This is a genomic window from Streptomyces achromogenes (assembly GCF_030816715.1).
Lineage (GTDB): Bacteria > Actinomycetota > Actinomycetes > Streptomycetales > Streptomycetaceae > Streptomyces > Streptomyces achromogenes_A.
The window spans coordinates 455,220-510,771 of sequence record NZ_JAUSYH010000001.1 but is presented as its reverse complement, the minus strand read 5'-3'; the positions used below and the strand labels follow the sequence as shown (position 1 = coordinate 510,771).

Below are 55,552 nucleotides of genomic sequence, written 5' to 3'. Positions count from 1 at the left end.
GGTCACCGTCCAGCTCACGCAGCCGTGCCCGTGCCGCCGGCAGCCCGAGACCGCGGCCCCGCGCAGTGGCCGCGCCGGCGGCGTCGGGGACGAAACCGATGCCGTCGTCCAGCAGCTCCAGCTCGAGCGCGCCCTGCCGCTGACGAAGCGTCACCAGCACGTTCCCGGCGCGCGCGTGCTCCCTGACGTTGGCCAGCGAGCTCTGCGCGACCCGGAACAGCGTGGCCGCGGCTTCCACGCTCACCTCCGCCGGGTGGGCTCCCACCGAACGGAACGTCACGCACCCGGCCGCCCCCTCCCGCTGCGCGCGGCCGCACAGCAGCCTCAGGGAGTCCTCGAGGCCGGACTCGACCACGGCGGACGGGGTGAGGTCGTGAATGATGCGCCGGGTCTCCGCGAGGCCCGCGTCCAGCCCGTCGACGGCCGCGCGGACCCGGTCGCGCGCGGCGTCCGGCCGCTCCACCAGATCCCGTTCCGCGGCGTGCAGCAGCATCAGATGGCCGGCGAGCTCCTGCGCGAGGGTGTCGTGCAGATCCCTGGCGATCCGCTCCCGCTCCGCGAGTGCCCCCGCCCTGCGCTGTTCGTCCGCCAGCACGCGCCGCGTCCCGCGCAGCTCCGCCAGCAGCCGCTGACGTTCCGTCGCGTCCCGCTGCAGCGTGCGGTACAACGTCACGGTGCCCCAGACGGCCGCCACGGGGATCAGGACCTTCTCGGCGTCGAATCCCCCCGCCTGGTGGGTCAGCCCGCCGAGCAGCACCGCGGTGATGCCGGCCAGCGCGATCGTCGCGCCGTGTCGGCCGAGGGCGCGCAGGACCAGACAGGCCAGCGGCACACCGCACCAGGCGTAGGCGGCGGCCAGGGGCGGCGGGTTGAGGACCATGAGCGTGGTCCAGAGCAGCAGCAGGGCGGTCACCCACAGACTGCGGGTGAGTCCGTCGAATCTGCTCCACAGCCATAAGCCCGCCGCGTAGCCCACGGCGAGCAGTCCGCTGACGGCCACGATCTCCGTGCACAGCGGGTTCGGTTCACGGACGAGCCGGACCGACGCGGCGCCGACGACGCAGAAGAAGACGAGATGCGGGACGCGGTCGAGCGTCGGCAGGGCGCGGCGGGCCGACGACGGGGTGCGGACGGAGGCGTGGTCGGTCACGGCGAACTCCCCTGGACGGATGATCCACTCGGACAGGCCGCCCGAGTCTATCCACCGCCTGCACCGCCCGCGTGCCGCCAGGACCGCCGGCCGCCGGTCGTCTCTCCGGCGCACCGGCGGCCCCCGCCGCGTGGCTATGCCCCCGGGTGCAGCCCCAGCCGGCCGGGCGTCGGCTCGCCCTGGACCTCGCCGAAGTACAGGGCGAAGGTCTGCTTCCAGCGCTCGACCTGGGCCCGGTCCGCCATGAAGCGGGGGAAGCCGTCCAGGTTGCCGTTCGGGTACTCCCAGATCGGCTTGAGGCCGCCGGGCGGGGTGACGTCGGTGCGCACGGACCAGCCGTTGGAGGAACCGTTCTGCCTCTCCGGCGACAGCTGCCAGTTGAGGAAGAGTTTGGCGGCCGTGGGGTGGGCGGCCTGCTTGAGGATCGCCGCGCGCTGCCCCCAGGCCATGAACGGGTGGCCGTCGGCGGCGACGAAGCGGACCGGCGAGGACGGCGGAGCGGTCAGCGATCCACCGCCGCCGATGCCGATCGCCTTCTCGCCGGCGGTTACGGCCTGCCTGGGCGTGTGGCTGCCCCGGGCGAAGCGCACGTCCTGGGCGGCCAGCTTCGCCGCCCACTGCCAGCCGTACTTCCGCACGTACAGGGAGTACAGGTACAGCACCGCGTCGTCGTCGTGCGGGTACGAGGAGGCGATCTGCCCCTTCCACCGGGGGTCGACGAGGTCGAGCGGGGTGAGGGGCGGTCGGGAGCCGACGGCCGCCGGGGCGTACATGAAGCTGAAGGCGAGCGCGCCGACGGCCACCCACGCGCCCTCGGGGTCCTTGAAGGCGTCGTACAACCGGGAGAACCCGGCGGGCCGGTAGTGCAGCAGACGGCCCTGGTCCTTCCAGCGTGTGAAGTCCTGGAGGGTCTGGAGCTGCATGACGTCCGGCACGACGCTGCCGGTCGCGAACTGGTTGTCGAGGCGGACGTCGTGGTACTTGCTGTAGTCGACGACGAGCGTCAGGTCGATGTCCGGGAAGCGGTTGCGGAAAGCGGCCTTCGTCAAGTCCTGCTGGGTGGGGGTGTCGCCGCCGGCGTAGACCACGAGCCTGCCGCCTTCCGCGACGGCGTCCCGGTAGAGCTCGTCCAGCGTCCTTCTCTCCTCGGCCCCGGCGCCGGCCGGGTGTCGGGAGGCGGTGGGGGCGGCGGCCGCCGGGGCCGCGTTCGCACCGGTCGCACCGGTCGCGCCGAGACCGAGAGCGGCGCCGGCGCCGGTGGCGAGGACATGTCGTCTGCTGAGAAAACTGGGCACGCTGCACGGACCTCTCTGAGGGGGGTGGCGTAGGGGGCCCGGCGCCTGGGCCCTGCCAGTGTGGGCGGGCCCGGTGCCGCCTCGCGTCCTCCGTCCGCATCGACCGGGGCGGCGAAAGGCGGAACCCGATGTCAACCGAACGGTTGAACGGACCGCCCGCGGGGTGTCCGGCCGCCCTCGTCACACCGTCGCGTCGGACTCGGGCCGCCGCGGACTGGCTCCGGCGCCGGCCGGGAGGCACGCTGGAGGTATGGCCGGTGCTCCGATCGTCGTCCACCGACCGTCCCCGTCGGGCGGCCGGCGGGTGACCGTGCACACCGGCGGGCGGGACGAGATTCTCGGCACTGCCTACTCCGACCACGATTTGACGGTGTTCCTCGAAGCGGCCGGCGTCGCCGACCCGGACGGCGTGCTCGACGACGCGCGCTGGGTCGAGTGGCGGGGAGGCAGCCCGCATCAGTGGTCGGCCGCATGACGGCGGGCGTGCGGACGGCCGCGCCCGCGGACATCCGGCCGCGGCGGACGGAGCACGCCGAGGCGGTGAAGTCGTGAGGAAGCCCCCCGGACGCTGCACGGGATCGGCGGACGGGAGAAGTTGCCGGATGGCGTGCTGAGAACGACGCGAACGACGACAGGGCCGGGATCGGCTCAGCCGGGGAAGCGTCCCGTCGAGCGCAGGTGCCAGCGCCGTTGCGCGTAGGCGAGGTCGTCACGCCACAGACGTCCGGCGGCGGCCCGCACCAGCGGACGCAGCAGCGGCGACAACGTGCGCGCCACACCGAAACCGGGGCGCTCCGACGCCGCCACGACCGCCTCCACCACCGCCGTGCGCGGCCTGCCCCGGTCGTCGCGTCCGAGCGGCGTCGCGTGGGTCTCCACCACCGATCCCCGGCCCTCGCCCTCGGTGATGCGCATGACGACCGTGCGCGGCTCGGGCGCGGTGAACACCGCGCGGACGGGCACCACCAGCCGGCCGGCGAGCTTGAAGGAGACGTCGACGGTGAAACCGTCCTCCCGCTCCCCGTCGTGCGCCGCCGCCGTCCCGGGCGCCGCCGCCGTGCCCCGCGCGGTCGCTCCGGGGGCCTCGACGACGGTCAGGTCGACGAAGGAGTAGGGGTGGAACCAGGCGCCGTGCCACGGATCGAGCCGGTTGGCCATCACGTCCTCCGGCTCACACGTGCCGATGCCCACATAGACGGCCGACACCGCGCCCGCCAGGGCGGGCCTGGCCGGCACCACCGGCGCTTCGAGAGGAGGCTCGCCGCCCACCTCGTCCAGGCGCACCCACACCAGGACGCCGTCGTCGTGTGCCGGCAGGGGGTCCCAGCCCGCGAACGGACCGCCGCGCAGGGCGAGTCCGTGCCAGTGGCAGACCAGGGTGCCGCACCGCACGGGGCTGTCGCGCAGCGGCGCCCCCAGGTGTGGGCAGATTCCCGGCCCGGCGACCAGCCGGCCCGAAGCGTCGCGCCACACGACGATCTCCTGCCCGGCGATCGTGCGGGCCAGGGGCCGGTCGTCGCGGACGTCCCGGCTCGCGCCCACGACGTACCAGTTGCCCGAGGGGCGGCCCTGCGCGTCTTTGAGCGCCCGGGCGATCACCGCCGGGCGGGCCTCGCGCCAGGTCGGACGCTGTCGCTCCCAGGCGATCGGGTGCCTGCGCAGCGACAGCGGAAAGCGTCCGCGGCGCGGGGGACGGTCAGGGCTCACACGACCTCCTCGTGCAGGGGCGCCGCGGCGGCGGTCGCGGACGCCGTGGGCCGTCGTCCGGCGGGCGCGGGCGTGGGGGAGAGCGGCACCGGCCGGCGGCCGGCGCGGGCTGCGGCGCGGGCGGCCAGCAGGCGCACCAGTCCGTCGGCGGCCACCGCGGCGCGCCGTCGCCGCGGGACCACGGCACGGCGGTGCAGCACCGTGTATCCGTCGGCGGCGACCGCGTCCAGGATGCCGCCGTACAGCACGAAGGCGGTGCGGATGCAGGGACGGGACACCGGGTCGAGCATGGCGATTCCCGGCGCGGCCTCGCGGTAGACGCCCCGGGTCAGGTGCGCGAAGGCTTCGAGTGCCGCGCGGATCCGTGGGTCGCGGCGGCAGGTGCTCCGGCTCCAGTGCAGCAGCTCGCGGTCCACGCCGTGCGCGGACAGCAGGTCGGCGGGCAGGTAGACGCGTCCGCGGTCGAGGTCCTCCCCGGCGTCGCGCAGGAAGTTGCTCAGCTGGAAGGCGACCCCCAGGGCCGCGGCGTGCGGGGCCGCTTCCTCGCGGGGGACCACGGTGCCCAGGATCGGCAGCATCTGCAGTCCGATCACCGCGGCCGAGCCGTGCATGTAGGCGCGCAGGTCGGCGTAGGTCGGGTAGTCGGTGACCTCAAGGTCGCTGCGCATGGACGCCATGAAGTCGTCGAAGTGCCGGTGGTCGATGGCATAGCGCCGGGCGGTGTCGGCGAGCGCGAGGACCACCGGCTCGGTGCTGCGGCCGTCCCGGAGGCCGCGGCGCAGGCGCTCCTGGAGGCCGGCGAGGTCGGCCGCGCGGCGATGGACGGGGACGTCCGCGTCCAGGGAGTCGACGATGTCGTCGGCCCAGCGGGCGAATCCGTAGAGGGCGTGGACGGCGGGACGGCGCTCCACGGGCAGCAGCCGGGTGGCGAGGAAGTACGTCCTGCCGTGCCGGGCGTTGAGCCGACGGCATTGTGCGTAGGCCGCGCGCAGCGCCGGTTCGGTGATGCGCGCGGCGTCGAGTTCCCGGGCGGTCACGGGCGCGTTCCTTCCTGCACGGGCGACACGGACGGCGTGGGTGATGTGGGCGGCACGGGGGACACGGGCGGCGTGGCGGCCACCGTCGACGGGGTGCGCTCGCGCCGGGGTCCGGGGGGCGCGTGCCGGCCGGTGATCCGCGCCGCGGCGAGCTTGCCGGACAGCAGCACGGTGGGGACGCCCACCCCGGGTGTGGTGCCGCAGCCCGCGAGCACGGCGTTGGCGGTGCCGCGGACGAGGTTGCGCGGCCGGAACGGGCCGGTCTGCGCGAAGGTGTGGGCGGCCGAGAAGGGGGTGCCGGCCGCGTGCCCCTGGGCCGTCCAGTCGGCGGGGGTGACGAGGACCTCCTCCTCCACGGCGTCGGCGATGCCGTCGAGTCCGCGTCGTTCGAGTTCCCGCAGGACGCTGTCGCGGTAGCGCGGTGCGAGGTCGCTCCAGGCGGCGGCGCCCGGCCCGATGTCGGTGTTCGGGCAGGGGGCCAGGATGTAGTGGAGGTGGCGGCCGGGCGGCGCGAGCGCCGGGTCGGTGGCGGTGGGCCGGGTGATGAGCAGCGACGGGTCGCTCATCAAGCGTCCCTCGCGGGTGAGTTCGTCGAAGGTGCGGTGCCACCGCGCCCCGAACGACAGGGTGTGGTGCGCGAGTCCGGGCCAGGTGCGGTCGGTTCCGGCGTGCAGGACGACGGCCGACGGCGCGTGCCGGATCGCCAGGGGGCGGCGCGGTGTGCGGCCGAGGAGCCCGTAGGAGACCGGCAGGTCCGGGGTCAGGACCACGGCGTCGCAGGCGATGCGGTCCTGGCCGGTGACGACGGCGGTGACCCGGTCGGCCGAGCGTTCCAGCCGGGTGACGTCCTGGCCGAACCGCAGATCGGCGCCCGCCTTCGTGGCGGCGTCCGCCATGGCCTGCGGCAGGGCGTGCATCCCCCCGCGGGGGAAGTACACGCCGGCGACGGTGTCCATGTAGGCGATCACGGCGTACGCGGCCAGGGCCCGCGCCGGGGTGACTCCGGCGTACAGCGCCTGGAAGGAGAAGACGCGGCGCAGCCGTTCGTCGCGCAGGTGACGGCCGATCCTCGCGTCCAGCCGGCCGAATCCGCCGAGGGCGGCGAGCCGGGCCAGGTCCGGGGTCAGCAGTTGGAAGGGGGAGTCGAAGTTGGCGTCGATGAAGCGCCGCATCTGAGCCCGGTACAACCGCTCCAGCCAGACGCGCAGCCGTCGGTAGCCCGCGGCTTCCGCGACCCCCGCGAAGCGTTCGACCTCCGCTTCCATCGCCCGCGGGTCGGTGTGCACGTCGAGGCCGCTGCCGTCGGCGAACAGCGCCCGGTAGGCGGGGTGCAGGGGGATGAGGTCGACGCGGTCGCGCAGGTTCTCGCCGACCGCCGCGAACGCCTCGTCGGCGAGGTCGGGCATGGTCAGCACGGTGGGCCCGGTGTCGATGCGGTAGCCGCCGCGCTCCAGACGTCCGGCGCGGCCTCCGGGCAGTGTGTCGCGTTCGAGCAGGGTGACCCGGCGGCCCGCGCCGAGCAGGTGCAGCGTCGTCGCCAGGCCGGAGAGCCCGGCGCCGATCACCACGACGTGATCCGTGGGCCCGGGAACGGTTCTGGTCATCGCAGGACTCCGTCGGCGCCGGCGGAGAGGAGGAGGGTGAACGGCAGACCGCCGTCCTCTCCTCCGCACGCTCCGGGTGAGGGACTGGGACTGGGACTGGGACTGGGGCTGAGGATGGAGGTGGGGGTCGTGCCTGCCGAGGCGTGCAGCAGCCGTCGAAGGCGCCCTCGGGCCTGCGGCTCCAGGACGGCGGAGTCGAGGTGGCGCATCCCCTGGGCGACCAGCCGGTCGATCTTCGCCTCGACGAGGTCACGTGCGCCGGTGGCCTCCAGCACGTCACGGACCTCCGCGAGACCGCTCTCGGAGAGGTCGGCGCGGCCGAGGGAGTGCCGCAGCACGGCGCTGGCACGGCGGTCGCCGGTCGTCTCCGCTCGACCCCGCGCCACCGCCACCAGGTAAGTGGGTTTGCCCGCCCGGATGTCGCCGCCCGCGGGTTTGCCGGTGCGCCGGGGGTCGCCGAAGACGTCGGCGAGGTCGTCGCGCAGCTGGAACGCGATGCCGACGCACCGGCCCGCCGAGCACAGCGCCGCGCTCCGCGCGCCGTCCGCTCCCGCCAGGGCGGCTCCGAGCGCCAGTGGACGTTCGACCGAGTACAGCGCGCTCTTGAGGCAGGCGGCGCGGACGGCCCGGGCCAGGGACAGCGAGGAGGTCGCCTGGCCGTGGAGGTCCAGGTACTGCCCGGCCACCATCTCCGTGCGCATGGTGCTCCACAGATCGCGCAGGGCGCGGGCCGTGCCCGGGGGCGCCTCGACGGCCGCGACGGTGTCGTCGGCCCAGGCCAGGGCCAGGTCCCCGGCGAGGATCGCCGCGGCTTCGCCGAAGCGCCGGGCGCGGTCGGCGGACACGGAGCCCGCGTACTGGGCGGTGACGTCCGCGTGCAGGGCGAGCCGTCCGCGGCGCAGCCGGGAGCCGTCCATGACGTCGTCGTGGACGAGGGCGCAGGTCTGGATCAGTTCGAGGGCGGCACCGACGCGCAGGGCGGCCTCCGCCTGGGCCGCTCCGCCGCCGCAGGCGCGCAGCGCCCACCACACGAACTGGGAGCGCATCCGCTTGCCTCCCTCGACGGTGCACCGCGCGACGCGTTCGGCGAGGTCACGGCCGAACACCGGGTCGAGGGCGGCGGCCTGCTCCACCCGTTCGGCCAGCAGGGCGCCGAGGACGCGTCCCACGGCCGCGGGCACATCGCCGTCGACGGCATCGACGGCATCGACGGCATCGACGGCATCGACGGCATCGACGGCATCGACGGCGTCGGGGCGGTTCGCGCCCGGCCGGTCGTGCGGGTCCGGCGGGGCCTGTGCGCGGCCGCCGGGGGAGCGGCGGCCGTCTGCCGCGCGGGGGCGGCCGCTCGGCGGGCGCTCGGTCCGAGGATCGGGTGCCTTCTCGGGCACGGGAAGATCCTTCGCCTCGGTGGGACGCATCCCGGTTCCTCTCGCCGCGGTCGCTTCGGGTCTGACGTAATGCCTTCCGCGGCCGAGGCCGTCACGGATGCGCCATCGGGGCAGAACGTGCGGTCGGTTCTCGCCCGAAAGAGCGATCGGGCGACGCCGCACACCCGAAGCGGGCACAAACCGATGCACAGACGATGCGAGTTGTGGCGCCGCGTGCGCGCTTCGCATGGTGGGTGAGCCGCGACAGCCGACCGCGACCGACGCGTCGGCCGAGGAGCCCTCGCACGGCGGACCGCTCTCCACATCCGCCCGCGACGGCCCCGCGACGCCCCGCATCCGCCCGCGACGCCCCGCATCCGCCCGCGACGGCCCCGCGACGGCATGGTCACCGCCCCCACGAGGAGCAGCGTCATGACTGCACGCCCAGTCACCGAGCAGACCGCCGACAGTGCCCCGCTGCGGGCTCCGACGGAGGGCTCCCCGGCCGACGAGGAACTCGCCGCGGGCTTCGTCGCCGGTGACGCAGCCTGCCTGGCCGCCGTCTACCACCGGTGGGGCGCGCTGGTGCACACCCTCGCGCTGCGCTCCCTGGCGGACGTCCGGGAGGCGGAGGACGTCACCCAGACCGTGTTCCTGGCCGCGTGGCGGGGACGTGCGGGGTTCGCCCCGGAGCGGGGCGCGCTGGGGGCGTGGCTCGTCGGGATCACCCGCCGCAAGATCGCCGACGCCCTGTCGGCCCGTACCCGACGCGCCGAGCTGGTGGCCGCGGCCGGGGCGCGCATGTCGGCCGGGTCGGTGGACCACGGCGCACAGCCCGAGGTCGTGCTCGACCGGGTCCTCGTCGGCAGCGAGCTCGCCAGACTGCCCGCCGCCCAACGACGTGTGCTCACCCTCGCCTTCTACGACGACCTGACGCAGCCGCAGATCGCCGCGCTCACCGGCTGGCCCCTGGGCACGGTCAAAAGCCACGCACGGCGCGGTCTGCACCGGCTCAGCCGCTGCCTCCGGGCGGCCGGCGTCCACGCCGAGTGATCCGACGCACGATCGACGCGACCGGCCGGACGGCCTCCGCGTGGCGTCCGGATCGCCCCACGGCCCGGCCGGTCACCCGCTGCGGATGTGTGCCCGAGGTGTCCGCGACGCATCCGCCGCGCCCCGTGACTCGTCCCCCTTCGGATCAGGCGGGTGGGACCCACACGGCCGACAACCCGGCGGAGCCTGCATCCGCGGAGGCCTCCCCGGGTGAATGCTTCTGACAGATCACCGGTCGTGGACGGACCGCCGGTGGGAGCGCCGGACGGAGGGAGCGGCCCGTGCTGCACGCGGAGGTGGCCATCCTGGGCGCGGGAGCGGCCGGACTTTCCCTCGCCCACCGCCTCTCGCACCCCGCCCCGCTGGGCCGGCGGGTGACCGCCGTGCTGCTGGACGCCCCGCCCGGCCCCCTCCGCCCGCCCCGCCGCACCTGGTGCTTCTGGGAAGCGGGGGACGGACCCTACGACGACGCCGTGACCGCCGCATGGCGGCGGCTGCGCGTCCACGACCCCACCGGCCGGCCCACCGAGGACGACATCGCCCCGCTCCGCTACAAGATGCTCCGCTCCGACGACTTCGCATGTCATGTCGACCACGCCCTCGCCCAGAGCGACGACGTCCGACGGCTGGAGGCGGCCGTCGAGACGGTGCGCGGCGACGCCGACGGCGCAGAGATCCTCGCGCGCACGGACGACGGCCGCCCCGTCACCGTGCACGCCCGCTGGGTGTTCGACTCCCGGCCGCTCGCCCGCCTCCCGGCGGCCCGCACCACCCTGCTGCAGCACTTCCACGGCTGGTTCGTCCGCACCGACCGCCCGGCGTTCGACCCCGGAACGGCGATGCTCATGGACTTCCGGGTGCCGCAGCCCCCGCAGGGCCTCGCCTTCGGCTACCTGCTGCCCACCGACCGCCACCGGGCCCTCGTGGAGTACACCGAGTTCTCCCACGCCGTCCTCCCCCGGCGCGCCTACGACGAGGCGCTGCGCCGCTACACCGACGACACGCTGCGCCTCGGCGGCTTCGAGGTCACCGAGACCGAGACCGGCGTCATCCCGATGACCGACGCCCGCTTCGCCCGCCGGGCGGCGCCGTCGGTCTTCCGTATCGGTGCGGCGGGCGGTGCCACCCGGCCGTCCACGGGGTACACGTTCTCCGCCGTCCAGCGTCAGACGCGGGCCGTCGCCGAGGCCCTGCACGCGGACCGCCACCCGCTGCCCCCGCCCGCCCACTCCGCCCGCTCGCGCGCCATGGACGCGGTGATGCTGCGGGCGCTCGACAGCGGACGCGTCGACGGCGCCGCGTTCTTCGCCCGGCTCTTCGCCCAGGTGCCGATGCGACGGCTGCTGCGCTTCCTCGACGGCGAGACCCGTCTGCACGAGGACCTCTCCGTCGGCATCCGCACCCCCGTCCTGCCGATGCTCCGCAGCGCGGCCGAGCTGCCCTGGCTTCCCCGCACGCCCCGACACGGACCGTGACCCCCGCCAGACACGGTTCCGCACGGTTGCGCGCACCCCTACCGACGAGACCGTATGACCGAGGAGACCGTATGACACTGCTGCGCGACGAGGACCTGGCCGCCGCGTTCGACCACGCTTCCCGCAGCTACGACGCCCTGGTCGCCGTCAACCCCGGCTACCACGGCCAGCTGCGTCGCTCGGCGCGCCGTCTCGGCCTGCCGCGCGGCGGCGCCGGCCTTCGCGTACTGGACCTCGGCTGCGGGACGGGCGCCTCGACGGCCGCCCTGGCCGCCGTCCTGCCCGGCGCCGAGATCACCGCCGTGGACGCCTCGGCCGGCATGCTGGAGCGCGCCGCCGGCAAACCGTGGCGGAGCGGGGTGACGTTCCTGCGGGCCCCCGCCGAGCGGCTGGCCGGGGCAGGCGTGCACGGCCCCTTCGACGCGGTCTTCGCCGCCTATCTCATGCGCAACGTCACCGATCCCGACGCCGTGCTCTCGGCGGTGCACGACGTGCTCGCGCCGGGGGGCAGGCTGGCGGTCCACGAGTACACCCTGAGCGGCCGCGCCGCTCACCGCGCGCTGTGGACGGGCGTGTGCCGAGGCCTCGTCCTGCCCGTGGCCACCGTGCTCGGCGACGGCGACCTCTACCGCCATCTGTGGCGCAGTGTCGTGGAGTTCGACACCGCGGACCGCTTCGCCGCCCGGGTCCGCGCGGCCGGCCTGCGCGACGTGCGGGTGCTGCCCCTGCCGGGCTGGCAGACCGGCGTCACCCACACCGTCGTCGCCCGCCGCCCGCCCACCGCCGCGGAGAACGCCCGATGACCCGCTCCCCGCGGTCGACCGCTCCCCGGCGCGGCCGGGACCGGCGCGCCCGCACCCTGCTCCCCGCGCCGGGCGTGCCCCGGCTCACCGGCGACCGTCGTCCGACGACCGCGGTCGTGGGCGGCGGCATCGCCGGACTGGCCGCCGCGACGGCCCTGGCGGAACGGGGAGTGCGGGTCACGCTCTACGAACGCGAGGACGCCCTGGGAGGACGCCTCGCCGGCCGGCCCACCGTCCTCGCCGACGGCAGCGACGTCACCATGAGCCGAGGTTTCCACGCGTTCTTCCGCCAGTACTACAACCTGCGCGGACTTCTGCGCCGCACCGATCCGGGGCTGGAGCGCCTGCGCGGGCTGCCCGACTATCCGCTGCGGCACGAAAACGGCCTGCACGACAGCTTCCGGCACGTCCCGCGCACCCCGCCCTGGAGCGCTCTCGGATTCGTGGCCCTGAGCCCGACCTTCGGATTCCGCGATCTCGCCCGCATGAACCCGGTCGCCGCGTTGCCCCTGCTGGACGTGCGCGTCCCCGACGTCTACGCGCGACTCGACGACGTCAGCGCGCACGACTTCCTCCGGTCGGTCCGCTTCCCCGAGGCCGCCCACCACCTCGCGTTCGAGGTCTTCTCCCGGAGCTTCTTCGCCGACCCCCGTCACCTCTCGGCGGCGGAGATGGTGCTGATGTTCCACATCTACTTCCTCGGCTCGTCCGAGGGGCTGCTGTTCGACGTGCCGGACGAGCCCTTCCCCGCGGCCCTCTGGGATCCTCTCGCCGGTTATCTGCGCGGCCACGGCGTCGAACTGCGCACCGGCACCCCCGTCGAGGCCGTCGAGCCGACCGCGGACGGCGGCTTCCTCGTCGCCGCCGACGCCGCACAGCACCGTTACGACACCACCGTGCTGGCCCTGGACGCGGCGGGCCTGAGGTCGCTCGCCGCGCGCTCCCCGCAGCTGGCGGACGCCGCCTGGCGTGAGCGGACGGCGAGGCTGCGCACCGCGCCGCCCTTCCTCGTCTCACGCCTGTGGCTGGACCGCCCGGTCGCCGCCGACCGCCCGGGGTTCCTCGGGACCAGCGGCTACGGGACCCTCGACAACGTCAGCGTGCTCGAACGCTGGGAGGGCGAGGCCGCGCGCTGGACCTCCCGGACCGCAGGCTCGGTCGTCGAACTGCACGCCTACGCGCTGCCCGACCGCCCGGCACACGATGTGGAGCAGAAGCGGCTGCTGGAGCAACTGCACCGGGTGTATCCGGAGACCCGCGCGGCGAGGGTGGTCGACGAACGGCACGAGTGGCGGGCCGACTGCCCCCTCTTCCCGGTCGGCGGCTACGACGACCGGCCCACCGTGCGCACCTGCGACCCGGGCCTGGTGGTGGCCGGCGACCTCGTGCGCACGGACCTGCCGGTGGCGCTCATGGAACGCGCCGCCACGAGCGGCTTCCTCGCCGCCAACGCGCTGCTGGAACGCTGGGGCGTCAGCGGCCAGACCCTGTGGACGGTGCCGGACCGGGGCCGCGGCGCACTGCTGCGCCGACTCGCCCGACTGGGCTGAAGCCGGGGTGGTGACGGCACCCGGCGGGACGGAGAGGCCGGGCGAAGCGCACCCCGAATGCGCGCAGCCGGTCGAACTCCGCTCGGACGTCGTCCACGGCGAAGGCGGTGGCCGGGATGCCGTCGATGCCGTAAGGGACCACTGCCGTCCGGTAGGGCTGCACCGCCGGACGGCCGGTGGCTCGAGCAGCGGCTCGGTGCCCCTGATCCCGTCGTGCGCGGTCTGTCGATCGGGGCCACCGATCGGCAGACCGCGTTACGGAAGTCCGGTCGTCGGCGGTCGGCTCAGCGCCGGGTGTAGACGAATCCGATCTTGTCGACCGCGTCGCCGGACCGTCCGTGGAACCCGGCTATCTGCCAGCCGGAGGGCGCGGTGCGGGTGACGCACGTGGAGGTCGTGGTCCCGCCGGCCAGTGTGCGGCCGAGGTTGGTGGTGAATCTGGTGTAGAAGATCCGGGTGTGGCCGTCCTTCTGGGCCTGGCACAGGTAGGCGGTGGTGAGGTATTCGTCGCCGCCCAGCGTGAGGGAGGCGGCGGTGCCGCCGCTGCCGCCGTGGGTGAGGGTGGTGCCGCCCGCGAGGGTGAGGCTCACCTGGTCGACGCGGGCGCCGGTGCGCAGGGCGACGCTCGTGACGCGGGCCCCGGCCGGGACACCGGTGATGTCGTTGTAGTAGTCGCCGTGGGGTCCGCCGAACTGGTCGCTGAGCTGGAGGTCCGGGTTGCGCGACCAGGAGAAGCCGACGCCGACGGGGTCGTGGTCGGACAGCATGAGCCCGTCGCCGGTGAGGAACTTGGCGTGCTCGTTGTTGTAGGACGTGGCGTTGAGCGTGACCAGTCTGCTGCCGCGGTAGAGGACCTTGTCGACGACCTCGCAGGTGTTGGGCACGGTGGGTCCGGTCTGGTCGCAGACGAGGTCGCCGCTGCCCTTGGCGGGCGGGGTGCCGCCGCGGACCAACTGGACCCAGGCGTCGGTGAGTTTGTTGGCGGCGCCGAACTCGGCGATGGTGTCGCCGGAGCGGGTGTAGCGGGTGTTGGTGTCGCCCATGACGACGACGGCGTTGCCGGCGGAGTGGGTGGCGATGAACCCGGTGAGCTGGGCGAGGTTGGCGGCGCGCGCGGCGAGGTCGTCGTCGTTGGTGCCGGCGTTGGTGTGCAGGTTGTAGAAGTCGACGTAGACGCCGTCGGCGAGGCGCTCGCGTATGAACGTGAAGCCCTTGGGGGTCAGACAGTCGCCCGATCCATAGGTGCAGGTGTTCCAGCGCACCCGCTCGAAGTCGTCGGCGTCGTAGGGGAGTTTCGAGAGGGTGTTGAGGCCGCTGCCGATGGCGGCGCCGCCGCTGGTCGGGGTGCGGTAGGCGTGTGCGGTGTCGGCGGCGTAGAGGTGGGCGTGGTAGTTGAAGTCCTCCTGGGCGTGGACGATGTCGTACGGCGCGATCCGTTGGCCGATGGCCGTGGTGCTGGTGTCGCGGGGCGTGGAGGCGCTGGAGATGATCGCCGGCAGGCCCGCGACGTTGTAGGACAGGACGCTGAAGGCGCCCGATTCGGCCGCGCCCGATTCGGCCGCGCCCGATTCGGCCGCGGCCGCCGAGGGCGCGGCCGCGGTGAGCGCGCCGACGGCGGCGGCTGCGGCCGTCAGGCAGGCGATAAGTCTGCGCATGGGGGAGTGCCTCCTGGGGAGGGAAAGCGATTGTGGTCGCAACACGCCAGAAGTTACCGCCGGTTACCCCGGAGCTGTCGAGAGGTCGGACGCTGTTTCCCGGGTGAAGTCTTTCCTGGGCTCAGGCGCCCACGGTGCCGTCGACGCCTTCGCGCAGGAAGTCAGCGTGCCCGTTGTGACGGCCGTACTCCAGGAGCACGTGCACCATCACCATCCGCAGCGACACCTCCTCCTCCCACCTCGGCTGGTAGCCGGCCTGGTCCAGGGACTCGGCCGCCCGCTCGACCCGGCGCGAGTTCTCCACCTCCGCCTGCCAGGCGCCGAAGGCCTCTTCCCTGGTCGACGTGCTCGCGTCGTAGGCGGCCTGGAAGTCGATCTCGTCCGACCAGACCATGGGAGCTTCGTTGTCCTCGAACACCCGCCGGAACCAGGCGCGTTCGACCTCCGCCATGTGCCGCACCAGGCCGAGCAGGGAGAGCGTCGACGGAGGCATCGACTGCTGCCGCAGCTCCTCGTCGGTCAGCCCTTCGCACTTCATGGCGAGGGTCGCGCGGTGGTAGTCGAGGAAGGCGCGCAGCATGTCTCGTTCGGTGCCGAAGCTGGGCGGTCCAGTGCGATCGTCGCGGGTCACTTGCCGTTACTCCTCGTTCCGCCGGTCGGGGAGCGCCAGTATCCATCAGGCGCCGGGCCCGTGGGGGTGCGATGGGCGACGCGACCGCGGCCCGGGTCCGCCGTCGCCCGTCCCGCACGGAAACGGCTGGGGCCTGATCGCCGCCGAGGGCGCGGTCCGGGTCCGCGGGGGTCCGATTCCGGGTCCGGGTCCGGCGGTGTGACGGCAGTCTTCCGGGTGTGGCCTGGCCAGAAGACCGGGTAATGGCGATCAAGAAAATCTATGCTGGCGACGGTAGACATGGATCGGTTGCTGGGTTAGTGTTTCTCTCGTACTCAGGAAGTCGAGAGAGTGCGGCAGACACGAACTGCCGCACATGCGGTCCAAGAAGGACGCGGCCCACCGGGCCGCGAGCAGTACCCGCGGTATCCAGCAGTAGCAGTGTCACCGTGTAGCCGAAAGTAAGGAGCAGACGCCATCAGGATCGCCCGGGCGCGGAGGAAGTCCGCCCGGGTACCGCAGACCCCGGATTGGAAGGTGGTCCCCGGTCACGCAGCAGCGATCCCCGCAGCCCCGCCCCTCCGGGCGGACCTCGCGGAACAAGGTGCCGGCGCAGTCGGTCGGCAGATGGTGTTGACAGCTCGGGGCCCGGGTGCCGGTACGGCACCCGGGCCCCCCGACGCGTCCCCCGGAAGAAGAGGTCTATGCCCTCACGCAGTACCCGCCCGGTCGCCCCTCTGGACGACGACGACTACCCCGCCTACACCATGGGCAGGGCGGCCGAGATGCTCGGCGCCACTCCCGCGTTCTTGCGCGCCCTCGGCGAACACCGCCTGATCACCCCCCTCCGCTCCGAAGGCGGTCACCGCCGCTACTCCCGCTACCAACTGCGTATCGCGGCGCGTGCCCGCGAACTCGTCGACCAGGGCACCCCCGTCGAGGCCGCCTGCCGCATCGTCATCCTCGAAGACCAACTCGAGGAGGCGCAGCGCATGAACGAGGAACTGCGCAACCAGCGCGGCACGGCACAGCAGAGGTCAACCGCCTGACCAGGGCGCCGCCCGCGGCCGGTACCGGTGTCACAGCAGGGCCGCGCCCACCACGGTCGCGGCCACTCCCGCGACGAACAGCATGATGATCACGCCGACGGCCGTCTCGTTGGAGCGGCGCTCGGCCGCGAGATCGCAGGTGTACACGGCCGGGTCGGACGGAGCGTAGTGGACGGTGAGCTCGCGGCCCAGGGACCGACCGGGCTCGGGAATGCCGTCCCGGACGAGGACGGTGACCTGATGCCCTCGTGGGTGGTGAAGCAGACGACCGAGGTGTGGACGACGATCTCGTCACCCTCACCGTCGGTGCAGACGTTCCTGGCGACGGCCACGACCTGCGTGGGGGCGGCCACGGCCGAGGACAGCAGGGCGTCACGGGAGCTCGCCGTACGCAGATGGGGGCCGGCCGCCGTGACGACGGCGAGCAGCGCGCCGAAGCCCACCAGCGCCCACGGGTAACCCCGGGCCACGGCCGCGTTCCTGTACGTCGGGCACGTCAGCGGCGCGCCGGTGGAAGGCGGTCAGAGCGAGGACGGCACGCTCCATCTGTGCTGCGGTCCGCAGACCACCGGCTTGACCGAGACGGTCCGCACCCACCGTCCGCTCTCCGCCAAGGATCTGCTCCTCGGCACGCTCTCGCTGCGCGCCGACGGAGAACCGGGGGAGCGGATCTGGCCCGCGCCGCCGCGGGTCGCCCTCATCGGCTGCGAGAGCGGCGGCGATCTCCGCTTCGCCGAGTCGTTCGGCCTGGCCACGGCGATGATCCACAACGGTGCGGAAGTCGTCACCGCCACCCGCTGGACACTGCCGACCAGCTTCGCGTTCCACCGGCTGGCCGGACTGCCCGAGTCCGTGCGGCCGCTGACCGAGGCGGTCATCGCCGTCCACACCGCCCACGAAAGCGCCGACCCCGTCGCCCGGCTCGCCGACTGGCAGCGGGAGCGACTCGACCGCTGGCGTACCGAGGGCGGCATCGCGTACTCGCCCCTGCTCTGGGCGGCCATGACCTGCATCGACGTGTGATCCGCCGCGAGCCGCCGGACCCGCGAGGACGGCGGCGACGGGCGTCCGGTGGCGCGCTCAGGCCGGCCCGGGCCGGGGCGGTGGCGTCATTGCCCAGCGGATGGTGCGGGTCAGGACCTGGCCGGCCGGACGCACGGCGAACTGCTCGACGACCGGGACGCGGGGCAGCCACAGCATGCCGCGGGCCCAGTCCGGCAGCAGCGCGACGGCGTTCGCGGCCAGTCCGCCGTAGAGCGGCCGGACCGCGAGGGGCAGGGGAGGCCGGAACAGCAGGAAGCGGGCGGCGGCCCGGGCCTCCGGCGTCGCCGTGAGCTCCCGCCGGTAGGAGGCCAGGCGCTCGGCCAGTGCGCGCCGGTCGCACGGCGGGTCGCTCACACCGAGCGCCTCGGCGACGCGCGCGGTGTCGGCGACGTACGCGTCGTAGCCGGCCGAGTCCAGCGGAGCGGCGCCGTAGCGTTCGTGGGCGCGCAGAAAACTGTCCGTCTCGGCGGCGTGCACCCAGCCGAGCAGATGCGGATCGGCCGCGTGGTACGGCATGCCCCCGGCCGTCGTCCCACGGATCCGCTCGTGGATGCCGCGGACGTGGTCGACCGCCCGCTGGGCGTCCGCGGCGGTGCCGTACGTCGTCACCGCGAGGAAGGTGCTGGTGCGCTGGAGCCGGCCCCACGGGTCGCCACGGTAGCCGGAGTGCCCGGCCACCGCCGCCATGGCGAGGGGATGCAGGGACTGCAGCAGCAGCGCGCTCAGCCCGCCGATGAACATGGAGGCGTCGCCGTGGACGGTGCGGATCGGGCGCTCCGGCGCGAACCAGCGCGGTCCGGGGGTGTCGTGGATGCGGGCCCGCGTCGTCGGCCCGTCGGGGCCGGCGACCCGGCGGAACAGGGCCTGCCCGAGGTGTTCACGGACGGTGGTCAGCACGGTCGGCCTCCCCTCTCCTGCCGTCCAGTGTCCGCGACACGCGCCCGAACGCGGAAACAGCGGGAGACCGCACCCGACCGGCGGGCGCTCACGGCTCACAGCGGCCCACGTGCGATGACCCGGGCACGCTCCGCGCACCGTCGAGCACCCGGTGTGCGGGGGAGGCGATCAGTACCGTCGTCGACGACCGGTCCGCGCGCAGGTCAGTCCGCGCCCAGGATCTTCTCGACCTGCGGGTCCGAGTCACCGAGGTAGTCGGTGAGCTTCCTCGGCCGGTAGGCCGGGTCGGCGTCATGGCGGCGCAGAACGGTGTCCGAGACGAACTCGCGTCCGTCGACGGTCTCGCCGATGGGTCGCGGGACCGGCGGAACCCACCGGTACAGGCCTGTCCGCGAGTCGTGCAGGGCGCCCATCGCGTCGGGCTCCACCCTGATGTCCGTGGACTCGCCGGACGGCGTCGCGCCCGGCTCCGGCCTCCTGAACGCCGTGTCCTCGAACTTCAGGCCGCAGCGTGTCGCCTCGCCGACCATCCAGAGCAGCGGGATGTCGGACAGAGCCGCATCCGGGTAGCCGCCGCCGATGTCGCAGTGCACCCCTGTGAACCACACCTGCTTGAGTTCCTGGGGGTTGCCGCCGCGCCGACGCAGTGCCTCCTCGCCGTCGGTGACGGTCCGCTGTTGCCACAGGGTGGGAGGGAACGGCGAGCGCTGTTCGTCGACGGCGAGCGCGTGGAACGCGCTCTGCACCCAGCTGCTCAACGTGGTGTCGTGGAACGCCCAGCGGCGGTTGAACAGGTTCGCGCCCGCCGCCAGCCGGCGCGACGCGGGCATCGGGATGCCCAGGGCGCCGACGGTGTCCCACACACCGATGAACCGGATGCCCGTCTCGTACGCGTAGGAGCGCCTGAACAGCGTGGACGCCGTGCCCGTCGGCTGCTCCGTGCGGTTGCGGTAGAGGGTCCAGGCCTCACCGACTCGATCTCTGTACTCCGCGCGCAGGATGCCGGAGTTGCGCACCAGACCGGCCAGACTGCGAGCGGTGAACGCGCCCCGGCTGAACCCGAAGAGGTACAGCTGGTCCTCGGGCTCGTAGTTGTCGACCAGGAAGCGGTAGGCGTCGACGATGTTGCGGGAGAGCCCCACGCCGAACGCGCCGCCGCGCAACCGCTCCCGTCGGTTCGTGCCGACACCGCTGTGGTAGTAGACGCGTTGCGCCATGTCCCCGTCCCGGGGGCTGACGGACAGGGCGACCTTGGTGACGTTCGTCTTGCTGGGCTGGTCGGCGAAGTTCCATGTGCCGTCGCAGCAGACAATCAGACGCTTGGCCATGTGGATCCCTCCTGGAAGGCGAGCGTCCGGGCCGCACATCATGCGCGAGCATGGCCGCGCCGCCCGTCCGGGGCGCGAGGCGTCTCGATGCCGCGGCTCAGGTTCCCGGGTGCGTACTCTCCGACGCCGCAGCAGAGATGGGGGCCTCGCACCCCGCTCCTTTCATGGTGGCACCGCCGTACCGGGACTGCCACTCACCGCGGCTGACGAAGTGCCTGGTCGAAGCAGGTGTCCGAGGATGCCGGGTGAGGCGGAGGCGTGGCGACGACGGGGCCCTGTGCCGCCGCGCGAACCCGGCGCTTCCGGCCCACCGCTCGAGTAGGGTCGGGCGGTGCCCGAGCTGACACGGCTGCACGCCGACCACGCCCCGGCGGTCCTGGCCTTCGAGCTGGGGAACCGCGCCTACTTCGCCGCCTCGATCCCCGACCGCGGCGACGCGTTCTTCGACGCGTACGCAGACCGGCACAGCGCCCTGCTGGCCGAGCAGGACGCGGGCAGCTGCGCCTTCTACCTGCTCGTCGCGGAGGACGGATCGGTCCTCGGCCGGTTCAATCTGGTCGACATCGAGAACGGCTCCGCGCAACTCGGCTACCGGGTCGCCCAGAAGGCCGCCGGCCGGGGCGTGGCGACCGCCGCCGTGCGGGAGTTGTGCCGGCTGTCGGTCGCCCGCCACGGGCTGCGCACCCTGCGCGCGGCCACCGCCGACGGCAACGCGGCATCCCGGAAGGTGCTGGCGAAGGCAGGGTTCGTCGCGGTGGGCCCGGCCGACCTCGACGGCAAGCCGGGCACCTGGCACGAGCGCGACCTGGTTCCTGGTCCGTAGGGGCGGGCCCGCGCTCGAACGCCTGCGCGGGCATCTGAGCCCGACTGTTGAAGACGGCGGGCGGGGGTAGTCGGATCCGGCAAGGTTCCCTCGTACGAAAGTGAAACCCGTTCCATGGCCGAGACACGAGACGTCGTCGAACTCATTCTCCGGGACCACCGAAGAATGGAAGACCTCTTTCGCCTGATGCGCAGCGTCGAAGCCGACCGGGCGGCCGCGCTGCGGGAGTTCGCCGACCTGCTGATCGCCCACGCGCTGGCGGAGGAGGCGAAGGTGTACCCCGCCCTCAAGCGCTACAAGAAGATCGACGACGAAGAGGTGGAGCACGGCGAGGAGGAGCACGAGGAGGGCAACAAGGCGCTCCTCGAACTCCTGGAGGTCGACGAGGTCGGCTCCGAGGAGTGGGACGAGAAGCTCGAAGAGCTCGTGCAGGCCGTCACCCACCACGCCGACGAGGAGGAGCGCACGATCCTCAACGGGGCGCGCGAGAACGCCGCCATGGAACGCCGCGAGGAGCTCGGCGAGGCGTTCCTGGAGGAGCGGAAGCGGCAGCTCGAGGCAGGCTGCGGCGACGTGGAGAACGTACGCCGTATCGTCCACTCCTGACGGCATGACGGCATGACGGCATGACGACATGACGACATGACGGCATGACGGCGGGGACCCGGGCCGGGAGAGGCTTCGGATCCTGGGTCTCCGCGCGGGCGCGGCCCGACGGCAAGGCTCCCCGTATTTACGCGGCCCCCTTCAGGCGCGATCATGGGCTGACGTCCGACCGGCCGGGGCCGGCCGGACGGCCTGCGACACGGACGGGGGAGGGCTCGCGTATGACTCAGCAGCGAACCGATGGGGTGCCACCGGCCGGCCCGGCCGACGCCTATCTGGAGGCGCTCCGTGGACGGCTGGCGTCCGACGGATGCGCGGTGACCGCGGCCGGCTGGCGTGACTGCCCCGTGGTGATCGGGAGCCGGGCGGACCGCAAGGCGCGGTGGTTCGGCACGAAGGTGGAACTGTTCGTCTTCGCCGCGGCCGTCCCCGCGGTGGACGAAGCGTCGATGGCCCAGTTCACGGGGTGGGCCATGGACTACGCGAAGAGCATCCGCAGCGGCATGTCCGGTGCCCGCAACGCGGCGATGGTCCTGCCCGCCCTGGTCAGCGGCGCCGTCCAGCCGGCCGCCCGGACCTGGGCGGCGGCGGACGCCCGGATCCTCGGGACGTCCCTGATCGGGCGGCCCCTCACGGTGGAGACCTCGGGGTCGGGGGTCAGCAGGGTCACCATGTACCGCGGCAGGGTCGTGTACGGCGGGATGTTCAGCCGCCACGTCCTGGACAAGGCTTCGCTGTATTTCACCTGAGGTCCCCTCACTCCCGGTGGTGGCCGGTCTGCCAGGACCGTCGACCGCGGCGCTCGGACGCCCGCCGTCAGGCGGACGCTCGCGGGGTCAGGCGTGGGAGAGGGCGAAGGGCACGAGGAACCGCTCACGGTGATCAGCCCGATGGCCAGGTGGGCGTCATCGAAGGCCTCGGGGATCATCGTGTCCGCGATCATGGCGAAATGGCCCCCGCGGCCACGGCCGTCACTCTGGCTGGCCCGCCGGGGCGCCCGGCACCGCAAACGCTCGGGCGGTGAGCGGACCGAGGCGCAGCCGTCGGAGGCGGAGCAGGGCGGTTCCGGGCTGCCGACGTTCGACGTCCCGTCGCCCATGCCGAAGATCCAGCCGTAGCCGGGCAGCAGCCGGTCCTCGCCGCCGTCACCCGCTCGGGCACACGACGCGCCGCGACCGGCGCAATAGTCGGATAACCCCGGCGTCGGCGGGGTAGAACGGAGCCGGGTGCCTCCCGTTCACGGACAGGCCCCGTACACGGACCAGCCGGGAACCCCGGCGAGAACTGAAGGACAAGCAGCATGGCCAGCGGCACCGTGAAGTGGTTCAACTCCGAAAAGGGCTTCGGATTCATCGCCCAGGACGGCGGCGGACCGGATGTCTTCGCCCACTACTCCAACATCTCCGGCAACGGCTACCGGGAACTGGTGGAGGGAGAGCAGGTCACCTTCGATGTGACCCAGGGCCAGAAGGGACCTCAGGCCGAGAACATCGTCCGCGGCTGACACCGCCGCACGGCTGAGTACCGCCCCGCCGACGCCACCGTGTAAAGTGGCATCACCGACGCGGGGTGGAGCAGCTCGGTAGCTCGCTGGGCTCATAACCCAGAGGTCGCAGGTTCAAATCCTGTCCCCGCTACGAGAAGAAGGGACCCGGCACACCGCCGGGTCCCTTCGGCTTTTTTCGCCATGGGCTCGCCCGGTCCGCGGGACGGGCCTTCCCGGACGTTCCTGATGCGCCCCGCCGACGGGGCGGGAGGAGCGGGGCCGGGTACGCCGACGGCTCCCACCCCGCGAGCAGGGGGGAGCCGTTCACGCGCCCGGGCGCGTACGTCATCGGCAGGTCATGCGTGGCGGTGCGAGTGCCGGTTGCCGGTCACGAGGCGGTAGAGGGCGAGCAGGATGAAGGAGCCGACGATCGCGGCGATCCAGGTGGAGAGGTCGAAGAACCCGTCGATGGAGTCGACGCCGAAGATCACCTTTCCGAGCCAGCCGCCCAGCAGACCGCCGACGATGCCGATGAGCATGGTGACGATGATGCCGCCGGGGTCCTTGCCCGGCATCAAGGCCTTGGCGATGGCGCCGGCGAGCAGGCCGATGACAATCCACGCGATGATGCCCATGATGTGTCTCCGCTTCCTCGTATAAGGACAGTGTTAGCTTCTCGTGTGCACCGTCCGCGCCCGAACAAACGTCCCTGTGCGGATTCCTCGGGAGCACCTTGCCCGGAGTTCCCCCGAAGGCCGTACCCGCCGGGTGGCAGGGGCGGGCGCCCGACGCGATCGGATGTTCCGCGGTGACCGACCCTCGGATCCCGCCGGTGCTGAACCCGTCGTGAACGGCCGGCGGGAGGCGGCGTCCGGGCGGCGGCGGTGGCGGGCGTTGGTAGCGTCGGCTGTGCCGTGCCGGCCGGTACGGTGTGCCGCTCGACCGAGAGAGACCGCATGTCCCCGACGATCCGCAGGGCAGTGATCCCTGCCGCCGGACTGGGCTCCCGTCTGCTGCCCCTGACCAAGGCGACCCCCAAGGAAATGCTCCCGGTCGGCGACAAGCCGGTCATCGAGCACACCGTGCGCGAGCTGGTGGACTCGGGGATCACCGACATCACCATCGTCGTCTCCGGCGGCAAGAGCCTCATCCAGGACCACTTCCGGCCCAACCCCGCCCTCGTCGCCCAACTTCGCGCGGACGGCAAGACGGCCTACGCGGACGCGGTGGAGGAGGTCGCCGAGCTGGCCCGGCGGGGCCACATCACCTACCTCGACCAGCACGGCCCGTACGGAAACGGCACCCCCGTCCTCAACGCCGCCCGCGCCTTCGGCGACGAGCCCGTCCTGGTGCTGTGGCCCGACGACGTCTTCGTGGCGGAGGTGCCCCGCGCGCAACAGCTGATCCGCGCCTACGAACTGACGGGGTGTCCGGTCCTGGCCCTGCTGCCGATGGACCCGGGCGACTCCCAGCGCTACGGCGTGCCCATTGTCAAGGAGGACCTCGGCGGCGGCACCCTGCGGATCACCGGCCTGGTCGAGAAACCCCGGCCCGCCGACGCCCCGTCGTCGTACGCGGCCATCGGCGGCTACGTCGTCACCCCCGGCATCATCGACGAACTGCGCGAGCAGACCCGGCGCTGGTACGAGCACCGGACCGGCGAGGTCTACCTGACCGACGCGATCAACGCCTACGCCGCCACCCGCGCGGTGTACGGGCAGGTCATCCAGGGGCGTTGGTACGACACCGGCAACCCGGCCGACTACCTCGTCGCGCAGATGGCGTTCGCGCTCGCTCATCCCGAGTACGGGCCGGTCCTGCGGGGCCTGGTCGCCGGACTCGACGCCGACCGCGCCGCCGGCCACCGGCCGCAGGCCGAATCCTGATCCGCGGCCTCACGCCCCGGGCCGCCCGCGCGCGGCGGGCGGCCCGGGGCGGCCGGCAGGGCAGAGCGGCGATCAGGCGGTGAGCGCCTGCTCGACGGTGCTGTGGCAGGAGAGCACCGCGTCGAGGCCGACGAGCTGGACGACCCGCGCCACCGATTCCTGGGCGGCGGCCAGACGCAGCCACCCCTCGCCGGCACTCACCCGCTGGTGAACCTGGACGAACACGTTGATGCCGCTGGAGTCCAGGAAGGTCACGCCGCTGAGGTCCGCCACGATCCGGTGCCTCTGATCATCGTTCCGGGACAGCAGTGCCTCGCTCAGCGCGTCCTTGACGTCGTGATCGATCTCGCCGCGCAGGATCACGACACGGATGTCGCCGACGCTGGCGTGTTCGACGGACAGCCGGTCGGATCGGCCCGTTTCCTGGTTGTCAGTCACCGTTTCCTCAATCGCACCTAGGCTGCCGGGGCAGCGTCTGTGAGAGCAATTCTGCCGCACGGTCCCAGCCGAACGCTCCCGACCGGCTGTGCCGAAGAACACGGCCCGCTACATGCATGACAACGTGGCGGGTACACGCACACCCGTGAGTGGGGAGCAGAAGGACGATGCCTGGTGGAAACGCGATCCGACGACGAGGGCGGCACGGGGCCCGGCACTGACCTGATCGAGGCGGGGTACGCCCTGTCAGGAGGTGACGGGTGCATCGCGCAGGCCCGTCGGGACGCCGCCGACTTCCTGAAGCGGGCCCGTGACGAACGCGGTGTGGACGTCTCCTCGCGCGCGATGGACCTGACCCAGTTGGTGGTCAGCGAGCTGGTCACCAACGTCCGCAAGTACGCGCCGGGACCGGCCCTGATGCGGCTGCGCGTCACCGGAGCCATGGTGGAGGTCGCGGTCCGGGACAGCGATCGCACCGTGCCGACGGTGGAGGCCGCCGACCCCGGCCGGATCGGCCGGCACGGCCTGGAGATCGTCCAGGCCGTCGCCCATGAGCTCGTCGTCGAGCGGCAGCCGGACGGCAAACGCGTCATCGCCCGCATCGTCCTCGCGGACCCGCCCGGCGATGACGCCGCGGGCCGCCGCCCGTCGTGACGACCGCCGCCCTGCGCGCCGAGTGCGGAGCGGACCTCGCCGACGCATCCCCTTCCTCGACGCCGACGCCGACGCCGACGCCGACGCCGACGCCGACGCCGACGCCGACGCCGACACGGCAGGCGACGCCGATCCCCACGTCCTGACGCCCGCTTGGCGACGTCCCGGAATCCCGGCCTCCACAATTCTCGCCTTCCAGAGGTGTACATAGGTGCAAAACAGACACTCGTGTGCATATACGGCAAATACCCGTTGGGACATGCGAGGAGGAGTGGCTGATGAGTGAGGCAGCGCAGGGCGATACCACGCGGTTGCAGCAGACCGGTGAGACGGCCAGGGCGGAGGCCTCGGCCACGGCCGGACAGGCTCAGCAGGCCGCCGGACAGGTGGCGGATACGGCCAGGGAGCAGGCCAGGGCTGTGGCCGGGGAGGCGCGGCAGCAGGTCGGCACAGTCGTCGACGATCTGCGCAGCCGCGCGATGGACGAGGCCGAGGGGCAGACCAGGCGGGCCGCCGGGACGCTGCACCAATGGGCGGACGACCTCGCGGGACTGGCCGACAACGCGCAGGGCGACTCGCCTGCCCGAAGTCTCGCGGCGCAGGCCGCCGACGGTGGGCATCGGGCGGCCGACTATCTGGAGAAGCAGGGAGTCGACGGCGTCCTCGGTGATGTGCAGGACTTCGCCCGCCGCCGGCCCGCGGCCTTTCTCGGCGGCGCGCTGCTGGCGGGATTCGCCGTCGGACGACTGGTGAAGGTGGCGGCCAAGGCCGACCGGTCCAACGGGGCGGAAAGGCAGCGGAACGGCGAAGCCCCGGACCGGGCGGCGCTGGGTGACCGGGGAACGGCCGCGCTTTCGTCCGCTGCTTCGCCGGGCGCCATGCGGGAGCAGGCGTCCGCGGTGCAGCCGGCTCCCCCACGGTTCCCGCCGTCCGTCGGCGTGGCACCGGGTGAGGCGCCGGACCGGCCGGGCCGGGGGGTGTGAGCGATGACCTCCGTCCCGTACCGCTCGGTGGCGCCGCAGACCGACGAGGGCTCGATGGGTGAGCTGCTCTCGGTGGTGACGTCGGACCTCCAGACCCTGTTCCGACAGGAGGTCGAACTGGCGAAGGTCGAGGTCAAGCAGGAGGCGACCAAGGCGGGCAAGGCGGCCGGCATGTTCGGCGGCGCCGGGTTCGCCGGCTACATGGTTCTCCTGTTCCTGTCGCTGGCCGCCGTGTTCGGCCTGGCCAACGTGATCGACACGGGCTGGGCCGCCCTGATCGTCGCCGCCGTGTGGGCGGTGATCGCGGCCGTCCTGTATCAGCGCGGCAGGACGGGCATGCGCACGGTCGCACCCAAACCGGAACAGACAGTCGAGACCATGAAGGAGAATGCGCAATGGGCACGTCACCCGACCGGATGAGGGCCGAGATCGATGCCACTCGGGGCCGGCTGTCCGCGGACGTCGACCGGCTCGCGAACCGGGCCAGCCCCCGGAGAGTGGTCCGTCGTCGCACCCGGCGGATGCGTGGTGCTGTCTCGGGGATGCGTGAGCGCGTCATGGGAACGGCGTCGTACACCGCACAGGGAGTCAAGGACACCGCGCGGACGACGGCCGGTTCCGTGCAGGAAGGCACCGAGCAGGCGGCCGGCACGGCCCGCGACATGGCCGACCAGGCGGGCGAGGCGCTTCGGCAGGCGCCCGATCAGGCGATGCGCGGGACGCAGGGCAACCCCATGGCCGCCGGTCTGATCGCCTTCGGTGCGGGCCTGTTGGCGTCCTCGCTGCTGCCCGCGTCCGAGGTGGAGCAGGAGAAGGCCGCCGACCTCATGTCGCGTGGCGGCGAGGCGCTGGAGCCGGTCAAGGAGGCAGCCCTCGAATCCGCGCAGCACCTGAAGGAGGGAGCCAGGGAGGCCGCACAGGGTGCGGCGCAACAGGTGAAGGACACCGCTGCGGAGGCTGCCCGCATCACCCAGGACGAGGCCCGCGACCAGGCAGCGCAGGTGACGGACCAGGCGCGGGAGTCGGGCAGGCAGGTCGCGGACGAGGCGCGACCACAGCCTGGATCCGGCTGAGTTCGGTCGAAGCCCCCTGAGCCAGGGTCTGCGACGTGCGCTGCGCGCGCCCGCGCAGACCCTGCCCGTCGTCGAGCGGGCGCACGGCTCCAGGGCGGGGGAGCGTCCGTCGGCGTAGCGGTGCCGGGCGGCGTCGGCCGGCGGGTAGCGGCGGCAACCGGACCCGTAGCGCTCGCACGCTTCGGTCAGCGCGGCCGTGCGAGCTGTTCCACCCGGTCGTGGAGACGTTCGACATGGTGCTCTGATTCCGGCTTCATCAGGACACTGCGCAGAATGCGCGCGCCCTCGACGTCCGCGGTGATCTCGGGGTGGCGGACCGCGAACGCCTCACGGCCGGCTTTGAGGGTGCTCAGGAACACCGGATCGCGGTCGCTCATCCCGTCCGTGAGTACCCGCGCGGACGCGGCGTCGACGGCGGACAGGGCGGCGGGTTCCACGGCCGGGAAGTACCCGACGATGTCCAGCTCGGGCCGCTGGTACAGCTTCAGCACGTCGGACCGCGAGATGAGGTCGGCCCACCGCAGTGCGGCCCGGCGGCCGGCTGCCAGCACGCGCCCGAGACCTGCGGGGGTGGGCGGGATGAGGCGGAAGGTGAGCCACAGCGCGGCGGCCGAGGCGCCCGCCCGCGAGCACTCCAGGCTGATCTCGCCGAGGTGGAGCTCGGTGGAGGTGAAGTAGGTGTAGGGCGAGTCGTGCAGGTAGAAGCGCCCCACCTCGGGGTCGCGGAAGAGGACGGCCCCGCAGCCGTAGGGCTGGAGTCCGTGCTTGTGCGGGTCGACGACGATCGAGTCGCACCGGGAGATCGCCCGCCAGGGCTCCGGCGCGAGCCCCTCGGGGCCGTCGGCGCCGGCGAGCAGGGTGAAGAAGCCCCCGTAGGCGGCGTCGACGTGGAGCCGCACGCCGTAGCGGTCTCTCAGGGCGAGCGCCCGGTGGATCGGGTCGACGGCGCCGAGGCCGGTGGTCCCCGCGGTGAGGACGACGGTGCCGACGTCTCCGCTGCGCAGGACGTCCTCCAGGGCGTCGAGGTCCATACGGCCCTCCTCGTCGGTGGGGACCGGGTGGCCCTTCATTCCGAGGACGTGGCACATGCGGCCGTGGGTGTAGTGGGCTTCGGCGCTGTAGGCGACTCCGCGGCCGGGGTGGAGCTCCCGGGCGACGAAGAGGGCCTCGAGGTTGGCGATCGTGCCGCTGGTGGTGAGGTGGCCCAGGTGGGTGTCGTAGCCGAACATGGCGGCGAGCTGTGCGACGGCCTCGCGCTCCATCGCCGCGGTGGCCGGGCCGCCGTCCAGGGCGTGGTTGTTGGGGTTGATCAGCATGGCGGTGAGGTGGCCGACCACCGCGGCGGGGTGCGGGGGCTTGAGCATCTGGCCCGCGTAGTGCGGGTGGAAGAAGGGGTAGTTGTCCTTCGTCAGCCGGCCGGTGAGCGCCTCGAAGGCGGAGGCGAAACGCTCGTCGTCGACGTGCAGGGAAGGGTGCGGCGCGTACGGGCTGTAGGTGTCGGCCCACTCCTGTATGGCGTGGTCCGCCCGGCCGAGCCAGTGCTGCAGGTCCATGGACGTGTCCCCTTTCTCCTGATGCTGCGAGGTGGTGGGCCACATCGTAGGGTTTTGCTGACTGCTCAGCAATTGACTGCTCAGCAATTGAGACATCGGTAGGTGAGCGGGCAGTAAAGTCGGGGAGTGAGGGACCCTTGTCAGGAGGGGTCTTCGGCAGGAGAGGACGTCGACACGTGGATGCGGCCGACCGGCCGGGCGACGAAGCCGCCCGCGCCGCCAACAGCTCGCTCGTGCAGGACTTCGGGCTGCTGATCAAGGCCGCCACCCGGCTGGAACAGCGGATCGACAGCGCCCTGCGGCGGGAGTGCGGGATCAGCCACACCATGTTCGAGGTCCTCATCAGGCTCTGCCGCCGGCCGGACGAAGAGGTCACCCAACGCGTGCTCGCCGACGACCTCACCCTGACCAGCAGCGGCGTCACGCGTCTGATCGACCGCATGGAAGAGGCCGCCGTCGCCCGCCGCGTGCCGTCACCCGAGGACCGCCGGAGTGTGCTGGTCGAGGTCACCGGCCACGGTCGCTCCGTCTTCCTGCGGGCGGCAGAGGTGCACGCGCAGGTCGTCGAGCGGTACTTCGTCACGCCGGTTCCTCCGGGCGACTACCGGCGACTGACCGGCTCGCTCGGTGAGATCCACAAGGCGCTGCGCGACGACTGAGGGGTGCGGGACCGGTCGCCACGGTGGTCAGCGGTAGAACTTCCAGGTGACCCGCGGCTTGACGGGGTCTCCTCCGACGTCGATCACCCGGACGGGAATCGGGATCCGCTCGCCGCCGGACCGTGCCGTGCACGTTTCGGCCGCACCGGCAACCGCCTTGAGGTGGGACGGGCAGGAGACGTCGTGGATCTCCCGTCCGATCCAGGGGAGCGGGTGGTACCAGCCCTGGATGCGCGCCTCGAGGACGGTGTCGGCGACCGCCAGATGGCCGTCCACCCGCACGTAGAGATCCTGGGCGATGGGGTCGACCGTGGTGTGCTGCAGATCCTTGGCGGCGCAGAGCCAGGTGACGAGGCCGGCCACGGCGGCCACGGCGACCGCACCGCCGACGGCGCCGAGGAGGAAACCGCGCTGCATCTCGTACTCCCGGTTCGTGTTCTGGACCTGTGAACGACAACGATCGAGCGGAGGAACAGCCTCCACTCTCGCCCGCGGACCCGACCAGGCGCCTCGGCCAAATGGCCATGTCCCCGATCCGACCGCCCCGCCCCTCTCACCCGACCGCCCCGCCACCCGTCCGCCCCTCGGCGTGACGGGGAGCGTCGGGCCGGAGCCCCGGGCCGGCCGGTCGTCCGAAGGAGAGGGGTGGTGGTGCGGGGCGGCCAGGCGTTTCCCGCGGCACGGGCAACGGGACAACCCCGGGAAACGCCTGGTCGTCGCGGGCCCCCGACGACAACCTGAGCATCGCCGATCTCCAGGGAGCGCCGTCGTACGGTGCGTCGGCCCCGGAGCGGGACTCACGTAGGGATCTGGGCCAGTGATCAGTTGGAATCGTGTTTCGTCCGCCGCGCGGCGGTCCGTCCGGGGCAGGGCCCTGTCCACGGCCGCCGCCGCGGCGCTGCTCGCCGGGGGTATGACGCTCCTCGGGCCCGCGGGCTCGGCGCAGGCCGCCGCCTCGGACTGCGAGGGCGGCAAGAACGGGTTCATCGACATCTCCGACAATGCCTACGACACCGCCGCCCGCCAGGTGACGTTGTGGAGCGAGGGCATCAACATCAGCGTGCAGTACGGCAACATCCGCGGTGTCCAGCGCGGTTGGGCGCTCATCGCGGGCGATGTGCAGCCGGGCAACCAGGTGTGGCTGGACTGGACCCGGGACGGTGGCCGGACCTGGATCCAGTGCGGGCCGTTCACCTCACGGGGCGGCGAGAACAAGACGAGCGCGGCCCAGCGCACCAGCTCGGACGCCAACTGGAAGTTCCGCGCGTGCGGTTCGACGCGGTCCGGCATCCACTGCACCGACCCGTGGTGGTAGGTCGGGGCCGGTTCGCCCGAACGTCCGCCCGCACCCCGCGTACGGCTCCGCACGGCGTCCGTCCGACGACCGTGACGACGAAACCTCTTTGGAGAAGCCCATGAACAAGTCACGCACCGTGCTCGCGCTCGCGACGGCCGCCCTCGTGGGGGCGCTGGCGAGTCCCGCCGTCGCCGCTTCGGCCCCGGTCGCCGCCAAGGGCGCCGGGCCGGCCCACTGCGTGCTCGTCCTCGACGAGGTGAAGCCCGGCGAGAGCACCTCCCACGTCAGCCTGCACCAGTGCTTCAACGGTCCCGACGCCTCCGCCCGGGCCGCGGCGGCCGTACCGCGGGCGGCGGCGCAGACGGAGCTGATGACCTGGGCCGAGCACGCCGACTGGGGCGGCCAGTACACCAAGGTCTACGGCAACGCCGGGCCGTGCGACGCGGCGGGCTACAGCTTCAACCCGAACAGCTGGTGGTCCACGCACCTGTCGTCGCTCCTCGTCGACGGCGGATGCACCAAGGCCTTCCTCAGCGGCCCGAGGGGCAACGGCACCTTCGGGCGCTCCGTGTCCTACGTCGGCGACACGCTCAACGACGCGGTCACGTACGTCAAGATCTGGCGCGGCTGACCAGCCGGAGAAGGGCGGCCGGGCCGACCGGGAAGGACGGCCGGAGGGGGCCGGAGCAGGACGGATCAGGGGTTTCCCGGTCGCCGCGCCAAGAGGCAACGGGAAACCCCTGGTCGCGACCGCCCATTCAGGCCACGGTGAGGCCAGTTCTGCTCCTGAGCCACACGGGGGCGTGATCGAAACGCGGTCCGGAATGTCGGCGCCACGCCAGGTGGCACGGCCGCGAGAGGAGTACCGGATGAGAACACTGCGCCGGGGAGCGGGGCTGGTCGCCCTGATGGTGACCGCCCTCCTCCTGGCCCTGCTTCCGACGACCGCCGCACAGGCGGCCGGCACGGGGGAGCAGAACTGGTGCGCCGTGCAGGGCATCGCCTCGCCCGAGGCCCACCGCGCGATCGACGCGGCCTGCGCGGAATGGCGCGCGCGGACGGTGTACACATGGGGCGGAGGCCATGGACCGGCCCCCGGCCAGAGTTACGGCACCTGGGACCTCAGCAGCCCGAGCCACTTCGAGGAGACCGCGCTCGACCCCCAGACCCGCGGGTTCGACTGCTCGGGCTTCGCGCGCTGGGCCTGGTCCAGGGCTGCCGGGTACGACATCCTCGGCGGCGGGACGGCCTGGGACATGTATGTCAACGGGGGACGGAAGTACCAGCAGGTCCACGGCGCCGGCGGAGGCAAGCCGGCCGTGTCCGACATGAAGCCCGGCGACCTGGTGTACACGGCGGTCGGCGGTCAGGTGAAGGACATCACCCACATGATGATCTACCTCGGGGGCGGCTATGTCGTCGAGGCCTACCAGTCGCAGCTGCCGATCCGCGTGATCGACATCAACTCCCGCATCAGCGACAACCGCCTGGTCGGGGTATCGCGGATGCCGCAGGGCAGCCCGTTCACGGAACCCACGGGCTACGACGGCACGCTCCAGGTGACGTGGGGCACGGACGTCGCCGTGCGCCAGCACCCCAACCGTTCGGCCGGCCAGGTGACCCGGTTGTCCGGACCGGACATCGTGTACGCCAAGTGCCAGCAGCGCGGAGAGCGCGTCACGGCGGAGGGCTACACCAACGACGCCTGGACGTACCTGTCCAACCGCGGCGGCTGGATCAGCAACATCTTCCTCAGGGGCCCTGCCTGGCTGCCGGAGGTGCCCACCTGTTCAGGGTCCGACTACGACGCGCAGATCGGCCCCGGCGGCGGAGGCAACGCCACCCAGGGCGGCGCGTACGGCACGTGGGGCACGGACGTGGCGCTCCGCTCCCAGCCGTCCACCGTCAACGGGACGACGGTCGTCCGGCTGGCCGGTCCCACCTCGGTCGCCGTCAGCTGCCAGATGCATGCCCAGAGCGTGACGTCGGAGGGCTACACCAACGACGCGTGGTCCTACCTGCCGCAGTACGGCGCCTGGATCACCAACATCTACCTGAAGGGCGACGCCTGGCTCGCCGGTGTCCCGGCCTGCGACGGCAGGGGCACCGCGACCCCCGTCGGAGCGCACGCGTACAGCACCTGGGGCACCGGGGTGACGATCCGCAGCACGCCCTCCGCCGGCGCGGGCGTCGTGACCCGGCTCTCCGGTCCCACCGGCGTGGCGGTCTCCTGCCAGAAGCACGCCGAGAGCGTGACGGCCGAGGGATACACCAACGACACCTGGTCGTACCTGCCCGAGTACCAGGGCTGGGTCAGCAACATCTACATGAAGGGCGACGCGTGGCTGAACGGCGTCCGGAACTGCGTGATTCCGGGCGTGAGTTGACCGGTCCCGTCGGCTGACCCCACATCCACCGCCCCGGCACGCAGGCTCACGGGGGGCCCGCGTGCCGGGGCGGTTTCCCGAACCGGCCGGAAACCCCATGTGCCGGGTGCCGGTTGGTTTTTGTGACACTCGTCACTTCCCGTCATGCCTCGGATTCCCCGTTCCCGTCCCGGCTTACCATCCCCCAGACACACGGTCGCCGACCTGACCAGTCGGCGTCAGAAACGGCGCTCCGCGCGCCGTTGGCCTCGGGGGCACACCACTCATGGACCACAAGGACGGCGGGCCGGCGTACCCGCCGGCCGCCGCTCGACGGCGGCCGCAGCACCCGTCGTTCGGCGTCGCGCTCCGCGAACTGCGCCTGGAACGGGGCCTGTCACTGGCCGACCTGGCGCGGATCACGCACTACAGCAAGGGCTATCTGAGCAAGATCGAGAACGGCAGGAAGCCGGTCAACGGCGATGTCGCGCGTCTGTGCGACGACGCTCTGGCGGCCGACGGCGCCCTGCTCGCCCTGCTGCCGCCGGTTCTGCGCGAGGAGCAGTCGGGTCCGGGCGACGGCGAGAGCTGTCCGTACCCGGGCCTGTCGGCCTTCGGTCCGCGTGACGCCGGGCGGTTCTTCGGCCGGGAACGGGCGGTCGCCGCGCTCGTCCAGCGCCTCGCCCAGCGGTTCGGCAAGGGGCCGGTGGCCGTCGTCGCGCTTTCCGGGTCGGGCAAGTCCTCGTTGCTGGGTGCGGGCCTCGTCCCCGCTCTCACGGACGGCGGGCTCGGCGTCGGCCCCGACGGGCCGCCCTCCGACATCGACGTCGACGTCGACATCGACCGTGGGCCTCCCGCCGACACCGGTGTCGGCGGGAGGCCCACGGTCGTGATGTGCACCCCCACGGCACGTCCGCTGGCCGCTCTCCTGCACGCGTTGCGCGCCGCGCTGCCCGCCGGACTGCTCGACCATCTCCACGACGAGGGCCCGCCCGGCGAACGCGCCGACCGGCTGGTGGCGGCCCTGCGCTCCTGGGCCCTCGCCGCACGACGGCCCCACGGCTGCGTCGTCATCGTCGACCAGTTCGAGGAGGTCTTCACCCTCTGCGACGACGAGACGGAACGCAGAGCTTACGTCGCGGCGCTCGCCGCACTCGCCGACGGCGACGAACCCGAGGCGGGCGAACCGGCGTTCACCGTGGTGTTGGGCGTGCGCGCCGACGTCACCGGACGCTGTCTGGAGTACCCGCAGCTGGTCCCGGTCGTCAGCGAGGGGCTGTTCGCGCTGGGCGCGATGACCACCGACGAACTGCGGGAGTGCATCGTCCGTCCGGCCGCGGCGACGGGCACCACCCTGGAGCCGGGACTGGTCGAACTGCTGCTGCGCGACCTGGGAGCCGCCGACACGCCGGGCCCCGCGGGCCACGGCCCCGAACCGGCCGTCCCGATCGGCCGGCCCGGGGTTCTTCCGCTGCTCGGACACGCCTTGCGGGAGACCTGGCACCGGCGCACCGACTCCACCATGACCGTGGCCGGCTACCTGGCGACGGGTGGTATCCACGGTTCCGTCGCCGCGGCGGCCGAGGACCTCTTCGCCGCGCTGTCGCCGGTCCGGCAGGACGCCGCCCGCCGGCTGCTGCTGCGGCTGGTGCGCGTCGGCGAGGACAACGAGGCCTCCCGGCGGCCGCGCACCACATCCGAACTGCTCGACGGGCTGCGGGACCCGGCCGCCGCGCGGGCCACTCTCGACGCGCTGGTGACGGCCCGTCTGCTGACGGTGGACGCCGACCGCGTCGAGATCGTGCACGAGGCCCTGCTGCGGGCGTGGCCCAGACTGCGCACCTGGGTCAGGACGACGCGCGCCGATCTGCTCCTGCATCAGCAGCTGGGCGCCGCCGCCCGCGAATGGGACCGCGAGAACCGCGACCCGAGTCTGCTCTACCGCGGTGCCCGGCTGACGGCCGCCCGGGAGTGGGCAGGCGGTCCCAGCGGCCGGGACAGCGTGCTGACGCCCGTGGAGGCCGACTTCCTGCGCGCCTCCGACCGTGAGGAGGATCTGCGCCGGCGCCTGTCGCGGCGCCGGGTGCGCCAGCAGCGGACCGGGGTCGTCGTGCTGACCGTCCTCCTCGCCCTGGCCCTCCTGGCCGGCGCGACGGTCTTCGAGCAGCGCACCTCCGCCGACGAACAGCGCCGGACGGCCCTGTCGCAGGCCATGGCGGCGAGCTCCGCCCAACTCGCGTTCGGGCGGCCGGAGGCCTCGATGCTGCTGGCCGAGTCCGCCTACCGCACCTCGCGGACCACGGAGGCGCGCAGCGCTCTGCTCAGCACGCAGGCCAACGCCTTCGCCGGCCGGCTCACCGGCCACCACGGCGCGGTGAACAGCGTCGTCTTCGGCCCCGGACGGCGGCTGCTGGCCTCGGCGAGCTCCGACGGCACCGTGCGGCTCTGGGACGTCGCCGCCCGACGGTCCGTGGGGGAGCTCGCGGGCCATCACGGGCCCGTGCGGTCCGTGTCCTTCTCACCGGACGGGCGCACCCTGGCCTCGGCCAGTTCGGACGCCACGATCCGGCTCTGGTCGGTGTCCGGCCGGCGCCAGATCGCCGTGCTGACGGGACACCGAGGACCCGTCCGCGCCGTGAGCTTCTCGCCCGACGGCCGTACGGTGGCCTCCGCCGGCCAGGACGGCACCGTGCGCCTGTGGGACACCCGGACCCACCGTCAGATCGGGCGGCTTCCGGGGCACTCCGGCGATGTCCTCGCGCTGGCGTACGCCCCCGACGGCTCCCGCCTCGCCAGCGCGGGCGCCGACCGCACCGTACGCCTGTGGAATCCGCACACCCGTCGGAGCGCCGGCGTCCTGAGCGGCCACAGCGGCGATGTCCTCGCCGTGGCGTTCAGCCCCGACGGCCGGGTGCTCGCCACCGGCGGCGCGGACCGCACCGTACGGCTGTGGGATCCCGCGACCCACCGGCAGACCGCCCTTCTCGCGGGCCACGACGACGACGTGAACGGGCTCGCCTTCGGACCCGGCGGCCACACTTTGGCCTCCGCGGGGGGTGACGGCACGATCGTCCGCTGGGACGTCCACACCCGCCGCGCGGTCGACTCCTTCTCGGGTCACACGGACTACGTGATGGCCGTCGCCGTCGCGGAGCGGGGCGACCTGCTGGCCACCGCCGGCTTCGACGGGACCGTGGCCCTGTGGGACCTCACCGGCCACACACTCAGCGCCTATCCGGTCAGCGAACTGTGGAAGGCCGCCTTCAGTCCGGACGGCCGGATGCTCGCCTCCGCTTCGACGGACGGCGCCCTTCGGCTCTGGGACGTGGGACGCCGCACCCTCGTCCGCACCCTGACCGGCCACAGCGGCGCCGCCTACGCCGTGGCGTTCAGTCCGGACGGCCGGTGGCTCGCCTCCGCCGGCGCCGACCACACCGTGCGGCTGTGGCCCGTCGCGGCCGGAGGGGGCGCCCCGGTCGTGCTCGGCGGTCACACCCGTGCCGTGTTCGACGTGGCGTTCAGTCCGGACGGCCGATGGCTCGCCTCCGCCTCCGCCGACCGCACCGTGCGGCTGTGGAGGATGTCGTCCGCGGGAGGTCCGGCAGGGACGCGGGCCACGGTGCTCACCGGGCACACCGACTTCGTGAACTGCCTTGCCTTCAGCGCCGACAGCGGCACCGTCGTGAGCGGCAGCGACGATCTCACCCTGCGGCTCTGGAACGTCGCGCGTGGCAGCCTCGCCAAAGTCCTCACCGCGAGGGGCGGCTCGGTGCGCGCCGTCGCGTTCGCCCCCGGCGGCCGCTCCCTCGCCAGCTCGGGCAACGACGGCGTCATCCGGATGTGGGACGTGGCCGGGGCGCGGGTGACGGGGCTGCTCGGCCAGCACGCCGGCTCGGTGCGGGGGCTGGCGTTCAGTCCCGACGGGCGTTCGCTCGCCAGCAGCGGCAACGACCGCACGGTACGGCTGTGGGACCCCGTGCGCGGACGGCTCGTCGCGACACTGACCGGGCACACCCGGGCGGTGTGGAGCGTGGCCTATGCCCCGGACGGCAGGCGGGTCGCCAGCGCCGGCAACGACGGCACCGTCCGGCTGTGGGATCTCGGCATCACCGACCGCGTCACTGCCCTGTGCCGTGTGGTGGGCCCCGTCGACCGCGGCCGATGGCAACGGCTGCTGCCCGGATACGCGTACTCGGGAACCTGCGCGGACTGACCCGCCGGCTGGGGGCAGCGCCCTGACCGAGGCCCCGAGGCCCCGAGGCCCCGAAGCCCCGAAGCCCCGAAGCCCCGAAGCCCCGAAGCCCCGAAGCCTCCAGACTACGAGAGTCCCGAACTCCGAAGCCCAAAGCCCCGGAGCCCGGAGTCCCGAGCCCCGAAGCCTCCAGGCGCCGAAGTCCCGAAGGCCCGGGGCTCCGTCGGCGGGTCCGGCAGCCGTGCGGCGACGGCAGGTTCCGGGTGCCGACGGCCATGGCGAGGGCGGTGTCCCCCCGGCCTGCGGCGCGGCCGGACGTCGCGTCAGACGGCGGGCGTGGCCTGAGGCGGGGTCTCGGCGTCGGCGGAGGGGGCGTCGAGGTTCCGCTTCTCGTTCCGCCAGGAAGCCGCCCAGGCGAGTACCGCGCCGCCCACCGCGTAGGCGGCGAGCACCCAGACCGCCGTGGTGACGGCGTGTCCCGAGAAGTACACCGTGTTGCGGACCAGAGTGGTGCCGGCCCCCGGCGGCAGAGCCTGTCCGATCGCGCTCCAGAACGCGGGGAGCAGCGGCGCCGGGTAGACGCCGCCGGAGCTCGGGTTGCCCAGCACCACGAAGAGCAGGATGACCAGGCCGGTGCCCGCGAGACCGAGCAGTGTCTGCAGCGCGAGCGCGGTCGCCGCCGAGGCGAGGACCACCAGAGTGCCGATGCCGCTCAGCGCCCAGAAGTGGCCCCCGAGTGCGTCGAAGACCGGCCCCACGACGACCGCTCCGGCGATCCCCGACGCGACCGCGTACAGCACGAGCACGGCGAGCCGGATCAGGGTGCGCTGTCGGTTGGCGGGGCGTGCGCCCGCTGCCATGCCCATGATCGTCGCGGTCAGATAGCCGCCGATCACCCAGCCGAGCACGAGATAGAAGGACGTCATCCCGCGCCCGTCCCCGGTGTTGGGGGGCCGTATGTCGGTGACGGTGATCTGCCGCTTCTGCCCCGCCTCGATCTTCTGGGCGATCTGGGTGGCGGTCTGCGACACCGAGGGCCCGCCCGCCGAGGCGACCAGGAGGGTGTCCTCGGTGCCGTTCGGGTCGAAGAGGAAGGCCGCGTCGGCCTTCCTGGTGAGGACCCACTGCCGGGCGGCCGCGGTGCTCGGCGCCGCAGTCGCCTCGACCGGGTCGCCGTCGAGCGCGTTGAGCTGGGCGACGATCTTCGCGGACGCCTGTTGCGGAGCGGCGACCGCGACGGGTATCCGGTGTGGTGTGGGGGAGTGGAAGGCGCCGACGTAGGACACGACGAAGGCGAGCTGGACGAGCAGGCCGCCGAGCACGAGCCCGAAGGCCCGCAGGGTGACGGCGTCCTTGAACTCGGCAGCGAAACCGGATGACTTGGGCTCGCGCTCGGCGGGTGATCCGCCCGGAGCGGGGGTGGAGGGTGCGTTCACGGGCGCATGATCCCACAGCCGGGTGAATCTCCCGCTCCGCTTGACCGGACCGGCAGGGCGTTCATGCCACGCCGGACCCGTTCGCCGTGCCGCGGGGCGACGTGCGCGCGTCCGTCACCCCTTGCCGATCAGGTCCGCCGGGAACGCCCCCGCCGCCAGCGCGGCCCGGGCGAAAGCCGTGCCGAGCACCGTCAGCCGTGCCACGCCCTGCGCACCGAGATGCTCGTACGGGGCCCGGTCCAGGAGGTCCGTCTCCTGCTCGATGTCCTCGCGGAGGGTGACGCCCCGCTCGGTGAGCTCCCCGGCGCCGTCCAGGATCCCGCGGTCCCGCAGACGGTCCGCCGCCGCACCCCAGTCGTCCGGGCTCCAGCCGCGACTGCTCGACACCCACGTCGGGGTCATGCCCCGGCCCGTGGCGGTGTGGGTGACCATGGCCTCCAGCCCGTCGAGACCGGCGGACATCAGGACCGCCAGGTGCCCGTCGCCACGGTGCTCGCGCAGCAGCGTCGCCGCGTGCCAGTAGGCGAGGTGCGGCTCGTCGGGAACGGGAAGGTCGGCGTGCGCCGAGTACAGCGGCCGGGCGCCCCGTCCACCGGCCTCGGCCGCGCGCAACGCGAGCCGCGCCGCCTCCGCCATCTCCGCGGACCCCAGAGCCTCCTCGCCCAGCAGCCGCCGCAGCGTCGCGTCGACGGCACGCACGCGTGCCGCGAGGATCTCCGCGGGGGCGGCGACCGACCACACCGCGGGCACGTGCCGGGCCACGACGTCGTGCTTGTAGTTGTAGAAGGCCGCCGTCACCGCACCGGCCCCGACCGGCCCGAGCGCGGCCGCGCGCGCGGCGAGGTTCACCGCCCGGGGATGCGTGATGCCGAGAGCGCCCAACTCCCGTCCGAGGTCGGGCGAGAAGTAGTGCGCCGCGTGCAGGGAGTTGAGCGGTGACTGGCAACGGCGGCCGGCTTGCGGCTCGAGGGTGGCAGTGGTCATGCCCGGCACGCTACCGACCGGTCGTTATGCGTCCGCCGTCGGGGCACCGCCACCTGAGCCGCGGGCGTCACCCGGACGTCGTGGTGTGGCCGCGGTCACCGCATGAGCCGTGTGAAAGGGGGCAGCAGGGTCTCTACGCACAGAAGTCACCCAGTGCCTCACTCTGCGCACGGGTCGCTTACGCACGACGGGTAAGGAACGGCAGTGGCTGACGTACAGACCGAGGGGCAGCCCGAACCCGCGCGGTCCGGGCAACGCGAGACGGCAGGTCTGCCCGCACAGGTCCGCCAGGACCTCACGCGCAGGCTGAAGCGGAACAAGCGTCCCTTCCGTGACGAGGACGTGCAGGTCGTCGAACCGCCGTTGCTGCGGCGGGCGGTGGGCGCCTCGGCGCTCGGCAACTGCATGGAGTGGTTCGACTTCGGCGTCTACAGCTACCTCGCGGCCACCATCGGCAAGGTCTTCTTCCCGGGGGCGTCGCCCGCCGCGCAGGTGATCTCGTCCTTCGCCACCTTCGCGGCGGCGTTCGTCGTACGCCCGCTGGGCGGCCTGGTCTTCGGACCGCTCGGGGACCGGCTCGGCCGGCAGAAGGTGCTGGCCACCACCATGATCATGATGGCGGTCGGCACGTTCGCCATCGGCCTCATCCCCAGCTACGCCACGATCGGCATCGCCGCGCCGATCCTGCTGCTGCTCGCCCGCATGCTGCAGGGGTTCTCCACCGGCGGTGAGTACGGGGGCGCCACCACCTTCGTCGCCGAGTACTCGCCCGACCGCCGCCGAGGCTTCCTCTCCAGCTGGCTCGACTTCGGCACCTTCGTCGGTTACGCGCTCGGTTCCGCCCTGGTCACCGCACTGAATCTCGCCCTCAGCGACGCGCAGATGCTCTCGTGGGGCTGGCGGATCCCGTTCCTGATCGCGGGCCCGCTCGGGGTGATCGGTCTCTACATGCGTCTCAAGCTGGAGGAGTCACCCGCCTTCCAGCAGCAACTCGACGAACACGAGCAGAGCCTCGCCAAGGAGTCGGCGGGCACCGAGTTCAAGACCATCGTCAAGGACCACTGGCGCGGCCTGCTCATCTGCACGGGTCTGGTGCTGCTCTACAACGTCACCAACTACATGGTCACGGGCTTCCTGCCCACCTACCAGACGGAGACCCTCGGCCGCTCCAGCACGTCCGCGGACGTCCTCGTGCTGGTGGGCATGGTCTGGATCGTGCTGCTGATCACCTTCCTCGGCAGGCTCAGCGACCACGTCGGACGACGCCCCCTCTACGGCTACGCGGCGGCGGGCATGATCCTCCTCGCCGTCCCCTCCTTCCTGCTGATCAAGATGGAGGGAACGTGGCCGCCGGTCTTCGGGGTGCTGATCCTGTCCACCCTGCTGGCGTGTTTCGCCGCGCCGAGCGCCGCGACGCTGCCGGCGCTGTTCCCGACGGCCGTCCGCTACGCCGCAATGGGCATCGGCTTCAACTTCGCGGTCGCTGCGTTCGGCGGAACCACCCCGCTGGTCACCGAGGCGCTCGTGAGTCTCACCGGAAACGACATGATGCCCGCCTTCTACCTCATGGCGGCCGGCGCCATCGGGCTGGTCACGGTCCGCTTCCTGCCCGAGAGCGCCCAGGTGTCCCTGAACGGCTCCCAGCCCATGGTGGGATCCAAGAAGGAACGCCGCGAACTGATCGCCACTTCGCAGGAGTTGTACCGTGTCGGCCGGGAGACCGCAGGCCGCCGCTGATCCTCGCGGAGACGGCCGCGCCGCCAGACCCGGTGCGGGCGGGGCGGGGAGCCATCGGCGCGCTTCAGGGCGTCGTCGAGGGCGGCCGCGCCCGAGGCGTGGGCCCGGGGTCGGCGTGGCGGCTCAGATCCAGGTGTCGAGCCACATGCGGGCGTGCCAGTCGGCGTACGGGATCGTCTGCCCCGTGTAGACCGGGAAGAAGTAGATGAAGTTCCAGGCGATGAGCAGCACCAGCACGCCCGCGGCGACCGCACCTCGCGTGCGCCGAATCTCGTCCGCGCCCGGCGGACCCGCCAGCGCGCCCAGCGTCATCGCCACGGCCAGGCACAGGTACGGCACGAACACGACGGCGTAGAAGGCGAAGACCGTACGGTCCTGGTAGAGGAACCACGGAAGGTACCCGGCCCCCACCCCGCACAGGACGGCACCCGCCCGCCAGTCACGGCGCAGGGCCCACCTGAAGAGCAAATACACCAGTGCGCAGCACGCCGACCACCACAGGAGCGGGGTGCCCAGAGCGAGGATCGCCTGTGAGCAGTCGGACGCCGTGTGGCAGCCGTCCCGGCCGGCCTTCGGCGACTGGTAGGAGAACAGCACGGGACGGCCGAGGACCAGCCAACTCCACGGATTCGACTCGTACTTGTGGAAGGTGTCCAGTCCCACATTGAACCGGTAGACGGCGTGTTCGTAGTGCCACAGGCTGCGCAGCGGGGCGGGTATCCACGACCACGTGCCGCCGCGGCCGTCCGCCCAGTGCCGTCCATAGCCGTCGTCGGACAGGAACCAGCCGGTCCAGGTCACCAGATAGGTCACCACGGCGACAGGTACGAGGGACAGCAGCGACCAGCCGAAGTCCTTGCGCAGTACCGCGCGGTACGGGCGGCGGGCCCCCGCCGTGCGGCGGGCGCCGACGTCCCACAACAGGGTCAGGATGACGAAGAAGACCAGGAAGTACAGTCCGTTCCACTTCGTCGAGGCCGCCAGCCCCAGGAAGAAGCCGGCTGCCAGGCGCCACGGACGCGGGCCCGTCCCGGTCCGGGCGGCGGCGTCCCGGTCCGGCCCGGCCCGGCCGTCGGACCCCACCGGCAGGGCTGCCGCGAGCCGGGCCCGTGCCCGGTCACGGTCGATCAGCAGGGCGGCGAACGCCGCCAGCACGAAGAACATGACGACGAGGTCGAGCAGGGCGACGCGGCTCATCACGTAGTGCAGGCCGTCCATCGCCATCAGGAGGCCGGCCAGGCATCCCAGCACCGTCGACCGGAACAGACGCCGCCCCGTGCGGCACAGCATCAGCACCGACAGCGTGCCCAGCACCGCCGTCATGAAGCGCCAGCCGAACGGCTCGAGACCGAAGGCCCCCTCCCCGAGGGCGATCACCCACTTGCCCGTCGGTGGATGCGCCACGAACGCCCCCGCGTCGGTCAGGGGGACCTTCTGCGGGTCCGCCAGGATGCCCGGGTCGGCGATCTTGCGGTCCGGCCAGGTGCCCTCGTAACCCAGCCGCAGCAGCGCCCAGGCGTCCTTGGCGTAGTAGGTCTCGTCGAAGACGAGGTCGTGCGGCCGGCCGAGACGCCGGAAACGGATCGCTCCGGCGAACAGGGCGACGAGCACGGGACCCACCCAGCCCATCGCCCGCGCGACACGGTACGCCCGTGCGGGGCCGAGACCCAGGCGCTCCCAGACGCGCGTGCCCGGCTCCGGGAAGGGCGGAACCAGACGCTCACGGACGTCGCTCCGGGGAGGTGCCGCATACCCGAACCGGCGCAGACGGTCGGTCCAGTCGCGGGGCGCGGTCGTCGGGCGCGTGCCGTCGGGCATGGCGGTGAGGTAATCCTTCGGGAGTGGGCCGGCCGGCGGGGGTCGGGGTGCGCTGGAGGCTAGCAGGGACTCGCCGGCGACGAACGCGTGGATCTCGAACTGCCGTCCCGGGACGCGGCGTCGACGGACGCCGGCGAGTTGAAACGCGCCGTCGGGGAACAGTGCCTCCGTCGCCCGCCGGCATGTTCCCGCAGGTCTGTGGCGCGCCTGAACGGGCACCCGAAGGGCCAGGACGACAGGGAGGACATCGTGAGCAAACACGACGCACACCGCGTGCCGACGGCGGGCCACACCGCGGACGACGACCTGACCGGATACCAGGTGCACGCCACGGACGGTCACCTCGGCAAGGTCAGCAAGTACTCGAGGGACCTGGGCCCGCGGTTCCTCGTGGTGCACACCGGCCCGTGGGTTCTCGGCAAGGACGTGGTGCTCCCGTCGGACGCCGTCATGGGCGTCGACCACGCCGCCCGCATCGTGCAGGTGACGAGGACGAAGGCGCAGGCCAAGGCGGCGCCCGTCTTCGACGAAGCCACGCACCTCGGCGATCCGCGGCATCGCGACCAACTGGGCGGTCGGCACGGATCCGGGCACTGACAGCGGGCCCGCACCGCTCGGCGGGTGCGGGCCGCTTGCCTCGGCACGGCACGGTCGCACGCGCGCTCCTGCCGCTGGGCACGGGACAACCGGGCCATCCTGCGGACTCGCCCGTTGAACGGCTCGACGGGCCCCCGCGTACCAGTCCACTGCGGGGGCGCTGTGTCGCCCCCCGCACGGGAAGAGCGGGTCGGCGGACGTCCTCCGGTCGCGCCGCCGCACCACGCGGCGACCGCGGGGGCATGCCGGCGCGCGACAATGCGGTGTCCGAGGAAAGAGTTGAAGGATTTCAGTGGATTCGAGCCGTGCGGTCCATGGCGCTCTCGCTCCGGTCGCCCCGCCGGGGCAGGAGAACAAGATGAGCGGGTCACCCGTCCGTCGCCAGGTGCAGGGCCTTGACGGTCTCCGGGGTCTGGCCGCTCTGTATGTGGTGCTGTTCCACTGCTGGCTGTACACCTTCCCCGGCTATCCCGACAGCTCAGCGCCCCGATGGCTCGACGGGCTGATGTTCGGGCGTCTCGCGGTCGTCTTCTTTCTGGTGCTCTCCGGATTCTCCCTGGCGATTTCCCCGGCGCGTCGCGGGTGGCGGTCGGAGGGATTCGCCGAGTACCTGCGTCGGCGCGCCTGGCGGATCCTGCCGCCGTATTGGGCGGCGCTCTGTATGAGCCTGATCATCGCCTGGTTCGTGGTACCGGCCTCGCATTCCGGACCGCCCACGGGTGGGTCCGTTCTGGTCTACGGCCTCCTCGGGCAGGACGTTTTCACGGCGCCGACCCCGAACGGCGCGTTCTGGTCGATCGCGGTGGAGGCGGAACTCTACGTCGTTTTCCCTCTCCTCCTGTTCGTGCGGCGGCGGACGGGCGCGGCGGTGCTGGTCGGGCTGGTGACCCTCCCGGTGGTGGTCCGCGGCCTGATGGCGCCGGGCGGAACCCCGGTGGAGGGGGAGAACTGGCTCACTCCGCATCTCGCGCCCGTCTTCGTCGCCGGAATGGTGGGCGCCGGAATCGTCGCCGCGTCAAACCGGGTGCGACGTCTGCCATGGGGATGGTTCGCCGTCCTGGCCGCCGTCCCCGTCCTCGCTCTCGGTGTCATCCAGGGCTCCGTGTGGACGCTGACGCACTACTTCTGGGTGGATCTCGCCGTCGCTCCCGCCATGACCATGCTGATCGCTGCCGTGGCCACCGGCAGACCCGCCGTTCTCGTGCGACTGCTGACCGCGCGCCCCCTTCGGATTCTCGGTGAGTTCTCCTACAGCCTGTACCTGATCCATCTGCCGATCGTCCTGGCCGTCATACGGCGGGTGGCCCCGTATTTCGTGTCGCCGGGTCTGCCCACCTTCTGGTTCACGCTCGTCCTGGCCCTGCCGGTCTCACTGTTCGCGGCATGGCTCTTCTCCCGGCTTTTCGAGCTTCCCTTCAAACGGAACAGATCCTGGAGATCCATCGTCGGTGAGACGAGGAGCGCTCGTTCGGCTCGGCCCGTGGTCACTGCGCGGGCCTCGGGAACGAAGCCGTCGGAGGACACTTCCCGGGAATCGCCGGCCCGGTGATTTCTCTCCCGGACGACCGCGGTGGGGCGCCGGCCATGCCGAGAGCGAGGGGCGGGTTGCCTACGCCAACGGCGGGATCGCCCGGGGGAACGGAAATCCGAGGTTCAAGCGAGCAATTCACTCGCGAGTGTTGTCATTGCCGTGGGATTCCTCGCCGTCTGCGTGCCGACGTCATATGCGGAGCAGCATCCGCGCATGGACAATCCTGCATGCGACGGAATGCCGTCGGCAGAGGGGATCCGGCCCGGACCTGAGATCGTCTTCACGGCGGACTTCACCTCCACCCGTCAATGGGTGGCGGGGCGTTCGTGGGCGTATCCGAACGGTGGGCCGGTCAACCCCGGGGACAACAAACTGGATCACCTCACCGCTGATCCCTCCTACAGCCGCTCGGGCGTCTTCCGTGCCACCCGCCGCGCGGACGGACTGTGGAATACCGGCCTGCTCACCACGGAGGGGAGTGAGGAGGCCTTCACCGTCCGTGCGCGGGACGTGCTCGAGGCACGGGTCAGGCTGCCGCGCGAGGTCGGGGCCTGGCCGGCCATCTGGACCTGGCGGGACGGCGGCCAGGAGATCGACGTCTTCGAGTACCACCCCGACAACCCTGATCTCCTGGAGCTGACCAACCACGTTCGCGGCGGCAACCTCTACTACAGCGACCCCGCCGTCCGCCCCGGCGCGTGGATCGACCTGCGCGTCGAGTTCGGCTCCCGGTCCGTGGTCTGGTGGGTGAACGGCAGCCGGGTGTTCGCCGACCGCCGCGGCGTGGGACGTGCCTGGCACGCCTACCTCATCGTCAACCTGTCGGTGTGCGCGGGCCGTTATCACCCGGCGCCGGCCCCGCAGGTGAAGGAGCTGTCGTACGAGGTGCAGAACCTCGTGGTGCGGCGACCGGCCGCGCTGGTGGAAGGGCGGTCCGACGAGCCCGAGGCCATGGCCGGGGGCGACGGACCACCCTGACGAGGATCCGTGCGCTGCGGGCGGCCCGGGTGGGCCGCCCGCAGCGGCGCGAGGAGCGTCACCGCCTCGCCACGCCCTGGCTGAACGCCGCCGACGACCACGCCGGTGCCGAAGTCCGGGCCGGTGTCGAAGTCCGCCCCTGCCCTGGGACGAAGACCGTCACGCTGAGCGGCGTCGCGCCGGCCGTGGCCCCCGTCGTCATTCCGCTGTGTGCGCTCCCGTCGAGAGGGTCACGGACGGCAGGGGGCGCTCGGGGCGCCAGGCGTCCAGCGCCGCGCCGGAGGTGTTGAGCACGGCGGCCAGGAGCCGGTACGTGCCGACGAGCGCCAGCAGTTCCAGTACCTGCGCGTCGTCGTACGTGCGCCGCAACCGCCTCCGGGCCGCGGAGCCGATGACGGAGGTGTCGCAGACGTCGTCCACGGCGGTGATCAGTGCGGCCTCGTGCGGGCTCCAGGCCGCCGTCGCCGGGTCGTCGGCGGTGCGCGACACCTCCGCCTCCGTGAGACCGACGGCCTGCGCCGTCTCGTAGTGGTGGGACCACAGATATCCGGACCCGGTGCGCAGGGCGGTGCGCAGCGTCACCAGCTCGCGGTCCCTGGCCGACAACAGGCCGGCGTTGACCAGAGTGGAGAGCGGGTACAGGGCGACGGCCAGGCGGGGATGACGGGCGAGGACGCGCGTGAGGTTCAGCGTGTCCGGCAGATCGGTCAGATGGGCGGGCAGCCGGTCTTCGCTGCCCTTCAGGCTCGCCGCCGTCCATACGGCACGAACCTCGGGGGACCACTCCTCGACCGGCAGCGGCTCGATCCCCGGTGGTGCGTCATCCGGTGTCATGGGATGCGAGCTTCGCTCCCCGGGCCGTGCCGGTCAACCCCCGCCGGGCGCCGGCTCCGGCGTGGCCTCGGACGGGAGCGCTCCTGCGCGCCGGGGGAGCAGCAAAGGGGTCGCCAGCAGGAGTACGCCGGCCAGGCCGATGGCGGTTCGCGGGCCGAGAAGGCCGCCGAGCACACCCCAGACGGCCGTGAGGAGAGCGGTGGAGGCTTTCGTCGTCACCGCCCAGGCGGACAGCGTACGCGTGACCCGGTCGGCCGCGGTGCGCTCGAGCCGGCAGGTGGAGGAGACGGGGTTGAAGACCCCGCAGCAGAGGATGAGCCCGAATTCGACGCCGACGACCAGCAGCAGACCACCGGTGCCCGGACCCAGGAAGGCCAGACCGACCGGCCAGAGGGCGCGCACCGAGCCGGACACGACGAGGACCCGGTGCCCGCCGAACCGGGTGACGAGCGGCCGGGCGAGCCGCGAGCCGAGGAGCCCGCCGATCGCGGGCGGGGCGAACGCGAGGCCGTACTGCCACGGGGTGAACCCGAGCCGGCCGAGCATCAGGACGGCCAGCAGCGGCTGGGCGGCCATCACCAGACCGTTGAAGAGGGCGGTGTTGAAGAACAACGGGCGCAGTGTGGTGTCGGCGAGGATGAACCGCCAGCCGTCGAGCAGGTCCCCGGCCCGCATCCGCCTGCCCGCCCGGCCCTCGGGCTTCGGCTCGTGTCCGCCCGCGGCGCGGATGCCCAGGGCCGAGAGCAGGTAACTGACCGCGTCCGCCACCACCGTCGCCACCGGACCGAGCAGCCCGATCGCCATGCCGCCCAGCGGCGGTCCGACGATCGTGGTCGTCCAGGCCGTGGACTCGAACCGGGCGTTGGCGACGAGCAGGTCCTCGGCCGGCAGCAGCGTCTTCAGGTACGCGCCGGATGCGGCGCGGAAGGTGATGTCGGCCGCCGCCACGACGACGCAGACCAGCAGGAGCTGGACGAAGGTGAGGACGCCGAGCGCGAACGCGGCCGGGACCGTCAGCAGCGCCGCGCACCGCAGCAGGTCCATGCCGATCAGCACCGGTCGCTTCCGGCGGAACTCCACCCACGGGCCGAGCGGCACCGCCGCGACCGCGCCCACCGCGGACCCCGCACTGGAGAGCGCGGCGACCTCGGCCGGCCCGGCGTGCAGCACCTGAAGGGCGATCAGCGGGAACGCGCCGAAGGCGAGCCAGGTACCGAGGGCGCTGGTTCCGTACGCCGCCCAGAGCCACCCGAAACGTCGCCCCAGCCGGTGTCCGGGCAGCCGCCCGAGTCGAAGTCCGGACAGCCGCCCGACCCGGTGCCTGCTCCCCATGTACGTCCCCCTGGCTCTCGCCCTGCACAACCGATGTGCGATCGGAAGCATCAAAGCGATGGTTCTACCTGCGAAGCAAACAACCATCGGGCTATCGGTCACAACCCACAGTTGTGCGCGTAGGGTTTCGCTCATGGACCTCGACACCGTGCGCACCTTCGTCGCCGCAGCCGACGCGGGGCGGTTCCAGGAGGCCGCCGCCGAGCTCGCGATCACCCAGCAGGCCGTCTCCAAGCGCATCGCCGCACTGGAGCGCGATCTCGGCGTGCGACTGTTCACCCGCACCCCGCGGGGCGCCGGGTTCACCATCGACGGACAGGCGTTCCTGCCCCATGCGCGCGACCTGCTGCGCGTCGCCGAGCGAGCGGTCGCCTCCGTGCGCACCGGCAGCCGTCCGCTGCGCGTCGACGTGCTCACCTCCCGCAGCGCACAGTCCGGCCTGATGCGCGGCTTCCACCGCGCACACCCCGACATCGAGCTCGACGTGATGATGCTCTTCGACGTCGAGACGGCGGTCGCCGCCCTGAGGTCCGGCGCCATCGACGCGTCCTTCCGCGCGGTCGCCGTGCCAGGCCGCCCCCTCCCCGACGACATCGAGTCCGTCCGGGTGCTCGACGAGCCGCTCCAGCTCCTCACCGGCCCCGCGCACGCCCTCGCGGGCGCCAGAGCCGTCACCGTCGCCCAGCTCACCGGGCACCGCATCTGGATGCCCGGCATCGTCCCCGGCACCGAGTGGGCCGCCTACTACGAGGACCTCGTCGCCGCGTTCGGCCTCACGATCGAGGCGACCGGCCCCAACTTCGGCTCCGACGCGCTCCTCGACACCATCGCCGACACCCCGGCCCTGGCCACCTTCATGGGCGGGCAGACCCGCCTCGTCTGGCCCGCCGGCCACGGCCTGCGTCGCATCCCGGTGACCGACCCGACACCCGTCTACCCGCACTCGCTCCTGTGGCACCGCGACAACCCGCACCCGGCGCTGGCCATCCTGCGCGCCCACCTCGCCGCCACGGCGACCGGCCACGACGACGCCGGGACCTGGACGCCGGACTGGGTGGTGCCACGGTGAAGGCCGTGCGGCAGGCGGGATTCCGCGGGTGTCAACCGGGTGCCGGTGACAGAGCAGGGGCAGGTGTGGCTCACCGTCGCGTCCCGTAACCTCGGGTGCACGGACGTCAGTTGAAGGATGACCGAGATCGAGGAGGCGAGGGTGTTCGGACCCGGCATGCGATGGCTCGCGGGCGCCATGACCGTGGCCTGCGCCGTGCTCGTCGGCCCCAGTGCGCCTGACGCCCTCGTCGGCGGCTCACGGCCCGCCGGCGCCGCCCGGGAGGTCGTACCCCACCGGGTCATGACGTGGAACCTCTGCAACCCCTGCGAGCAGAGCAATGCCCACCGGGCCGCGGAGATCGCCGCGTATGCGCCCCAGGTGATCGGGATGCAGGAAGCGTGCGCGGGTGACGTCGCGAGGATCCGCAACGAGCTGGCGAGGCGTTACGGGCTCGTCTACCACGTCGCGTACGGGTCGGTTCTCCAGGACTGGGGCCGCTGCGGGGGAGTGCCGTGGAACCCGGACGGTTACGGCCAGGCGCTGCTCTCGGCGGCGCCGATGACCGACCGGGTCACCGTGGAGTACCCCGACGGCGGTTCCGAGGACCGTGGGTACATGGCGGTCACCACCTCGGTGGGCGGCCGACCCGTCCGGGTCTTCAACACGCACCTCGCCGAACGACGTCAGGAATCGGTCCGGGCGGACCAGGTCGGCGTGCTGGCCGCGGAGGTGGCCCGGCACGACCGCGCGATCGTCCTCGGCGACTTCAACGCCGTGCCGGACGCTCCCGAACTCGCCCCGATGTGGGCACTGGCCACGGACACCGACTCCTGGTGCCACCCCTCGCCCGCGGACGGCTGCCGGACGACCACCGACTGGCACAGCAAGTTCGACTACGTCTTCCTGCGTGGCATCACCGCGCTCGAGCACCACGTGCAGCCCTCCGCGTACTCGGACCACCATCTGCTCGAAACCGACCTGGACCTCGGCCAGGGCGTCGCGGCGGCCCCCGGAGCCCGGAGAAAACGGTGAGCACCCTGCGGTGGATGTCGCTACTGTCGACGCCATGGTGCTCCCTTCCCGAACGCGTCCGGCCTGCGACGCCGATGAGCGGACTCAAGTGATCGCCTGGTGGAACATGAAGCGGGCGCTCATGATCGAGGAGACCGGCCGGCACCCCGGCCGTCTGGACCTCGTGCGCGAGCTGCTCGACGGCAGCGAAGGCTGCTACTGAGCCGATGGTGGAGACCGAGTACCGGCGGTTCGTCGCATCCGAGGTCGACTCTTTGGTGCGCTTCCTGGCGCGAGACACCTGGCCGTTCCACGTCTCGGCCACGGTCAGCGGGGACGAGGTCCGCGCGTGGGCTGCCGCCGGCGTGTTCGACAGTGACGAGACCCGCACCTTCTGGATCACCGTGCGCGCAGACGCCGTCGGCCTGATCAGGCTCATGGACCTCGGCGACGGCACCCCGCTGTTCGACCTCAGGATCGCGTCGGAGCACCGGGGCAGGGGCATGGGCCCCCGGGCTCTCGCCTGGCTCACCCGGTACGTGTTCACCGAGTTTCCCGACGCCGAACGGATGGAGGGGACCACTCGGCAGGACAACGCGGCCATGCGGAGGACGTTCGAGAAGGGCGGCTACGTCAAGGAAGCCCACTATCGCGACGCCTGGCCCGGAGCCGGTGGGCGCCGGTACGACGCGGTCGGGTACGCGATCCTGCGCCGGGACTGGGCAACCGGCACGGTCACGCCGACGAACTGGCACGACGAGCCGTTCTGACCCGTCAGACGGTACCGCGGGGGCCTTCCGCAGGAGAACCGGCCCCGTTGACCGTGCCGAGGTCAGAGGGTGAGCAGGCGCGCGAGCAGCACCAGCAACGTACCGGCCGTGAGCAGCGAGCCCACGATGGCGAACACCCGGTCGACCGTCGTCGCGTCCCAGCCCTGGATCGCGAACCGGCGCGGGTTGTCGGCGTCGTACCGCACCACCACGAGGGCGCCCACGCCGAAGGCGCCCACGCGGGAACCGCGTCCGAACCTGGACGCGTACTCGCACTCCCGGCCGTCGTGGGTCGTCCAGGCCGCGACCGGGTGGTAGTAGCGGGCTCCCTCGTCGCCCCGACTGACGTCGTGGCGGACGATCCGGCCCTGAGCGGTGAGGCCGGTGCGGCGCAGCGCGTCGGCGCGCCGGAGTCCGTACACGCCGATGCCGAGAAAGACCGCGCCGAGCGCGAGCGGGACGAGGGAGAAGAGCCATGCGCGTTCCATGTGAGGTGCGACGCGTGAGCCGGGGTGCCGGTTGCGCGGTGGCTGATCTTCGCTAGGGGGTGAAGACCTCGTCGAGCCGGTCGATGGCCCCGTCGTCCCCGAGGTGGTAGGTGAAGACCAGCCCGGAGTCGGGGTGCGTCTCGAGCCAGTCGAGGAACTCCTGGACGCCGATGGGCTGATTCTCGGTGCTCTCGACGATGGGGTTGGTCACGGTGATGTCCGCGGCCTGGTCCATCGGGATGTAGGTCTCCTTGCCCACTGTTTCGAAGGGCGCTCCGTCGGAGTCGGGTGTGCCGCATCCCCAGTTGCCGTGTCTGACGATCAGACTCAGGGAACCCCCTTCCGGTGTGTAGCGGTAGACCGCGATCTCATCGGGGGAGATGGGCATCTTGTGGTCGCAGTCGTCGCCGTCGCCGGAGCCGGCCGGTGAGCCCGACGCGGGGGAGGCCGGGGGCTTGGGGGCGGCGGGGACGACGGCAGGGGACTTGACGCCGCTGCCCGCGCCCGACGAGGCCGTCGCGGCGGGCTTCCCGGCCGCGGTGCCCGGGCTCGCCGTCGCCTTGTCCGCCGCGCCGCCGGCCGTCGTCGCACTCGGCGTCGGGTCACTGCCGGCATCGGCGGTGCCACCGCCGCCGGAGCAGCCCGTCAGGCCCAGCGCCGCCACGGCGCACACGCCCATCACGACCGCTCGGACCGGGCCCGGTCTGCGGCGGCTCTTCCTCGGCGCCAGATGCATGCTGCGTCCCCCGTCTTCTTCCTTTGAGATCTCGCATGAGCCCGACCGGCTCGAGAAGGGGGACGAGTTTCGGCCGTCGGTGGTTGCGTTCCGGCCAGATTTCATGGCGCCGTGTACGAGTCGGCGTCGGCGTGCTCCGCGGACGCGACGCCTGCCGCGATCCGCCTGACGGCACGTGAGGTGAGGATCTACGGTGAATCCTGCGAAAACCCTGTGACGGCCTTCCTGTGACGGCCCCGGAGCGAATGACGGAGGGCTGCGTGGAGTCCCGGCTCCCCCTCGGCGGACGAAGTCACCGCCACCGGTGAGCCGTTCCACCGCCCGTTCCGCGTGAGGCACGATGAACCTGTACCTGCTCGGACCCCTGGAACTGCGCATCGCGGGGAGTGTGGTCGACGTCGGGCAGCCGCGGCGGCGGGCGGTCCTCGCGGCGCTGGCCGCCGACGCCGGACGGCCCGTGCCGGTGCACACGTTGGTGGACCGGGTCTGGGACACCGCCGCGCCCGACGGTGCCCGTTCCGTCCTCTACTCGCACATCAGCCGACTGCGCCGGCTCCTCGACAGCGCGCAGCCCACGGCAGGCGGCGCCGGCGCGGAGCCGTCCCCGGCGCCGCTTCGCATCCGCCGCACCGCCGGTGGTTATGTTCTGGAAGCGGACGAGCACGCCGTCGACCTGCTCCGCTTCCGCTCGCTCGTCGTGCGGGGACGCGAGCCGCACCTGTCCGACACACACCGGGCACACCTCCTGGAGGAGGCACTGCGGCTGTGGCGCGGTGTGCCGTTGTCCGGACTGCCCGGCGTGTGGGCGGAGCGCACACGGACCGCCTGGACCCAGGAGCGCGTGGAGGCCGCGCTCGCCTGGGCCCGAACCCTGCTGCGCCAGGAGAAACCCGAGGAAGTCCCCGCCGTCCTGCAGCCGCTGCTGGCGGAGCACCCGCTGTGCGAGCCGCTCGCCGTGGCGGTGGTCCGAAGCCTTGCCGCCGGAGGAAGAGCCGCCGAGGCAGCGCACACGTACACCGTGATCCGCCGACAGCTGCGCACGGAGCTCGGTGTGGCTCCGGGCCCCGAACTGCAGGCGGTGTACGAGGAGACGCTGCGCCACGCCGGACGGGTGGAGCCGTCGGGTACGGCAACCGCCCCTCCCGCCGTCAGCACGCCGCTCCCGGCCCCCGGCGCCGCCCCCGCTCCGATACCGGCACAACTGCCCATGGGTGTCAGCCACTTCAGCGGGCGAGAGGAGCAACTGGCCGAGCTCACCCGGTGCCTGATCGGTGAGGACGGTCCTTCCGGTCCGGCCGCGGGGGAGTCAGGGGCGGCCGTGGTCGTCTCCGCCGTGTCCGGCACCGCGGGCGTCGGCAAGACCGCGCTGGTCGTGCGCTGGGCGCACCAGGTCCGTCATGCCTTCCCCGACGGTCAGCTCTACGTCGATCTCCGAGGCTACGATCCCGACGAGCCGCTCTCCGCCGCTCAGGCCCTCGCCGGGTTCCTCACCGCCCTGGGCGTACCCGGCCAGGACATACCGCCGAGGCTCGACGACCGGGCGGCCCGCTACCGCACGGCGGTCGACGGACGGCGTCTGCTCGTCCTCCTCGACAACGCCGCCTCCGCCGCACAGGTGCGTCCGTTGCTGCCCGGCAGCCCGGCCTGCAAGGTGGTCGTCACGAGCCGGGACTCGCTGTCGTCCCTGGTGTCCGTCCACGGCGCGCACCGTGTGGTCCTCGACGTCCTCTCCCCGCACGAGGCGCACACCCTGCTGCGCGCCCTGCTCGGACCGCGCGTCGACACCGACCACGCCGCCGCCACCGCGCTGGCGGAGCAGTGCGGATCACTGCCCCTGGCCCTGCGCGTGGCGGCCGAACTGGTGCTGTCACGCCCCCGGGAACCCCTGGCCCACCTGGTGGAGGAACTACGGGACCACCGTCGGCGTCTGGACGTGCTGGACTCCGGCGACGGAGATCCCCGGGCGGCCGTACGAGCCGTGTTCTCGTGGTCCTACGACCGTCTTCCCGAGCCTGAGGCACGTCTGTTCAGGCTGCTGGGCCTGCATCCGGGGCCCGACGTGGACACCCACTCGGCCGCCGCCCTGGCCGGCGAGACCGTGGAGCGTACGCGGCGGTCCCTGGACGTCCTGTCCCGCGCGCACCTGGTGCACCGCAGCGGTCCCGGCCGCCACGGCATGCACGACCTGCTGCGCGCCTACGCCGCCGACCTCACGAGCCGGCACGACGGGGCGGCGGAGCGCGACGCCGCCCTCACCCGTCTCCTGGACCACTGCCTGGGGGCGTCGGCGGCGGCCATGGACGTGCTGTATCCCGCCGAACGGCATCTGCGGCCCGTCGTCGAGGCGCCCGGCAGCGCTCTGCCGCCGCTGCGCACGGCCGACGAGTGCCGGGCCTGGCTGCGTGCCGCGCAGCACACCCTGGTGGCCCTGTGTTCCAGGACCGAGGAGCCGGGGCCTTCCCGGCACACCGTCCGGCTCGCCACCACGCTCCACCGCCACTACGAGCGTTCGGGGCATTTCGCCGACGCGCTGACCGTGCACACCCATGCCCTACGGGCGGCCCGCGCGGTGGGAGACGTCGCCGGCGAGGTCGACGTCCTGGTGT

The 55,552-nt window shown here is 72.7% G+C and carries 53 protein-coding genes, 1 tRNA gene and 3 pseudogenes (2 of these 57 only partly in view); 34 read left to right on the top strand and 23 right to left on the bottom strand.

All coding sequences use genetic code 11. The features are described from left to right. Window positions 1-1,150 carry the 5' portion of a sensor histidine kinase gene (locus QF032_RS02290; RefSeq protein ID WP_307054660.1) on the bottom strand. Its footprint begins 107 nt before the window's first position, so only the first 1,150 of its 1,257 coding nucleotides appear in the window; its start codon is at window positions 1,148-1,150; its stop codon lies off the left edge, out of view. Window positions 1,151-1,284: 134 nt separating this feature from the next. After that, window positions 1,285-2,445 carry an ABC transporter substrate-binding protein gene (locus QF032_RS02285; protein WP_307054658.1) on the bottom strand — a complete coding sequence of 387 codons (1,161 nt, stop codon included), beginning with the start codon at window positions 2,443-2,445 and terminating at the stop codon, window positions 1,285-1,287. A gap of 250 nt (window positions 2,446-2,695) precedes the next feature. Between QF032_RS02285 and QF032_RS02280 the strand changes: the two genes are divergently transcribed. Then, window positions 2,696-2,920: a hypothetical protein gene (locus QF032_RS02280; protein ID WP_306955344.1), complete on the top strand. Its 225-nt coding sequence runs from the start codon at window positions 2,696-2,698 to the stop codon at window positions 2,918-2,920. Window positions 2,921-3,093: 173 nt separating this feature from the next. Here QF032_RS02280 and QF032_RS02275 read toward each other — a convergent pair whose 3' ends face one another. The 4 genes from QF032_RS02275 to QF032_RS02260 are packed head-to-tail and all read right to left on the bottom strand — an operon-like array spanning window position 3,094 to window position 8,214. Further along, the gene (locus QF032_RS02275; protein WP_307054656.1) at window positions 3,094-4,152 is read right to left on the bottom strand and encodes a DUF5914 domain-containing protein; all 1,059 of its coding nucleotides are present in this window, start codon (window positions 4,150-4,152) and stop codon (window positions 3,094-3,096) included. Further along, the gene (locus QF032_RS02270) at window positions 4,149-5,189 is read right to left on the bottom strand and encodes a phytoene/squalene synthase family protein (RefSeq protein WP_307039522.1); all 1,041 of its coding nucleotides are present in this window, start codon (window positions 5,187-5,189) and stop codon (window positions 4,149-4,151) included. The genes QF032_RS02275 and QF032_RS02270 overlap by 4 nt, the downstream gene beginning before the upstream one ends. After that, window positions 5,186-6,793, bottom strand: a complete 1,608-nt coding sequence (locus QF032_RS02265; RefSeq protein ID WP_307054654.1) for a phytoene desaturase — start codon at window positions 6,791-6,793, stop codon at window positions 5,186-5,188. Before QF032_RS02265 ends, QF032_RS02270 begins: the two co-directional genes overlap by 4 nt. Beyond that, window positions 6,790-8,214 (bottom strand): polyprenyl synthetase family protein, encoded by a 1,425-nt coding sequence (locus QF032_RS02260; RefSeq protein WP_373430275.1) that lies wholly within the window; start codon window positions 8,212-8,214, stop codon window positions 6,790-6,792. The genes QF032_RS02265 and QF032_RS02260 overlap by 4 nt, the downstream gene beginning before the upstream one ends. Before the next feature lie 381 nt (window positions 8,215-8,595). Here QF032_RS02260 and QF032_RS02255 point away from each other — a divergent pair, with 381 nt between their 5' ends. From QF032_RS02255 to QF032_RS02240, 4 genes are all read left to right on the top strand, one after another. Further along, window positions 8,596-9,216 carry a sigma-70 family RNA polymerase sigma factor gene (locus QF032_RS02255; protein WP_307054650.1) on the top strand — a complete coding sequence of 207 codons (621 nt, stop codon included), beginning with the start codon at window positions 8,596-8,598 and terminating at the stop codon, window positions 9,214-9,216. Between the two features lie 281 nt (window positions 9,217-9,497). Continuing rightward, the gene (locus tag QF032_RS02250) at window positions 9,498-10,691 is read left to right on the top strand and encodes a lycopene cyclase family protein (protein ID WP_307039515.1); all 1,194 of its coding nucleotides are present in this window, start codon (window positions 9,498-9,500) and stop codon (window positions 10,689-10,691) included. A gap of 71 nt (window positions 10,692-10,762) precedes the next feature. Then, the gene (locus QF032_RS02245; RefSeq protein ID WP_307039513.1) at window positions 10,763-11,494 is read left to right on the top strand and encodes a class I SAM-dependent methyltransferase; all 732 of its coding nucleotides are present in this window, start codon (window positions 10,763-10,765) and stop codon (window positions 11,492-11,494) included. Beyond that, entirely contained in the window at window positions 11,491-13,044 is a 1,554-nt protein-coding gene (locus QF032_RS02240) for an FAD-dependent oxidoreductase (RefSeq protein ID WP_307054647.1), read from the top strand. The genes QF032_RS02245 and QF032_RS02240 overlap by 4 nt, the downstream gene beginning before the upstream one ends. Here QF032_RS02240 and QF032_RS40545 read toward each other — a convergent pair. The 3 genes and pseudogenes from QF032_RS40545 to QF032_RS02230 form a co-directional block, all read right to left on the bottom strand. Further along, window positions 12,968-13,231: pseudogene (locus QF032_RS40545) on the bottom strand (VOC family protein); the annotation flags it as partial. The gene QF032_RS02240 and the pseudogene QF032_RS40545 sit on opposite strands and share 77 nt — an antisense overlap. A 97-nt stretch (window positions 13,232-13,328) precedes the next feature. Beyond that, window positions 13,329-14,699 carry a jacalin-like lectin gene (locus QF032_RS02235; RefSeq protein ID WP_307054645.1) on the bottom strand — a complete coding sequence of 457 codons (1,371 nt, stop codon included), beginning with the start codon at window positions 14,697-14,699 and terminating at the stop codon, window positions 13,329-13,331. Between the two features lie 121 nt (window positions 14,700-14,820). Further along, window positions 14,821-15,330, bottom strand: a complete 510-nt coding sequence (locus QF032_RS02230; protein WP_307054643.1) for a DinB family protein — start codon at window positions 15,328-15,330, stop codon at window positions 14,821-14,823. A gap of 683 nt (window positions 15,331-16,013) precedes the next feature. On the opposite strand from QF032_RS02230, the gene QF032_RS02225 reads away from it, so the two are divergent. The 3 genes from QF032_RS02225 (at window position 16,014) to QF032_RS02215 (ending at window position 17,381) form a co-directional block, all read left to right on the top strand. Next, window positions 16,014-16,358, top strand: coding sequence for a MerR family transcriptional regulator (locus tag QF032_RS02225; RefSeq protein WP_307054641.1), 345 nt, complete (start codon window positions 16,014-16,016; stop codon window positions 16,356-16,358). Between the two features lie 168 nt (window positions 16,359-16,526). Then, window positions 16,527-16,817 (top strand): hypothetical protein, encoded by a 291-nt coding sequence (locus tag QF032_RS02220; RefSeq protein WP_307054639.1) that lies wholly within the window; start codon window positions 16,527-16,529, stop codon window positions 16,815-16,817. A 114-nt stretch (window positions 16,818-16,931) separates the two neighbouring features. Beyond that, window positions 16,932-17,381, top strand: a complete 450-nt coding sequence (locus QF032_RS02215; RefSeq protein ID WP_307054638.1) for a hypothetical protein — start codon at window positions 16,932-16,934, stop codon at window positions 17,379-17,381. Between the two features lie 57 nt (window positions 17,382-17,438). Here the strand turns inward: QF032_RS02215 and QF032_RS02210 are convergent, their stop codons facing one another. Both QF032_RS02210 and QF032_RS02205 read right to left on the bottom strand, forming a co-directional pair. After that, entirely contained in the window at window positions 17,439-18,299 is an 861-nt protein-coding gene (locus tag QF032_RS02210; RefSeq protein ID WP_307039499.1) for an oxygenase MpaB family protein, read from the bottom strand. Between the two features lie 203 nt (window positions 18,300-18,502). Further along, the gene (locus tag QF032_RS02205; protein ID WP_307039497.1) at window positions 18,503-19,627 is read right to left on the bottom strand and encodes a DUF2235 domain-containing protein; all 1,125 of its coding nucleotides are present in this window, start codon (window positions 19,625-19,627) and stop codon (window positions 18,503-18,505) included. Between the two features lie 331 nt (window positions 19,628-19,958). Here QF032_RS02205 and QF032_RS02200 point away from each other — a divergent pair, with 331 nt between their 5' ends. From QF032_RS02200 to QF032_RS02190, 3 genes are all read left to right on the top strand, one after another. Further along, on the top strand, window positions 19,959-20,450 hold the full coding sequence (locus QF032_RS02200) for a GNAT family N-acetyltransferase (RefSeq protein ID WP_307054635.1): 492 nt from the start codon (window positions 19,959-19,961) through the stop codon (window positions 20,448-20,450). 114 nt (window positions 20,451-20,564) lie between these two features. After that, a complete protein-coding gene (locus QF032_RS02195) occupies window positions 20,565-21,056 on the top strand; it encodes a hemerythrin domain-containing protein (protein ID WP_307054634.1) in 492 nt (163 codons plus the stop codon). A 221-nt stretch (window positions 21,057-21,277) separates the two neighbouring features. Then, window positions 21,278-21,805: a hypothetical protein gene (locus tag QF032_RS02190; RefSeq protein WP_307054633.1), complete on the top strand. Its 528-nt coding sequence runs from the start codon at window positions 21,278-21,280 to the stop codon at window positions 21,803-21,805. Window positions 21,806-21,892: 87 nt separating this feature from the next. Here QF032_RS02190 and QF032_RS02185 read toward each other — a convergent pair. Next, window positions 21,893-22,040, bottom strand: a pseudogene (locus QF032_RS02185) (ZIP family zinc transporter); the annotation flags it as partial. Window positions 22,041-22,356: 316 nt separating this feature from the next. Here QF032_RS02185 and QF032_RS02175 point away from each other — a divergent pair. Both QF032_RS02175 and QF032_RS02170 read left to right on the top strand, forming a co-directional pair. After that, complete coding sequence (locus tag QF032_RS02175) at window positions 22,357-22,560, top strand: cold-shock protein (RefSeq protein ID WP_307039491.1); 204 nt, start codon at window positions 22,357-22,359, stop codon at window positions 22,558-22,560. Between the two features lie 59 nt (window positions 22,561-22,619). Then, a tRNA-Met gene (locus tag QF032_RS02170) sits at window positions 22,620-22,693 on the top strand. Window positions 22,694-22,898: 205 nt separating this feature from the next. Here QF032_RS02170 and QF032_RS02165 read toward each other — a convergent pair. Continuing rightward, window positions 22,899-23,177, bottom strand: coding sequence for a GlsB/YeaQ/YmgE family stress response membrane protein (locus QF032_RS02165; RefSeq protein ID WP_057577098.1), 279 nt, complete (start codon window positions 23,175-23,177; stop codon window positions 22,899-22,901). A gap of 321 nt (window positions 23,178-23,498) precedes the next feature. On the opposite strand from QF032_RS02165, the gene QF032_RS02160 reads away from it, so the two are divergent. Continuing rightward, window positions 23,499-24,428, top strand: coding sequence for a UTP--glucose-1-phosphate uridylyltransferase (locus QF032_RS02160; RefSeq protein ID WP_306955381.1), 930 nt, complete (start codon window positions 23,499-23,501; stop codon window positions 24,426-24,428). Window positions 24,429-24,500: 72 nt separating this feature from the next. Here the strand turns inward: QF032_RS02160 and QF032_RS02155 are convergent, their stop codons facing one another. Then, window positions 24,501-24,866, bottom strand: coding sequence for an STAS domain-containing protein (locus tag QF032_RS02155; RefSeq protein WP_306955382.1), 366 nt, complete (start codon window positions 24,864-24,866; stop codon window positions 24,501-24,503). 174 nt (window positions 24,867-25,040) lie between these two features. Between QF032_RS02155 and QF032_RS02150 the strand changes: the two genes are divergently transcribed. The 6 genes and pseudogenes from QF032_RS02150 to QF032_RS02125 all read left to right on the top strand — a co-directional run bounded on the left by QF032_RS02150 (window position 25,041) and on the right by QF032_RS02125 (window position 27,576). Further along, on the top strand, window positions 25,041-25,520 hold the full coding sequence (locus tag QF032_RS02150; RefSeq protein WP_307054631.1) for an ATP-binding protein: 480 nt from the start codon (window positions 25,041-25,043) through the stop codon (window positions 25,518-25,520). Continuing rightward, window positions 25,492-25,731 carry a hypothetical protein gene (locus tag QF032_RS02145; protein ID WP_307060563.1) on the top strand — a complete coding sequence of 80 codons (240 nt, stop codon included), beginning with the start codon at window positions 25,492-25,494 and terminating at the stop codon, window positions 25,729-25,731. The genes QF032_RS02150 and QF032_RS02145 overlap by 29 nt, the downstream gene beginning before the upstream one ends. Window positions 25,732-25,798: 67 nt before the next feature. Then, a complete protein-coding gene (locus tag QF032_RS02140) occupies window positions 25,799-26,503 on the top strand; it encodes a hypothetical protein (RefSeq protein WP_307054629.1) in 705 nt (234 codons plus the stop codon). Window positions 26,504-26,506: 3 nt separating this feature from the next. Then, window positions 26,507-26,923 carry a phage holin family protein gene (locus tag QF032_RS02135; RefSeq protein ID WP_307039486.1) on the top strand — a complete coding sequence of 139 codons (417 nt, stop codon included), beginning with the start codon at window positions 26,507-26,509 and terminating at the stop codon, window positions 26,921-26,923. Then, window positions 26,899-26,979, top strand: a pseudogene (locus QF032_RS02130) (DUF3618 domain-containing protein); the annotation flags it as partial. The gene QF032_RS02135 and the pseudogene QF032_RS02130, both read left to right, overlap by 25 nt. Before the next feature lie 66 nt (window positions 26,980-27,045). Then, window positions 27,046-27,576: a hypothetical protein gene (locus QF032_RS02125; protein ID WP_307060561.1), complete on the top strand. Its 531-nt coding sequence runs from the start codon at window positions 27,046-27,048 to the stop codon at window positions 27,574-27,576. 185 nt (window positions 27,577-27,761) lie between these two features. On the opposite strand, the gene QF032_RS02120 is transcribed toward QF032_RS02125, so the two are convergent. Beyond that, window positions 27,762-29,129 carry a pyridoxal phosphate-dependent decarboxylase family protein gene (locus QF032_RS02120; protein WP_307054627.1) on the bottom strand — a complete coding sequence of 456 codons (1,368 nt, stop codon included), beginning with the start codon at window positions 29,127-29,129 and terminating at the stop codon, window positions 27,762-27,764. Window positions 29,130-29,305: 176 nt separating this feature from the next. Here QF032_RS02120 and QF032_RS02115 point away from each other — a divergent pair, with 176 nt between their 5' ends. After that, window positions 29,306-29,788, top strand: a complete 483-nt coding sequence (locus QF032_RS02115; RefSeq protein WP_307039483.1) for a MarR family winged helix-turn-helix transcriptional regulator — start codon at window positions 29,306-29,308, stop codon at window positions 29,786-29,788. A gap of 27 nt (window positions 29,789-29,815) precedes the next feature. Here QF032_RS02115 and QF032_RS02110 read toward each other — a convergent pair whose 3' ends face one another. Continuing rightward, entirely contained in the window at window positions 29,816-30,205 is a 390-nt protein-coding gene (locus tag QF032_RS02110) for a DUF4333 domain-containing protein (RefSeq protein ID WP_306955390.1), read from the bottom strand. A gap of 400 nt (window positions 30,206-30,605) precedes the next feature. On the opposite strand from QF032_RS02110, the gene QF032_RS02105 reads away from it, so the two are divergent. From QF032_RS02105 to QF032_RS02090, 4 genes are all read left to right on the top strand, one after another. Continuing rightward, on the top strand, window positions 30,606-31,103 hold the full coding sequence (locus QF032_RS02105) for a hypothetical protein (protein ID WP_307039480.1): 498 nt from the start codon (window positions 30,606-30,608) through the stop codon (window positions 31,101-31,103). Window positions 31,104-31,203: 100 nt separating this feature from the next. Then, the gene (locus QF032_RS02100) at window positions 31,204-31,716 is read left to right on the top strand and encodes a hypothetical protein (RefSeq protein WP_307039478.1); all 513 of its coding nucleotides are present in this window, start codon (window positions 31,204-31,206) and stop codon (window positions 31,714-31,716) included. Window positions 31,717-31,954: 238 nt separating this feature from the next. Then, window positions 31,955-33,472: an NlpC/P60 family protein gene (locus tag QF032_RS02095; RefSeq protein ID WP_307054625.1), complete on the top strand. Its 1,518-nt coding sequence runs from the start codon at window positions 31,955-31,957 to the stop codon at window positions 33,470-33,472. Between the two features lie 265 nt (window positions 33,473-33,737). Beyond that, window positions 33,738-37,664 carry an nSTAND1 domain-containing NTPase gene (locus QF032_RS02090; RefSeq protein ID WP_307054623.1) on the top strand — a complete coding sequence of 1,309 codons (3,927 nt, stop codon included), beginning with the start codon at window positions 33,738-33,740 and terminating at the stop codon, window positions 37,662-37,664. A gap of 302 nt (window positions 37,665-37,966) precedes the next feature. Here the strand turns inward: QF032_RS02090 and QF032_RS02085 are convergent, their stop codons facing one another. Both QF032_RS02085 and QF032_RS02080 read right to left on the bottom strand, forming a co-directional pair. Further along, window positions 37,967-39,079: a DUF3533 domain-containing protein gene (locus QF032_RS02085; RefSeq protein ID WP_307039472.1), complete on the bottom strand. Its 1,113-nt coding sequence runs from the start codon at window positions 39,077-39,079 to the stop codon at window positions 37,967-37,969. 114 nt (window positions 39,080-39,193) lie between these two features. Continuing rightward, window positions 39,194-40,063 (bottom strand): SCO6745 family protein, encoded by an 870-nt coding sequence (locus tag QF032_RS02080; protein ID WP_307054620.1) that lies wholly within the window; start codon window positions 40,061-40,063, stop codon window positions 39,194-39,196. 204 nt (window positions 40,064-40,267) lie between these two features. Between QF032_RS02080 and QF032_RS02075 the strand changes: the two genes are divergently transcribed. Then, entirely contained in the window at window positions 40,268-41,800 is a 1,533-nt protein-coding gene (locus QF032_RS02075) for an MFS transporter (RefSeq protein ID WP_307039468.1), read from the top strand. A 123-nt stretch (window positions 41,801-41,923) separates the two neighbouring features. Here the strand turns inward: QF032_RS02075 and QF032_RS02070 are convergent, their stop codons facing one another. After that, window positions 41,924-43,618, bottom strand: a complete 1,695-nt coding sequence (locus tag QF032_RS02070) for a dolichyl-phosphate-mannose--protein mannosyltransferase (protein WP_307054619.1) — start codon at window positions 43,616-43,618, stop codon at window positions 41,924-41,926. A gap of 249 nt (window positions 43,619-43,867) precedes the next feature. Here QF032_RS02070 and QF032_RS02065 point away from each other — a divergent pair, with 249 nt between their 5' ends. The 3 genes from QF032_RS02065 to QF032_RS02055 all read left to right on the top strand — a co-directional run bounded on the left by QF032_RS02065 (window position 43,868) and on the right by QF032_RS02055 (window position 46,724). Further along, window positions 43,868-44,215: a PRC-barrel domain containing protein gene (locus tag QF032_RS02065; protein ID WP_307054618.1), complete on the top strand. Its 348-nt coding sequence runs from the start codon at window positions 43,868-43,870 to the stop codon at window positions 44,213-44,215. A gap of 358 nt (window positions 44,216-44,573) precedes the next feature. After that, window positions 44,574-45,764, top strand: a complete 1,191-nt coding sequence (locus QF032_RS02060) for an acyltransferase family protein (protein WP_307054616.1) — start codon at window positions 44,574-44,576, stop codon at window positions 45,762-45,764. A gap of 195 nt (window positions 45,765-45,959) precedes the next feature. Then, window positions 45,960-46,724 carry a beta-glucanase gene (locus tag QF032_RS02055; RefSeq protein ID WP_307054614.1) on the top strand — a complete coding sequence of 255 codons (765 nt, stop codon included), beginning with the start codon at window positions 45,960-45,962 and terminating at the stop codon, window positions 46,722-46,724. 198 nt (window positions 46,725-46,922) lie between these two features. Here the strand turns inward: QF032_RS02055 and QF032_RS02050 are convergent, their stop codons facing one another. Next, window positions 46,923-47,558, bottom strand: coding sequence for a carboxymuconolactone decarboxylase family protein (locus QF032_RS02050; RefSeq protein WP_307039461.1), 636 nt, complete (start codon window positions 47,556-47,558; stop codon window positions 46,923-46,925). A gap of 33 nt (window positions 47,559-47,591) precedes the next feature. Further along, window positions 47,592-48,890 (bottom strand): MFS transporter, encoded by a 1,299-nt coding sequence (locus QF032_RS02045; RefSeq protein ID WP_307054613.1) that lies wholly within the window; start codon window positions 48,888-48,890, stop codon window positions 47,592-47,594. A gap of 133 nt (window positions 48,891-49,023) precedes the next feature. On the opposite strand from QF032_RS02045, the gene QF032_RS02040 reads away from it, so the two are divergent. From QF032_RS02040 to QF032_RS02025, 4 genes are all read left to right on the top strand, one after another. Further along, window positions 49,024-49,959: a LysR family transcriptional regulator gene (locus QF032_RS02040; protein WP_307054611.1), complete on the top strand. Its 936-nt coding sequence runs from the start codon at window positions 49,024-49,026 to the stop codon at window positions 49,957-49,959. A 117-nt stretch (window positions 49,960-50,076) separates the two neighbouring features. Beyond that, on the top strand, window positions 50,077-50,973 hold the full coding sequence (locus QF032_RS02035) for an endonuclease/exonuclease/phosphatase family protein (RefSeq protein ID WP_307054609.1): 897 nt from the start codon (window positions 50,077-50,079) through the stop codon (window positions 50,971-50,973). A gap of 34 nt (window positions 50,974-51,007) precedes the next feature. Beyond that, window positions 51,008-51,175 carry a hypothetical protein gene (locus QF032_RS02030; protein ID WP_307054607.1) on the top strand — a complete coding sequence of 56 codons (168 nt, stop codon included), beginning with the start codon at window positions 51,008-51,010 and terminating at the stop codon, window positions 51,173-51,175. 4 nt (window positions 51,176-51,179) lie between these two features. Then, window positions 51,180-51,722, top strand: a complete 543-nt coding sequence (locus QF032_RS02025) for a GNAT family N-acetyltransferase (RefSeq protein ID WP_307039452.1) — start codon at window positions 51,180-51,182, stop codon at window positions 51,720-51,722. 62 nt (window positions 51,723-51,784) lie between these two features. On the opposite strand, the gene QF032_RS02020 is transcribed toward QF032_RS02025, so the two are convergent. Together QF032_RS02020 and QF032_RS02015 are read right to left on the bottom strand one after the other, a co-directional pair. Then, window positions 51,785-52,210: a DUF3592 domain-containing protein gene (locus tag QF032_RS02020; protein ID WP_307039450.1), complete on the bottom strand. Its 426-nt coding sequence runs from the start codon at window positions 52,208-52,210 to the stop codon at window positions 51,785-51,787. Between the two features lie 52 nt (window positions 52,211-52,262). Continuing rightward, on the bottom strand, window positions 52,263-52,946 hold the full coding sequence (locus tag QF032_RS02015) for a hypothetical protein (protein ID WP_307054605.1): 684 nt from the start codon (window positions 52,944-52,946) through the stop codon (window positions 52,263-52,265). Window positions 52,947-53,286: 340 nt separating this feature from the next. Here QF032_RS02015 and QF032_RS02010 point away from each other — a divergent pair, with 340 nt between their 5' ends. Beyond that, on the top strand, window positions 53,287-55,552 hold the 5' portion of the coding sequence (locus tag QF032_RS02010) for an AfsR/SARP family transcriptional regulator (RefSeq protein WP_307054604.1). Its footprint extends 863 nt past the window's final position; 2,266 of the gene's 3,129 nt are visible here — the first part of the coding sequence; its start codon is at window positions 53,287-53,289; its stop codon lies off the right edge, out of view.

Excerpts from the sequence above, each read along its gene's own strand:
- QF032_RS02280 (WP_306955344.1), top strand. The coding sequence starts at position 2,696 with ATGGCCGGTGCTCCGATCGTCGTCCACCGACCGTCCCCGTCGGGCGGC.
- QF032_RS02265 (WP_307054654.1), bottom strand. The coding sequence starts at position 6,793 with ATGACCAGAACCGTTCCCGGGCCCACGGATCACGTCGTGGTGATCGGC.
- QF032_RS02260 (WP_373430275.1), bottom strand. The coding sequence starts at position 8,214 with ATGCGTCCCACCGAGGCGAAGGATCTTCCCGTGCCCGAGAAGGCACCC.
- QF032_RS02255 (WP_307054650.1), top strand. The coding sequence starts at position 8,596 with ATGACTGCACGCCCAGTCACCGAGCAGACCGCCGACAGTGCCCCGCTG.
- QF032_RS02245 (WP_307039513.1), top strand. The coding sequence starts at position 10,763 with ATGACACTGCTGCGCGACGAGGACCTGGCCGCCGCGTTCGACCACGCT.
- QF032_RS02240 (WP_307054647.1), top strand. The coding sequence starts at position 11,491 with ATGACCCGCTCCCCGCGGTCGACCGCTCCCCGGCGCGGCCGGGACCGG.
- QF032_RS02235 (WP_307054645.1), bottom strand. The coding sequence starts at position 14,699 with ATGCGCAGACTTATCGCCTGCCTGACGGCCGCAGCCGCCGCCGTCGGC.
- QF032_RS02225 (WP_307054641.1), top strand. The coding sequence starts at position 16,014 with ATGCCCTCACGCAGTACCCGCCCGGTCGCCCCTCTGGACGACGACGAC.
- QF032_RS02205 (WP_307039497.1), bottom strand. The coding sequence starts at position 19,627 with ATGGCCAAGCGTCTGATTGTCTGCTGCGACGGCACATGGAACTTCGCC.
- QF032_RS02195 (WP_307054634.1), top strand. The coding sequence starts at position 20,565 with ATGGCCGAGACACGAGACGTCGTCGAACTCATTCTCCGGGACCACCGA.
- QF032_RS02190 (WP_307054633.1), top strand. The coding sequence starts at position 21,278 with ATGACTCAGCAGCGAACCGATGGGGTGCCACCGGCCGGCCCGGCCGAC.
- QF032_RS02175 (WP_307039491.1), top strand. The coding sequence starts at position 22,357 with ATGGCCAGCGGCACCGTGAAGTGGTTCAACTCCGAAAAGGGCTTCGGA.
- QF032_RS02165 (WP_057577098.1), bottom strand. The coding sequence starts at position 23,177 with ATGGGCATCATCGCGTGGATTGTCATCGGCCTGCTCGCCGGCGCCATC.
- QF032_RS02160 (WP_306955381.1), top strand. The coding sequence starts at position 23,499 with ATGTCCCCGACGATCCGCAGGGCAGTGATCCCTGCCGCCGGACTGGGC.
- QF032_RS02145 (WP_307060563.1), top strand. The coding sequence starts at position 25,492 with ATGACGCCGCGGGCCGCCGCCCGTCGTGACGACCGCCGCCCTGCGCGC.
- QF032_RS02140 (WP_307054629.1), top strand. The coding sequence starts at position 25,799 with ATGAGTGAGGCAGCGCAGGGCGATACCACGCGGTTGCAGCAGACCGGT.
- QF032_RS02135 (WP_307039486.1), top strand. The coding sequence starts at position 26,507 with ATGACCTCCGTCCCGTACCGCTCGGTGGCGCCGCAGACCGACGAGGGC.
- QF032_RS02125 (WP_307060561.1), top strand. The coding sequence starts at position 27,046 with ATGCGTGAGCGCGTCATGGGAACGGCGTCGTACACCGCACAGGGAGTC.
- QF032_RS02120 (WP_307054627.1), bottom strand. The coding sequence starts at position 29,129 with ATGGACCTGCAGCACTGGCTCGGCCGGGCGGACCACGCCATACAGGAG.
- QF032_RS02110 (WP_306955390.1), bottom strand. The coding sequence starts at position 30,205 with ATGCAGCGCGGTTTCCTCCTCGGCGCCGTCGGCGGTGCGGTCGCCGTG.
- QF032_RS02100 (WP_307039478.1), top strand. The coding sequence starts at position 31,204 with ATGAACAAGTCACGCACCGTGCTCGCGCTCGCGACGGCCGCCCTCGTG.
- QF032_RS02095 (WP_307054625.1), top strand. The coding sequence starts at position 31,955 with ATGAGAACACTGCGCCGGGGAGCGGGGCTGGTCGCCCTGATGGTGACC.
- QF032_RS02090 (WP_307054623.1), top strand. The coding sequence starts at position 33,738 with ATGGACCACAAGGACGGCGGGCCGGCGTACCCGCCGGCCGCCGCTCGA.
- QF032_RS02080 (WP_307054620.1), bottom strand. The coding sequence starts at position 40,063 with ATGACCACTGCCACCCTCGAGCCGCAAGCCGGCCGCCGTTGCCAGTCA.
- QF032_RS02070 (WP_307054619.1), bottom strand. The coding sequence starts at position 43,618 with ATGCCCGACGGCACGCGCCCGACGACCGCGCCCCGCGACTGGACCGAC.
- QF032_RS02060 (WP_307054616.1), top strand. The coding sequence starts at position 44,574 with ATGAGCGGGTCACCCGTCCGTCGCCAGGTGCAGGGCCTTGACGGTCTC.
- QF032_RS02055 (WP_307054614.1), top strand. The coding sequence starts at position 45,960 with ATGGACAATCCTGCATGCGACGGAATGCCGTCGGCAGAGGGGATCCGG.
- QF032_RS02050 (WP_307039461.1), bottom strand. The coding sequence starts at position 47,558 with ATGACACCGGATGACGCACCACCGGGGATCGAGCCGCTGCCGGTCGAG.
- QF032_RS02045 (WP_307054613.1), bottom strand. The coding sequence starts at position 48,890 with ATGGGGAGCAGGCACCGGGTCGGGCGGCTGTCCGGACTTCGACTCGGG.
- QF032_RS02040 (WP_307054611.1), top strand. The coding sequence starts at position 49,024 with ATGGACCTCGACACCGTGCGCACCTTCGTCGCCGCAGCCGACGCGGGG.
- QF032_RS02035 (WP_307054609.1), top strand. The coding sequence starts at position 50,077 with ATGACCGAGATCGAGGAGGCGAGGGTGTTCGGACCCGGCATGCGATGG.
- QF032_RS02030 (WP_307054607.1), top strand. The coding sequence starts at position 51,008 with ATGGTGCTCCCTTCCCGAACGCGTCCGGCCTGCGACGCCGATGAGCGG.
- QF032_RS02025 (WP_307039452.1), top strand. The coding sequence starts at position 51,180 with ATGGTGGAGACCGAGTACCGGCGGTTCGTCGCATCCGAGGTCGACTCT.
- QF032_RS02020 (WP_307039450.1), bottom strand. The coding sequence starts at position 52,210 with ATGGAACGCGCATGGCTCTTCTCCCTCGTCCCGCTCGCGCTCGGCGCG.
- QF032_RS02015 (WP_307054605.1), bottom strand. The coding sequence starts at position 52,946 with ATGCATCTGGCGCCGAGGAAGAGCCGCCGCAGACCGGGCCCGGTCCGA.